48 protein-coding genes, 2 tRNA genes and 2 pseudogenes (2 of these 52 running past the window's edge) are annotated in these 56,154 nt (G+C 67.0%); 21 read left to right on the top strand and 31 right to left on the bottom strand.

The features are described 5' to 3' along the window. The 3 genes in view from ABEA07_RS12205 to ABEA07_RS12195 are tightly spaced (at most 52 nt apart) and all read left to right on the top strand, a layout consistent with a single transcriptional unit that may run on beyond the window. Nucleotides 1-689, top strand: the 3' portion of a protein-coding gene (locus tag ABEA07_RS12205) for an ABC transporter ATP-binding protein (RefSeq protein WP_345538102.1). It extends 106 nt beyond the left edge of the window; 689 of the gene's 795 nt are visible here — the last part of the coding sequence; its start codon lies off the left edge, out of view; the stop codon is at nucleotides 687-689. A 7-nt stretch (nucleotides 690-696) separates the two neighbouring features. Continuing rightward, nucleotides 697-1,416 (top strand): TSUP family transporter, encoded by a 720-nt coding sequence (locus ABEA07_RS12200; RefSeq protein WP_345538100.1) that lies wholly within the window; start codon nucleotides 697-699, stop codon nucleotides 1,414-1,416. A 52-nt stretch (nucleotides 1,417-1,468) separates the two neighbouring features. Further along, nucleotides 1,469-2,323, top strand: a complete 855-nt coding sequence (locus ABEA07_RS12195) for an IclR family transcriptional regulator (protein ID WP_345538099.1) — start codon at nucleotides 1,469-1,471, stop codon at nucleotides 2,321-2,323. A 30-nt stretch (nucleotides 2,324-2,353) separates the two neighbouring features. Here the strand turns inward: ABEA07_RS12195 and ABEA07_RS12190 are convergent, their stop codons facing one another. From ABEA07_RS12190 to ABEA07_RS12175, 4 genes and pseudogenes are all read right to left on the bottom strand, one after another. Continuing rightward, on the bottom strand, nucleotides 2,354-2,635 hold the full coding sequence (locus tag ABEA07_RS12190) for a hypothetical protein (RefSeq protein WP_345538098.1): 282 nt from the start codon (nucleotides 2,633-2,635) through the stop codon (nucleotides 2,354-2,356). A gap of 60 nt (nucleotides 2,636-2,695) precedes the next feature. Continuing rightward, on the bottom strand, nucleotides 2,696-3,943 hold the full coding sequence (locus ABEA07_RS12185) for a TIGR03862 family flavoprotein (RefSeq protein ID WP_345538096.1): 1,248 nt from the start codon (nucleotides 3,941-3,943) through the stop codon (nucleotides 2,696-2,698). After that, nucleotides 3,940-7,149 carry a UvrD-helicase domain-containing protein gene (locus tag ABEA07_RS12180; protein WP_345538149.1) on the bottom strand — a complete coding sequence of 1,070 codons (3,210 nt, stop codon included), beginning with the start codon at nucleotides 7,147-7,149 and terminating at the stop codon, nucleotides 3,940-3,942. Before ABEA07_RS12180 ends, ABEA07_RS12185 begins: the two co-directional genes overlap by 4 nt. A 174-nt stretch (nucleotides 7,150-7,323) precedes the next feature. Next, nucleotides 7,324-8,178: pseudogene (locus ABEA07_RS12175) on the bottom strand (RecB family exonuclease); the annotation flags it as partial. A 1,782-nt stretch (nucleotides 8,179-9,960) separates the two neighbouring features. On the opposite strand from ABEA07_RS12175, the gene trxA reads away from it, so the two are divergent. Next, on the top strand, nucleotides 9,961-10,293 hold the full coding sequence (gene trxA / locus ABEA07_RS12170; RefSeq protein WP_086921261.1) for a thioredoxin TrxA: 333 nt from the start codon (nucleotides 9,961-9,963) through the stop codon (nucleotides 10,291-10,293). 187 nt (nucleotides 10,294-10,480) lie between these two features. Next, complete coding sequence (gene rho / locus ABEA07_RS12165) at nucleotides 10,481-11,746, top strand: transcription termination factor Rho (RefSeq protein ID WP_345538091.1); 1,266 nt, start codon at nucleotides 10,481-10,483, stop codon at nucleotides 11,744-11,746. A 39-nt stretch (nucleotides 11,747-11,785) separates the two neighbouring features. On the opposite strand, the gene ABEA07_RS12160 is transcribed toward rho, so the two are convergent. Continuing rightward, nucleotides 11,786-12,847, bottom strand: coding sequence for an oxidoreductase (locus ABEA07_RS12160; RefSeq protein WP_345538090.1), 1,062 nt, complete (start codon nucleotides 12,845-12,847; stop codon nucleotides 11,786-11,788). A 143-nt stretch (nucleotides 12,848-12,990) separates the two neighbouring features. Here ABEA07_RS12160 and ABEA07_RS12155 point away from each other — a divergent pair, with 143 nt between their 5' ends. The 3 genes from ABEA07_RS12155 to ABEA07_RS12145 all read left to right on the top strand — a co-directional run bounded on the left by ABEA07_RS12155 (nucleotide 12,991) and on the right by ABEA07_RS12145 (nucleotide 16,454). Next, on the top strand, nucleotides 12,991-13,257 hold the full coding sequence (locus ABEA07_RS12155) for a type B 50S ribosomal protein L31 (RefSeq protein ID WP_345538088.1): 267 nt from the start codon (nucleotides 12,991-12,993) through the stop codon (nucleotides 13,255-13,257). An 84-nt stretch (nucleotides 13,258-13,341) separates the two neighbouring features. Beyond that, entirely contained in the window at nucleotides 13,342-15,072 is a 1,731-nt protein-coding gene (locus tag ABEA07_RS12150) for a hypothetical protein (protein WP_345538087.1), read from the top strand. Continuing rightward, complete coding sequence (locus tag ABEA07_RS12145; RefSeq protein ID WP_425584122.1) at nucleotides 15,069-16,454, top strand: MATE family efflux transporter; 1,386 nt, start codon at nucleotides 15,069-15,071, stop codon at nucleotides 16,452-16,454. The genes ABEA07_RS12150 and ABEA07_RS12145 overlap by 4 nt, the downstream gene beginning before the upstream one ends. Here ABEA07_RS12145 and phoR read toward each other — a convergent pair. The 7 genes from phoR to pstS all read right to left on the bottom strand — a co-directional run bounded on the left by phoR (nucleotide 16,411) and on the right by pstS (nucleotide 23,131). After that, nucleotides 16,411-17,751: a phosphate regulon sensor histidine kinase PhoR gene (gene phoR, locus ABEA07_RS12140; RefSeq protein WP_345538086.1), complete on the bottom strand. Its 1,341-nt coding sequence runs from the start codon at nucleotides 17,749-17,751 to the stop codon at nucleotides 16,411-16,413. The two genes, ABEA07_RS12145 and phoR, sit on opposite strands and share 44 nt — an antisense overlap. 40 nt (nucleotides 17,752-17,791) lie before the next feature. Continuing rightward, entirely contained in the window at nucleotides 17,792-18,484 is a 693-nt protein-coding gene (phoB, locus tag ABEA07_RS12135) for a phosphate regulon transcriptional regulator PhoB (protein ID WP_345538085.1), read from the bottom strand. 120 nt (nucleotides 18,485-18,604) lie between these two features. Continuing rightward, a complete protein-coding gene (gene phoU, locus ABEA07_RS12130) occupies nucleotides 18,605-19,306 on the bottom strand; it encodes a phosphate signaling complex protein PhoU (RefSeq protein WP_345538084.1) in 702 nt (233 codons plus the stop codon). A 10-nt stretch (nucleotides 19,307-19,316) separates the two neighbouring features. After that, entirely contained in the window at nucleotides 19,317-20,105 is a 789-nt protein-coding gene (gene pstB / locus ABEA07_RS12125) for a phosphate ABC transporter ATP-binding protein PstB (RefSeq protein WP_345538083.1), read from the bottom strand. 5 nt (nucleotides 20,106-20,110) lie between these two features. Next, nucleotides 20,111-20,998, bottom strand: a complete 888-nt coding sequence (pstA, locus tag ABEA07_RS12120) for a phosphate ABC transporter permease PstA (RefSeq protein WP_345538082.1) — start codon at nucleotides 20,996-20,998, stop codon at nucleotides 20,111-20,113. Continuing rightward, the gene (pstC, locus tag ABEA07_RS12115) at nucleotides 20,995-22,068 is read right to left on the bottom strand and encodes a phosphate ABC transporter permease subunit PstC (RefSeq protein ID WP_345538081.1); all 1,074 of its coding nucleotides are present in this window, start codon (nucleotides 22,066-22,068) and stop codon (nucleotides 20,995-20,997) included. Before pstC ends, pstA begins: the two co-directional genes overlap by 4 nt. 16 nt (nucleotides 22,069-22,084) lie before the next feature. Beyond that, nucleotides 22,085-23,131 carry a phosphate ABC transporter substrate-binding protein PstS gene (pstS, locus tag ABEA07_RS12110; RefSeq protein WP_345538080.1) on the bottom strand — a complete coding sequence of 349 codons (1,047 nt, stop codon included), beginning with the start codon at nucleotides 23,129-23,131 and terminating at the stop codon, nucleotides 22,085-22,087. Between the two features lie 287 nt (nucleotides 23,132-23,418). Here pstS and ABEA07_RS12105 point away from each other — a divergent pair, with 287 nt between their 5' ends. Next, complete coding sequence (locus ABEA07_RS12105) at nucleotides 23,419-24,936, top strand: Ppx/GppA phosphatase family protein (RefSeq protein ID WP_345538079.1); 1,518 nt, start codon at nucleotides 23,419-23,421, stop codon at nucleotides 24,934-24,936. Nucleotides 24,937-24,959: 23 nt separating this feature from the next. On the opposite strand, the gene ABEA07_RS12100 is transcribed toward ABEA07_RS12105, so the two are convergent. The 3 genes from ABEA07_RS12100 to ABEA07_RS12090 all read right to left on the bottom strand — a co-directional run bounded on the left by ABEA07_RS12100 (nucleotide 24,960) and on the right by ABEA07_RS12090 (nucleotide 28,562). After that, nucleotides 24,960-25,421: a SixA phosphatase family protein gene (locus tag ABEA07_RS12100; protein ID WP_345538147.1), complete on the bottom strand. Its 462-nt coding sequence runs from the start codon at nucleotides 25,419-25,421 to the stop codon at nucleotides 24,960-24,962. A 5-nt stretch (nucleotides 25,422-25,426) separates the two neighbouring features. Beyond that, nucleotides 25,427-27,619, bottom strand: a complete 2,193-nt coding sequence (gene ppk1, locus ABEA07_RS12095; protein WP_345538078.1) for a polyphosphate kinase 1 — start codon at nucleotides 27,617-27,619, stop codon at nucleotides 25,427-25,429. A gap of 61 nt (nucleotides 27,620-27,680) precedes the next feature. Then, complete coding sequence (locus ABEA07_RS12090; protein ID WP_345538076.1) at nucleotides 27,681-28,562, bottom strand: GNAT family N-acetyltransferase; 882 nt, start codon at nucleotides 28,560-28,562, stop codon at nucleotides 27,681-27,683. 145 nt (nucleotides 28,563-28,707) lie between these two features. On the opposite strand from ABEA07_RS12090, the gene ABEA07_RS12085 reads away from it, so the two are divergent. The 3 genes from ABEA07_RS12085 to ABEA07_RS12075 all read left to right on the top strand — a co-directional run bounded on the left by ABEA07_RS12085 (nucleotide 28,708) and on the right by ABEA07_RS12075 (nucleotide 31,326). Further along, nucleotides 28,708-30,393 (top strand): FAD-dependent oxidoreductase, encoded by a 1,686-nt coding sequence (locus ABEA07_RS12085; RefSeq protein WP_345538075.1) that lies wholly within the window; start codon nucleotides 28,708-28,710, stop codon nucleotides 30,391-30,393. 100 nt (nucleotides 30,394-30,493) lie between these two features. Beyond that, complete coding sequence (locus ABEA07_RS12080) at nucleotides 30,494-31,198, top strand: glutathione binding-like protein (RefSeq protein WP_345538074.1); 705 nt, start codon at nucleotides 30,494-30,496, stop codon at nucleotides 31,196-31,198. 51 nt (nucleotides 31,199-31,249) lie between these two features. Further along, nucleotides 31,250-31,326 (top strand) — tRNA-Pro (locus ABEA07_RS12075). A 57-nt stretch (nucleotides 31,327-31,383) separates the two neighbouring features. Here the strand turns inward: ABEA07_RS12075 and ABEA07_RS12070 are convergent. Then, complete coding sequence (locus ABEA07_RS12070) at nucleotides 31,384-31,605, bottom strand: hypothetical protein (RefSeq protein WP_345538073.1); 222 nt, start codon at nucleotides 31,603-31,605, stop codon at nucleotides 31,384-31,386. A 78-nt stretch (nucleotides 31,606-31,683) separates the two neighbouring features. Further along, nucleotides 31,684-31,878: a hypothetical protein gene (locus ABEA07_RS12065; protein WP_345538071.1), complete on the bottom strand. Its 195-nt coding sequence runs from the start codon at nucleotides 31,876-31,878 to the stop codon at nucleotides 31,684-31,686. 125 nt (nucleotides 31,879-32,003) lie between these two features. On the opposite strand from ABEA07_RS12065, the gene ABEA07_RS12060 reads away from it, so the two are divergent. Further along, nucleotides 32,004-32,080, top strand: a tRNA-Arg gene (locus tag ABEA07_RS12060). A gap of 104 nt (nucleotides 32,081-32,184) precedes the next feature. Here the strand turns inward: ABEA07_RS12060 and ABEA07_RS12055 are convergent. The 10 genes from ABEA07_RS12055 to ABEA07_RS12010 are packed head-to-tail and all read right to left on the bottom strand — an operon-like array spanning nucleotide 32,185 to nucleotide 44,160. Continuing rightward, nucleotides 32,185-32,481, bottom strand: coding sequence for a hypothetical protein (locus tag ABEA07_RS12055; RefSeq protein WP_345538070.1), 297 nt, complete (start codon nucleotides 32,479-32,481; stop codon nucleotides 32,185-32,187). Then, nucleotides 32,478-33,332: a fumarylacetoacetate hydrolase family protein gene (locus ABEA07_RS12050; RefSeq protein ID WP_345538069.1), complete on the bottom strand. Its 855-nt coding sequence runs from the start codon at nucleotides 33,330-33,332 to the stop codon at nucleotides 32,478-32,480. The genes ABEA07_RS12055 and ABEA07_RS12050 overlap by 4 nt, the downstream gene beginning before the upstream one ends. Before the next feature lie 31 nt (nucleotides 33,333-33,363). After that, a complete protein-coding gene (gene gtdA / locus ABEA07_RS12045) occupies nucleotides 33,364-34,410 on the bottom strand; it encodes a gentisate 1,2-dioxygenase (protein WP_345538068.1) in 1,047 nt (348 codons plus the stop codon). A 27-nt stretch (nucleotides 34,411-34,437) separates the two neighbouring features. Then, nucleotides 34,438-35,571, bottom strand: a complete 1,134-nt coding sequence (locus tag ABEA07_RS12040) for an FAD-dependent monooxygenase (RefSeq protein WP_345538067.1) — start codon at nucleotides 35,569-35,571, stop codon at nucleotides 34,438-34,440. 44 nt (nucleotides 35,572-35,615) lie between these two features. Further along, nucleotides 35,616-36,038, bottom strand: a complete 423-nt coding sequence (locus ABEA07_RS12035) for an acyl-CoA thioesterase (protein ID WP_345538066.1) — start codon at nucleotides 36,036-36,038, stop codon at nucleotides 35,616-35,618. An 8-nt stretch (nucleotides 36,039-36,046) separates the two neighbouring features. Then, nucleotides 36,047-37,711, bottom strand: coding sequence for an AMP-binding protein (locus ABEA07_RS12030; protein ID WP_345538064.1), 1,665 nt, complete (start codon nucleotides 37,709-37,711; stop codon nucleotides 36,047-36,049). Then, nucleotides 37,708-39,024: a TRAP transporter large permease gene (locus ABEA07_RS12025; RefSeq protein ID WP_345538063.1), complete on the bottom strand. Its 1,317-nt coding sequence runs from the start codon at nucleotides 39,022-39,024 to the stop codon at nucleotides 37,708-37,710. Before ABEA07_RS12025 ends, ABEA07_RS12030 begins: the two co-directional genes overlap by 4 nt. Further along, on the bottom strand, nucleotides 39,021-39,593 hold the full coding sequence (locus tag ABEA07_RS12020) for a TRAP transporter small permease (RefSeq protein WP_345538061.1): 573 nt from the start codon (nucleotides 39,591-39,593) through the stop codon (nucleotides 39,021-39,023). The genes ABEA07_RS12025 and ABEA07_RS12020 overlap by 4 nt, the downstream gene beginning before the upstream one ends. Before the next feature lie 5 nt (nucleotides 39,594-39,598). Next, on the bottom strand, nucleotides 39,599-40,570 hold the full coding sequence (gene dctP / locus ABEA07_RS12015) for a TRAP transporter substrate-binding protein DctP (protein WP_345538060.1): 972 nt from the start codon (nucleotides 40,568-40,570) through the stop codon (nucleotides 39,599-39,601). A gap of 38 nt (nucleotides 40,571-40,608) precedes the next feature. Continuing rightward, nucleotides 40,609-44,160: an indolepyruvate ferredoxin oxidoreductase family protein gene (locus tag ABEA07_RS12010; protein WP_345538059.1), complete on the bottom strand. Its 3,552-nt coding sequence runs from the start codon at nucleotides 44,158-44,160 to the stop codon at nucleotides 40,609-40,611. 189 nt (nucleotides 44,161-44,349) lie between these two features. Here ABEA07_RS12010 and ABEA07_RS12005 point away from each other — a divergent pair, with 189 nt between their 5' ends. Both ABEA07_RS12005 and ABEA07_RS12000 read left to right on the top strand, forming a co-directional pair. Continuing rightward, nucleotides 44,350-45,291 (top strand): LysR family transcriptional regulator, encoded by a 942-nt coding sequence (locus ABEA07_RS12005; protein ID WP_345538058.1) that lies wholly within the window; start codon nucleotides 44,350-44,352, stop codon nucleotides 45,289-45,291. 94 nt (nucleotides 45,292-45,385) lie between these two features. Then, entirely contained in the window at nucleotides 45,386-46,597 is a 1,212-nt protein-coding gene (locus tag ABEA07_RS12000; RefSeq protein ID WP_345538056.1) for an NAD(P)/FAD-dependent oxidoreductase, read from the top strand. A 61-nt stretch (nucleotides 46,598-46,658) separates the two neighbouring features. On the opposite strand, the gene ABEA07_RS11995 is transcribed toward ABEA07_RS12000, so the two are convergent. Genes ABEA07_RS11995 through ABEA07_RS11985 form a run of 3 tightly spaced genes read right to left on the bottom strand, consistent with a single transcriptional unit; the run spans nucleotide 46,659 to nucleotide 50,624 of the window. Further along, entirely contained in the window at nucleotides 46,659-48,230 is a 1,572-nt protein-coding gene (locus ABEA07_RS11995) for an acyl-CoA synthetase (RefSeq protein ID WP_345538146.1), read from the bottom strand. Between the two features lie 14 nt (nucleotides 48,231-48,244). Continuing rightward, nucleotides 48,245-49,411, bottom strand: coding sequence for an acetyl-CoA acetyltransferase (locus ABEA07_RS11990; protein ID WP_345538055.1), 1,167 nt, complete (start codon nucleotides 49,409-49,411; stop codon nucleotides 48,245-48,247). A 40-nt stretch (nucleotides 49,412-49,451) separates the two neighbouring features. After that, nucleotides 49,452-50,624, bottom strand: a complete 1,173-nt coding sequence (locus ABEA07_RS11985; protein ID WP_345538053.1) for an alpha/beta hydrolase family protein — start codon at nucleotides 50,622-50,624, stop codon at nucleotides 49,452-49,454. Nucleotides 50,625-50,930: 306 nt separating this feature from the next. Here ABEA07_RS11985 and ABEA07_RS11980 point away from each other — a divergent pair, with 306 nt between their 5' ends. Then, nucleotides 50,931-51,227, top strand: coding sequence for a hypothetical protein (locus ABEA07_RS11980; RefSeq protein WP_345538052.1), 297 nt, complete (start codon nucleotides 50,931-50,933; stop codon nucleotides 51,225-51,227). 12 nt (nucleotides 51,228-51,239) lie between these two features. Continuing rightward, nucleotides 51,240-51,473, top strand: a complete 234-nt coding sequence (locus ABEA07_RS11975) for a RuBisCO large subunit C-terminal-like domain-containing protein (protein ID WP_345538050.1) — start codon at nucleotides 51,240-51,242, stop codon at nucleotides 51,471-51,473. On the opposite strand, the pseudogene ABEA07_RS11970 reads toward ABEA07_RS11975, so the two are convergent. Then, nucleotides 51,467-51,703: pseudogene (locus ABEA07_RS11970) on the bottom strand (3-isopropylmalate dehydratase small subunit); the annotation flags it as partial. The gene ABEA07_RS11975 and the pseudogene ABEA07_RS11970 overlap by 7 nt on opposite strands. Before the next feature lie 163 nt (nucleotides 51,704-51,866). Between ABEA07_RS11970 and ABEA07_RS11965 the strand changes: the two are divergent. The 4 genes from ABEA07_RS11965 to ABEA07_RS11950 all read left to right on the top strand — a co-directional run. Further along, entirely contained in the window at nucleotides 51,867-52,688 is an 822-nt protein-coding gene (locus ABEA07_RS11965; protein ID WP_345538049.1) for an IclR family transcriptional regulator, read from the top strand. Between the two features lie 165 nt (nucleotides 52,689-52,853). Then, complete coding sequence (locus ABEA07_RS11960; protein WP_345538048.1) at nucleotides 52,854-53,702, top strand: helix-turn-helix transcriptional regulator; 849 nt, start codon at nucleotides 52,854-52,856, stop codon at nucleotides 53,700-53,702. Nucleotides 53,703-54,123: 421 nt separating this feature from the next. Next, complete coding sequence (locus ABEA07_RS11955) at nucleotides 54,124-55,392, top strand: cytochrome P450 (RefSeq protein WP_345538047.1); 1,269 nt, start codon at nucleotides 54,124-54,126, stop codon at nucleotides 55,390-55,392. 99 nt (nucleotides 55,393-55,491) lie between these two features. Continuing rightward, on the top strand, nucleotides 55,492-56,154 hold the 5' portion of the coding sequence (locus ABEA07_RS11950; RefSeq protein WP_345538045.1) for a Bug family tripartite tricarboxylate transporter substrate binding protein. The gene runs 306 nt beyond the window's last position; only the first 663 of its 969 coding nucleotides appear in the window; the start codon lies at nucleotides 55,492-55,494; its stop codon lies beyond the right edge, outside the window.

Genomic DNA, 56,154 nt, shown 5'->3' with positions numbered 1-56,154 from the left:
GCGAGTTCTGCTCCATCATCGGCCACAGCGGCTGCGGCAAGACCACCCTGCTGAACATGCTGGCGGGCTTCGAGCAGCCCACGGCGGGGCGCATCCGCGTGAATGGCGAGGCCGTGGGCCGGCCCAGCTGGTCGCGCTCGATGGTGTTCCAGGACTACGCGCTCTTTCCCTGGCTCACCGTGCGCGAGAACGTCTCCTTCGGTCTGGAGATGAAGAAGGTGCCGCCGGCCGAACGCCGCGCCATCGTCGCCAGGCAGATCCGCCTGGTCGGCCTGGAAGGCTTCGAGGACCGCTATCCGCACCAGCTGTCGGGCGGCATGAAGCAGCGCGTGTCGATCGCCCGGGCCCTGTCGGTGGACCCGCATGTCCTGCTGATGGACGAACCCTTCGCCGCGCTGGACGCGCAGAACCGCGCGTTGATGCAGCAGGAGATGGGCCGCTTGCTGGCGAGTGCCGACAGCGCGGCGCGCAAGACCATGGTGCTGGTGACGCACAGCATCGAGGAGGCCATCCTGCTGTCCGACCGCATCGTCGTCCTGTCCAGCCGGCCCGGGCGCGTCAAGGAGATCGTGACCGTGGACCTGCCGCGCCCGCGCGACGAGGACGACCCGGCGTTCATCGCGTTGCGCCGGCATCTTCGCGCGCTCATCAACGAAGACGTCTCGGCCAGCGCCACCGCTGCACACTGACTGCGCCATGGACCGCGTACTCGCCTGGAGCCTGCTGATCGCGCTGGTGGGCGGGCTGGTGCGAGGCACGACCGGCTTCGGCGCGGCGATGGTGATGACGGCACCGCTGGCGCTGCTGCTGGGCCCGCGCACCGCCGTGCCGGTGACCCTGCTGCTGGAGACCTTCGCCGCGGCGCCGATGCTGCCGGCCGCGCTGGCGCTCGCGCGCTGGCGCGTCATCGCACCGATCTGCTCGGCAGCGGTGCTCGCCGTCCCGGCCGGCGGGCTGCTGCTGGCGCTGGCGAGTCCGCTGACGCTGCGCAGGCTGATAGCGGCCACCGTGGTCCTGTTTTCGCTGGCGCTGCTGTCCGGGCGCCAGTACAAGGGCGCGCAGCGGCTCTCGACCTCGGTGGGCCTCGGCGCGCTCAGCGGCACGATGCTCGGCGCCACCAGCGTGGGCGCGCCGCCCGTCATCCTGTACCTGCTGTCGGGGCCGGACCCGGTGCCGGTCACCCGGGCCAACCTCACGCTGTATGTGGTGGTGATCTCGGCCGCCGGCCTGGTGATGCTGGGCGCGAGCGGGCTGCTCACCGCCGCGACGCTGCGGCAGGCGGGTTGGCTGGCGCTGCCCTTTGCCGCGGGCGTGGTGGCGGGCTCCAGGCTGTTCTCGCGCTTTTCCGACCAACGCTTTCGGCAGCTTACGATCATGCTGATGCTGCTGGTGTCGCTCGGTGTCCTCCTTGCCTGAGGCCAGCGGCGCACACGCCGGACCGCCAAGACCTTCCGCCACCGTTCCGACCATGACCAAGCCTGACTCCCCCCACGCCAACGAGTCGATCGCCCTGCGCGCCTTCGCGGTGCTCGAGCAGATCGCGAGCGCGCCCGCAGCCATGTCGCTCGACGAACTGACGACGGCACTGAACCTGCCCAAGCCGACCGTGTTCCGGATCGTCAACCTGCTCAAGGATGCGAGCCTGCTGCGCCGCGAGGCCGGGGGCAAGCGCTACACCATCGGTCCGCGCCTCACCGCCTTCGCAGTGGATCTCTGGCGCAGCGACACCTTGCGCCTGCAGTGGCATCGTGCGCTGGAGGAGGCCGTGGCGGAGATCGGCGAGAGCTGCAATCTCACGCTGCTCGAGAACAACCAGGTGCTCTACCTGGACCGTGTGGAGACCCGCCATCCGCTGCGACTCCACCTCGACGTCGGGACGCGGGTCCCGCTGCACTGCACAGCCAGCGGCAAGCTCTTCCTGAGCCAGATGAGCGCAGCCGAGGTCGAGCGCGCCCTGGGGCCGGAGCCCTATGCGTCCTTTACTGCCCGCACCATCACCCGGCTCGCACCCTTGCAGGCAGAGCTCGCCAAGGTGCGCAAGACGGGTGTCGGCACGCACGATTGCGAGCGCTTCGACGACTCGGTCGCCATCGCGGTGCCCGTGGCGATGCCGGGCGACCGGGACGGCATCGTCGCCGCGGTGGCGATGCACGCGCCGTCCTCCCGCGCGAGTCTCAAGACCTGCATGGGCTACGTGGAGGCGCTGCAACGCGCGGCTGCCAAGATCGCGGCCACCATGTCGACGACGGTCGCGGCGGCCCAACCCCGCGCGGCCGCAGCGTCCGGGAGTCACGCGCGCCCGCGCGCCCGGCAGCGCGCATAGAGCGGGCGCGGCCGGTTCGCTTACAGCTTCTCAGGTCGCGATTTCGAGCCGCTCCAGCTTCGCCAGCAACGTATGCGCCAGCGCGAGCGTCTTGTGCTCCATGTCCGCCACGTGATAGCAGCCCAGCGCACGCCCCTCGTAGCTGATGGCGGCCACCGGGAAATGGGTGCCGAGCGCCGTCGCCGCGTCGTGCAGGCACTCGGCGATCGAGCGCAGGCCCTGTCGCACATAGCGCTCGCCGGCGTGGCCCGTGCTCACGCTGTAGTTGAAATACCTGTCTCTGATTTTCTTGATGTCGACGTGGGGATACATGGATGAGGGGCCGCCTCGGGGCAACCCGGGATTGTGTTCGTCCGTGCCAGCCAATGCACTTCAGCCGGAAGTTTTCAGTTTCATGAGCCAGTGCAGCACCCCCTGCGCCGCCACGACCCCGCTGGCCATGGAGGCCGTCAGCAGGTAGCCGCCGGTGGGCGCCTCCCAGTCGAGCATCTCGCCGGCGCAGAACAGCCCGGGCAGCGCGGTGCTCATCAGGTGGGCGTCGAGGGCCTCGAAGCGCACGCCGCCGGCGCTGCTGATGGCCTCGTCGACCGGCCGCGCCGCCACCAGCCGCAGCGGCAGGGCCTTGAGGGTGCCGGCCAGAGTCTCGGGTTCGTGCATCTGCTCGCGCGTGAGCACCTCGTGCAGCACCGCGGTCTTGATGCCTTCCAGGCCCAACCGGCTCTTCAGGTGGCTGGCCACCGAACGCGCGCCGCGCGGATGCATCACCGCGGCACGGACCTGCTCGGCGCTGCGGTCCGGCAGGAGGTCCAGCCACAGGATGGCGCTGCCTTCGGCGGCGATCCGGTCACGCAGGAGCGCGGAGGCCGCGTACACCAGGCTGCCCTCGATGCCGGTGGCCGTCGCGACGAACTCGCCCTTGCGCGCGAAGCGCCGCCCCTGCGCATCGACGGCCGACACCGCGACCGATTTGAAGGGCTTGCCGGCGAAGCGCTCGGCGAAGTAAGGCGTCCAGCCGATGTCGAAGCCGCAGTTCGACGGCTGCAGCGGCGCCACGTCCACGCCGCGCGCGGCGAGCCACGGCACCCAGGCACCATCGGAGCCCAGCCGCGACCAGCTCGCGCCGCCGAGGGCGAGCACGGTGGCCGCGGGCCCGGTCTCCAGGTCGCCCGACGGCGTGGCGAAGCGCAGGGCACCGGCCTCGGTCCAGCCCCGCCAGCGATGCCGCATGTGGAAGCGCACGCCGGCCCCGCGCAGTCGATGGATCCACGCGCGCAGCAGGGGCGCGGCCTTCATGTCGGTGGGGAACACGCGGCCCGAGGTGCCGACGAAGGTCTGGATGCCGAGGCCATGGACCCAGGCGCGCAGGGCTTCCGGACCGAAGGTGCGCAGCAGCGGCTCGATCTGTGGGCCGCGTTCGCCGAAGCGGGCGGCGAAGCGCTCGAAGGGTTCCGAATGCGTGAGGTTCAGCCCGCCACGACCGGCCAGCAGGAACTTGCGTCCGACCGATGGCATGGCGTCGTAGAGGTCCACGGCCACGCCGGCCGCGCTCAGCACCTCGGCGGCCATCAGGCCGGCGGGGCCGCCGCCGATGACGGCGATCGTCGGGTCGCTCTTGCTCATTCGACATCCACCAGTTCGCCCTGCCCGGTCAGGAAGGCCGCGCGCACGGCGGCGCCGGGGTGGGCCTGCATCACGGCCTCGCGGTAGCGCTGCATTTGCGCGATCAGCGCGGCATCGCGTTCGGGCCGGCCGGCCGACTTGTAGTCGAGCACCCACCAGACGCCGCTGGCGCGCTGCTGCACCAGGCGGTCGATGCGCAGCACCTCGCCGCCGTGGACCAGTGTGACCTCGTTGCCCTGCCAGGCCAGCGCTTCCGCATCCCAGGCCCACGCGCCGGCGCCCGCGCGGATGCGCTGCGCCATCGAGGCCGCGACCTGCGCCGCGGCCGCATCCAGGCCGAACTCGCGCCCCGCGGCGCGCACGTGGGCCGGCGGCAGCGCCGCGCCCGGCCGGGCCCATTCGAGCAGGCGGTGCATGGCCTGGCCCAGCGCGGAAGCGCGCGCCTCGGCATGCGTGTCGGCGCGTGGCGCCGCACGCCTCGGGGCCGAGGCCTGGTCGGGCAGCGGCGGCAGGTCGCGCATGCGAAAGCGTTCCGGCAGCAGCGATGGCTGCTCGGGCTGCGTTCGCGGCGCAGCCGCCGCGTGCGCGACATCGACCAGCTCGCAACGCACCTCCAGACGCGCCCACCAGCTCCGCGGGCTGGGCCGCGCAGCCGGCACGGCCGACAGCACCAGCTCCTGCCGCGCCCGCGTGCCGGCCACGTACAGCGCGTTGATCTCCTCGCGCAGCCGAGCGGCCTGTTCCTCGGCCAGGTCCTCGGTGGTGCAGGCGGGCGGGTTCTTCTCGCTGGCCATGAACACGAAGCGCTCGGGCGCCGGCGCGTGTCCCGGCCACTTGACGAGCACGCCCATGGTCTGCGCGCGCTGGGCCGGTGCGTCGGTGTCCAGCATGAGGACCAGGTCGGCCTCCAGGCCCTTGGCGCCATGCACGGTCAGCAGTTGCACCGCGTCGAGCGCCGCGACGGTGGGCGCCGGGTTGCCGCCCCGGCGCAGCGCACGCACGAAGGCATAGGGGGTCGCGAAGCGCGCGCCGTCGAGCTCGAGCGAGGCCGCCATCAGCCCGCGCAGATTGGCCAGCACGCTCTCGCGCATGGCCGCCGGCGCGGCGGCCGCGAAGCGGCGCAGCACGTCGCCGTCGTGGTAGATCGCGCTGAGCGCATCGTGCGGCGGCCATGCGGCCAGCCAGCGCTGCCATTGCCGCAGGCGCGCGCCGATGCCCGCCAGCGGCGCGGGCAGTTCGGGCGCCTGCAGCAACTCGAACCAGCTTGCGTGCCGCTCGCGCTGGCGCAGGGCCAGCTGCACCAGGGCCTCGTCCGGCAGGTCGAACAGCGGCGAGCGAAGCGCCTGGGCGAGCGAGAGATCGTGATCGGGCGAGACCAGCGCATCGAGCAACGCCACCAGGTCCTGCACCTCCGGCGCATCGTGCAGATCGTTCTTCTCGGGCTGCTGCACCGCGATGTGCAGGCGCCGCAGTTCGTCCTGCAGCGCCGTGAGCCTGCTGCGGCGGCGCGCCAGCACCATGATGCGGCTGGGCGCGAGACCGCCGGCGATGCGCTGGGCGATCCAGCGCGCGGCCTGCTCGCATTCCTTCTGCAGCAGGCGCTGCTCGGGCAGGAGGCGGGGCGTGACCAGGCTGTCGCGCCACAGCAGCACCCCCGCTTCGTTGGGATGGTCGGCCTGCTCCTGCGAGGCGATGGCATCGCGCGGGATCGGCGGCAGCTTGCGCACGCGGCCGGCCACGCGCGATTCGGTGGTGTGATCGCGGAAGCCGCTGAACTCGCCGGCCTGCTGCGCCTCGCCCATCGCGGCGTTGACCAGGCCGACCACCGCCTGCGCGTTGCGGTGCGTGTGGTCGCAGTCGAGCAGGTCTCCGCCCAGGCCTTGCTGAACGAACTGCTTGGCGGCGATGAAGACCTGCGGTTCGGCCCGCCGGAAGCGGTAGATGCTTTGCTTCGGATCGCCGACGATGAACACGCCGGGCCGCCGGCCGCCCGCGCCGGCATAGCCGGAGAGCCAGCCGTGCAGGGCCTGCCACTGCAGTGGATTGGTGTCCTGGAATTCGTCGATCAGCAGGTGCCGCACGCGTGCGTCGAGGCGCTCCTGCACCCAGCCCCAGAGCTCCGAGCGCCCGAGCAGCAGGTGCGCGGCCTGTTCGACGTCGCTCATGTCGACCCAGCCGTTCGCGGCCTTGACCTGCGCGAAGCAGCGCACGAGCAGGCGCGTCAGGCGGGCCATGCGCTGCTGGTAAAGCCAGGCCGCATGCTGGGCGCGTGCTTCGCAGTACTGCTGCGCGCGCTGCTGGGCGGCGCGGATGTGTTCCAGGCCGGCGAGCTTCTCGCTGAACTTGCGCTGCTCGCCTTTCAGCGTGAGGAGCGCCTCGACCACGCCGGCTGCGCGGCTCTCGGTGACCGCACGCTCGAGGTCCGAGCCCCGCTGCGAGAAGGTCGGGGCGCTTGCACGACCCAGTGCGCTGGCCGCCGCGAGCAGCGTGCGGCGGGAGGCGGGGTCGTGCAGCAGCACCTGCTCCGGCGAGTCGGCGCCGGCGAAGGCAGGATAGAACTCGCCCATCGGCACCACGGCCGCATCGACTGCGCCCTGCGCATCGGCCAAAGCGAATTCGACCCGGCGCGTGAGCGCTTCGTCCAGCGCCTTGGTGGTCTGCGAACGGCCGTAGTCGGCGACCAGCGCGCGGTAGTCGGCCTGGGCCTGCGGGTCCTCGGCCACGGCCGCGAAGAAGGGGCGCCAGACCCGTGCACGCGCCTGGGCGTCGTCCTCGAGCAACTGGTAGCTGGCGGGCAGGCGCAGGCGTTCGAGCACGGCGACGGGCGCACTGCGCAGCAGGCCGGCGAACCACGCGTGGAAGGTGCGGAACTGCACCGGCCGGCCGCTCCCCAGCAGCTCCCGGTAGAGGCCTTGCAGGCGCGGCGCCTTGGCTTCGGCGGATGCGCGGTCCATGCCGCGCATCACCAGCTCGGGCACCAGTGCCTCCACCGGCCTGGCCGCGAAGGACTCCAGCCACTGGTCCAGGCGCTCGCGCATCTCGCCGGCCGCCTTCTTGGTGAAGGTGATGGCGAGGATCTCGTGCGGCGCGCAGGCGCCCTCGCCTTCTTCCAGCAGGGCGCGCAGGATGCGCGAGACCAGCATCCAGGTCTTGCCGGCGCCGGCGCAGGCCTCCACGGCCACCGAGCGGCGCGGGTCGCAGGCGATGGCATAGAAGCGTTCGCGCGGGACCGGCGCGCCGTTGTGCCCGTAGGCGGGCTGCGGCCCGGGCGCATTCTCTTGCGCGGCCGGGCCGCTCTCCCCGGCGGTCGGGTCGGCGCTCGCCTCGGGCACGAAGCGCGGGGGTGCTTCATCGCTCCAGAAGTCCTTGCGGCACAGGCCGCGTGCCGCGCAGTGCTCGCAGGCGGGCCCCTCGCCCAGGGCCGGCAGCGGTGTGCCGCGGCCGATGCGCGCGAGATCGTCCAGGACGCCGGCCACCAGGGCATCGCGCGCGGCCACCACGTCGGGCTGCTCCACGGTGCACGTGCCGGAGGCCTTCTCGCCCACATTGACATAGGCCGCGCGCAAGCTGTCGTCCGGGAACAGCGCGGCATAGAAGGCGAGCTGCGTGTCTTCGGTCGGGTCCTTGACGCGTTCCTTCGATTTCTCGACGGACTCGGTCTTGTAGTCGATCACGAAGGGACGGCCGTCGGCCACGACGTCGACGCGGTCGAGGCGGCCGATCAGGGTCACGCTGCCCAGCGGCAGCTCCTTCCAGGGCTCGGACTCGACGAAGGTGGCGCCTTCCTCGCGCTCGTGCTTCGCCAGCCATTCCAGGTAACCGTCGCGCACAGCGGGCCAGGCGGCGGCGAAGGGCATGAATTCGGCGTCGGACAGGGCGAACTCGCGGGTGGCTTCCCGCTCGGCGACGGCCATCAGCGCCAGGCGCGCCGCAAGGTCTGCGTCGGGCGCCTCGCGCAGGGCCTCGTGGAAGCGGCCCAACACCGCGTGCAGCCAGTTGCCGAAGTCGCGCTTGTCGACCTCGGCCTCGAGTTCGTCGCGGCTGCGCAGCCCGAGCTGCCGCAGCGCGAAGAAGCGGTAGGGGCAACGGCGCAGGTCCTCATAGGCGGTGGAGGACAGCCGGGTCGGCACCAGTGCGTTGCCGCGCGGTTGCGGACGTGGGGTGGGCCGTGCGTCGACCTCGACCTCGGTGCGCGGGTCCGTCCCGTCGGCGGTGGCCTGCGCCAGTTGCAGCATCTGCAGCAAGGCGCTGGGACGCACCGGCTCGCCGCTGGCATCGGCATGGCGCCACAACAGGTCGACCCGCGGCGCGCCCAGGGCCACGGCCCAGGCGGCGGCCTGGGCCGCCTCCAGCGACTCGCGCGCGGGCAGGCCGAGGGCCTCGCGCTGGGCCGGCGTCCAGTCGCCTGCCGGCTCGGGCGAGGCGGGCAGGCGCTGGTCGTCGCAGCCCGGCAGCACGACGGAGCCGAAAGACCGGCCCAGCAGCTGGTGCAGCGGCAGCACCACCACGCGGGGCGCCTCCTCGTCCGAAGGCAGGCGCACGCTCGCGGCCTCCAGCACCTCGCGCACCCAGGCGCCGAACTCGGCCAGCGTCCACCGCGGGCCGCGCACCGCCTCGGCCTCGGCGTCGAGGTAGAGCGCCGCCAGCACCTCGGCACCCACCACGTCGGCCCGCAGTGCGGGCCACTGTCCGCCGGCTTCGAGCAGCGTGCGGCTGGCACTCAGCCACTCGGCCAGGGGCCGGGCGCGGGCCAAAGGGGTGCGCATCGCCTCGATCTCGCCGGTGAAGCCGAGCAGCGCTTCGTCGCGCGGCTGGCTGCTTGCCGCAACGAAGGCGCACCAGCTGCGCCAGTCGCGCATGCCGCGCTCGCGCAGGCGTGCCTCGAGCGCGCGCACGGCGCGTCCGTCGAGCGCTGCCGCACCCTTGAGCCAGTCCAGCACCTGGTCGGTGGAGGCATCGTGCGCGCAGGCGCGCAAGGCGCCCATGAGCGTGGCGGCGGCGCGGGTGGTGGAGAGCTTCCATCCGGTCTCGTCGCGCGGCTGCACGCCGTGCGCACCCAGTTGCGCGCTGATGCGGCGGGTGAGCGCGCGGTCGGTCGCGACCAGCGCCACCGGGGCACGCCCCTCGGCCAGGTGCCGCAGCACACAGGCGGCGGCGCGCTGGGCCTCGTCTTCCGGGTCGGCACAGCGATGCAGGGCCGCGGTGCGGGTCGGTGCGCTCGGCATGGCGAGCGGCAAACGCAGCGCGCGCTCGCCGAACAGGGCCGCCAGCCGGTTCGCCAGCGGGTCGCTCTGGAAACCATCGAGCACAACCAGTAGGTCGGTGCCGTCCAGCGCACCGCCGTCCAGCAGCAGATCGGTGGCGTAGTCCGAGTTGGACGCCCAGGCCAGGGCCACCCCGTTGAGGGCGCTCTCGGTGTCGAACCACTCCGAGCCCTTGCCGGCGACCAGCGCCTCGCGCACCCGCTCGGCCCAGGCCGCGCGCTCGTCCGGTCGCTCGGCCGCGGCCAGCGGCGCCAGTTGCAGGGCAATCTCGACCAGGCGGCCGGCCAACGCCGTGCGCGCGCCGCCGAGGCCGGCACGGGCCAGCAGCGACTGCGCCGTGAGCAGGTCCTGCGCCATGTCGAACGCGATGTCGTCGACCCCGGGCGTGAAGCCGCCCACGCTGCGCGCCCAGTTGCGCGTGGTCTCGAAGCGGGGGGCGAAACCCGGGGCGCCGCAGGCCGCCCACATGGCGCGCCCGACCTGCATCAGCTGCGCATAGGGCACCAGCACCACGGTGCGCGCGGGATGCAGCCGGCGCTCGGCCAGCAGACGGGCGATGCGGGTGACGAGGCCATCGGCCGGGTCGCACCACAAGGCGTGGGCAGGATGGAATTCAGGGGGGATCATCGAGGCTGTTGAAGGGCTTTGGCTATCGGAGCCATAGCGCGTGGGCCGACCACGCCGTCACTTGGTTTCTGTCACAATGGCCCGCACTTTAGCTGCACCGTCATTCAGCGAAGAAGGACCCATCCCATGGCCAGCGAACTCATCAAACACATCTCCGATTCCTCTTTCGAAGCCGACGTGCTCCAGTCCGGCAAGCCGGTGCTCGTGGACTACTGGGCCGAATGGTGCGGCCCCTGCAAGATGATCGCCCCCATCCTGGACGAGGTCTCCGCCACCTACGAAGGCAAGCTGCAGATCGCCAAGATGAACGTCGACGAAAACCGCGACATCCCTGCCAAGTTCGGCATTCGCGGCATCCCGACGCTGATGCTGTTCAAGGATGGCCAACTGGCGGCGACCAAGGTCGGTGCCATGAGCAAGGCCCAGCTCACCGCCTTCATCGATCAGCAGCTCGCCTGAGTGCACCTCGAGGGCTGCCGGCGTGCAACGCGCTGGCAGCCATTCTCGTTTTTCCTGTCATAATCCCTCGCAGTTCACCGGCCCTTTTTCTGGCAGCCGGTTCGAGTTCCCCGGTTTGTGAGGCCTCCTCGCCTCTTACCAAACCTTCCCCCCTGGTTCCGACAGATTCCCCGCACGGGGTTGTTCCATGCACTTAAACGAACTCAAGGCACTCCATGTGTCTGAAGTCTTCAAGCAGGCAGAAGCACTGGAGATCGAGAACACCGGCCGCATGCGCAAGCAGGAGCTGATGTTCGCCATCATCAAGAAGCGTGCGAAAGCGGGCGAACAGGTCTTCGCCGACGGCGTGCTCGAGATCCTGCCGGACGGCTTCGGCTTCCTGCGCAGCCCCGACACCAGCTTCACCGCCAGCACGGACGACATCTACATCTCGCCCAGCCAGGTACGCCGCTTCAACCTGCACACCGGCGACCTCATCGAAGGCGAGGTGCGCATCCCCAAGGACGGCGAGCGCTACTTCGCGCTGACCAAGCTGGACAAGGTCAATGGCGGCGCGCCCGAGGCGAACAAGCACAAGGTGATGTTCGAAAACCTCACGCCGCTGTTCCCCAAGGAGCTGATGCGCCTGGAGCGGGACAACTTCAAGGGTGAAGAGAACATTACCGGGCGGATCATCGACATCATCGCCCCCATCGGCAAAGGCCAGCGCGCCCTGCTGGTGGCGCCGCCCAAGAGCGGCAAGACGGTGATGATGCAGCACATCGCCCACGCCATCAGCGCCAACTATCCCGAGGTCCACATGATGGTGCTGCTCGTCGACGAGCGGCCCGAGGAAGTGACCGAGATGCAGCGCACGGTGAAGGGCGAGGTCATCGCCTCCACCTTCGACGAGCCGGCGGCGCGCCACGTGCACGTGGCCGAAATGGTGATCGAGCGCGCCAAGCGTCTGGTCGAACTCAAGAAGGACGTGGTGATCCTGCTCGATTCGATCACCCGCCTGGCCCGGGCCTACAACAACGTCGTGCCCTCCTCCGGCAAGGTGCTGACCGGCGGCGTGGATTCCAACGCGCTGCAGCGTCCCAAGCGCTTCCTCGGCGCCGCGCGCAACGTGGAGGAAGGCGGCTCGCTGACCATCATCGGCACCGCGCTGATCGACACCGGCAGCCGCATGGACGAAGTGATCTTCGAAGAGTTCAAGGGCACCGGCAACTCCGAAATCCACCTCGACCGCCGCCTGTACGAGAAGCGCGTGTTCCCCTCGATCCAGCTCAACCGCAGCGGCACCCGCCGCGAAGAACTGCTGCTGCCGCCCGAGATCCTGCAGAAGACCCGCATCCTGCGCCAGCTCATGTACAACATGGACGAGATCGAGGCGATGGAGCTCATGTTGAAGAACATGAAGGCGACGAAGACCAATGTCGAGTTCTTCGACATGATGCGCCGCGGGGGGTAACAAGTTCTCCCCCAGGCGTTCCCACTTCGTGTGGTCCGCCTAGCGTGCGGGGAGCGCGCGGCCTTCTGACGCGCTTTGGCGGCCGAGATCGAGCAACTCCATCAACGCCACGGCTTGCTCGGGCGGCACGGGGTTCGGGGACTTTCCAAGAATCGCATCGCGCACCGAGGCGTAGTAGGCCATGTAGTTGCCCGCCTGCGTCGGCAGCTTGCGCACCTGGAAGCGGCCGTCGTCGGCGGCCATCGTGAGTTCACCTTCCAGCGCATCCACACCCCACCCTGGAGCCCCGGGCCGCCGGCCGGCGCGCAACGCGTCCTCCTGCGGATCCACGCCGCGCTTGACGTAGCTGCCGCGCGTGCCGTGCAGGATGTAGCGTGGCGCGGCATGGGCCGCGAGCGTGGTGGCATGCAGCACCGCGCGCAGCGGCGCATGCGCCCCCGTCTCGTAGCGCAGCACGGCGTGGAAGTAGTCCTCGACCAAGGCACCATCGCGCAGGAGGGCGCTGTCGACCTGCAGGGTGTCTGGGCGGCCGAAGAGCTGCACCGCCTGGTCCAGCAGATGCGAACCCAGATCCACCCACAGGCCCGCACCTGGCACCGGCTGCTCGCGCCAGCGCTCGCGCACCTGCGGACGGTAGCGGTCGAAGTGCGACTCGAAATAGACGGGCCGACCCAGTTCGCCGCCGGCCAGCAAGGCCTGGAGCGTCAGGAAGTCCGCGTCGAAGCGCCGGTTCTGGTAGACCGACAGCAGCCGCCCCTGCCGCTGCGCCAGCGCCGCCAGGTCGCGGGCCTGGGCTGCATCGAGGGTGAAAGGCTTGTCGACCACGACATGCTTGCCGGCCATCAGCGCCTCCCGGCCCACCGGATGATGCTGCGCGTTGGGGGTGGCCACCACCACCAGGTCGATATCAGCGCGCCGCAACAGCGCCGCCACGTCGGGCACCACGTCCACACCCGGCCAATCCGCATGAACCTTGTGCGGCTGCGAACTGGCCACGGCTGCCAGCTGGAGGCCTGCGACGGCCGATAGCACAGGCGCATGGAAGGTCTGACCGGCGAAGCCGTAGCCGACCAGCCCGGCGCGCAAGGGGCGTGAAGTCATGGAATGCGCGGGCGCTGGCGCCCAAAGCAGCCAGTATGCGATAATTGCGGGCTTCGCGAAAAGTGCGGCCTGGCGCCCTGCCAGCTGAACCTGGATGTCCTGGTTTCACGCCCGAGGCTCTCGCATCGACCAAGGAAACACCCATGAAAGAAGGCATTCACCCGAACTACCGCGAGGTTCTGTTCGTCGACCTGTCGAACGGCTTCAAGTTCGTCACCCGTTCCTGCGTGAACACCCGGGAAACCGGCAAGACCGATGACGGCCGCGAGCTGCCGCTCTTCAAGCTCGATACCTCGAGCGAATCGCACCCCTTCTACACCGGCACCCAGAAGTCGGTGGACAACATGGGCGGCCGCGTCGAGAAGTTCCGCAACCGCTTCGGCAAGACCGGCGGTGCCGCCTCGAAGTAAGGCAGGCGCTTCCGAGTCGAGGGCAGCCCGGTTTACCGCGCTGCCCTTTTTGTTGCACCCTTTCCACCGCCGCCGCAGCCTCCATTGAACCAGCCGACGCCAGCCATCGTTGCCCAGAGTGCCGTGCGACGCCTGCCGCGGGTCGCGCTGCTCCTCCTCTGCGCAGCCTACCTGATGCCCGGGCTCCTGGGGCGCGGCCCCTGGAAGAGCGCCGACATCGCGGCCTTCGGCTACATGGCGGAGCTGGCCCGCACCACCGAAGGCCTGGCGCGCTGGCTCGATCCCATGCTGCTGGGCCTGCGGCCCGAGACTCCGGCATTGATCCCCTACTGGATCGGCGCCTGGGCCATCAAGATCGCGCCCACCTGGGTGCACCCCGACCTGGCGGTACGCATCGCCTTCGCCCTGCTGCTGTGGGGCACCTTCACCGCCACCTGGTACGCGGTGTACTACCTGGCCCGCACCACCCAGGCGCAGCCGGTCGCTTTTGCCTTCGGTGGCGAGGCGCGTCCGACCGACTACGCCCGCGCCATCGCCGACGGCGCCCTGCTCGCGCTGATCGCCTGCCTGGGCCTGGCCCAGCTCGGCCACGAGACCACCCCGGCCCTGGCCCAGCTCTTCTTCAGCGCGCAGTTCTTCTACGGCGTGGCCGCCCTGCCCTATCGGCGGCTCGGCCCGATGATCGCGCTGCTGGTCGGCACCAGCGGCATGACGCTCAGTGGCGGCCCCACGGTCGGGCTGGCCCTCGGTGCCGGCTGCGTCTTCTTTCTGGCCATGGAGCGCCGCCGGCGCGCGCTCGGGCAGGACCAGGACGAGGAGCCCGGCTATTCCGCGGCGGCCATCGCCACGATCGTTGGCGCCACCGTACTGGCCGGGCTGCTCGCCGCCTGGCTCGGCCTGCTGCAATGGAAGATCGAGCTGCCCGGCAGCCAGCCCGGTGAGACCTTGCGCGCCGCGCTGCGCAGCCAGGCCAAGTTGCTGCTGTGGTTCACCTGGCCGGCATGGCCGCTGGCGGTGTGGACGCTCTGGCGCTGGCGCCGGCAGCTCGGGGCGCGTCATGTCGCGCTGCCGCTGTGGTTCGCGCTGGTCCCGCTGGCGGCCACCTGGACCACCAACTTCTCCGAACGCTCGCTGCTTCTGGCCCTGCCGGCCTTCGCGACGCTGGCCGCCTTTGCGCTGCCGACCTTCCGGCGCAGCGTGGCAGCCCTGATCGACTGGTTCACCCTGCTTTTCTTCAGCGGCACGGCCATCCTGATCTGGGTGATCTGGATCGCCATGCAGACCGGCTTCCCGGCCAAGACGGCCGCCAATGTGGCCAAGCTCGCGCCAGGCTTCGTGCCGCATTTCTCGATCACGGCGCTGCTGTTCGCGATCGTGGCCACCCTGGCCTGGGCCTGGCTGGTGCGGTGGCGCACCGGCCGGCACCGCGCCGCCCTCTGGAAGACCCTGGTGCTGCCGGGCGGCGGCGCGGCCCTGTGCTGGATGCTGCTGATGACGCTGTGGCTGCCGGTGCTGGACTACGCGCGCAGCTACGCGCCGCAGGTGCGCGCGATCGTCGAGCGGGTCGGCCAGCCGAGCTGCATGTCCGAACTGGCGCTCAGCCGGCCGCACATCGCGGCCCTGCGTCACCATGGCCAGATCAACCTGCAGCCCCTCATGGGCGGCCCGAGCTGCCCCTGGCTGGTGGTCAGTCCGGAGGCGATCGGGCGCCTGCACACGCTGGTCAACCTCGAAGGCTGGCGCCTGATCGGCACCTTGCGCCGCCCCACCAGCCCGAGCGACGACCTGCTGCTCTACCAGCGAACCCGGCCTTGACTGCCTTGACTGCCTTGACCAGCGAGCGGCGCATCATCGCCAGACACGCGGGGACGGTCCTGGCAGGCCAGCTGGCCGTGATGGCCTTCAGCGTCACCGATGCCATCGTCGCCGGCCGCTATGCCGAGGGCGCGCTGGCGGCGCTGTCGGTGGGCTCGGCCATCTACGTCAGCGTCTATGTCGCGCTGATGGGGATGATGCAGGCCCTGCTGCCGGTCTGGGCCGAGTTGCACGGCGCCCGTCGCACGGCCGAGGTGGGCGCTTCGGTGCGGCAGTCGCTCTATCTCTGCCTGATGGCAATGGGACTGGGCATGGCGATCCTGCTCTTTCCCGCGCCGCTGCTGCGCTGGGCGCAGGTGCCTGAGGCCATGCGCGCCGACGTCCAGGCCTATCTGCGCATTCTGGCCTTCGCCCTGCCGCCGACGCTGCTGTTCCGCCTGTTCAGCACCCTCAACCAGAGCCTGGGCCAGCCGCAACTGGTGACCTGGCTGCAGATGGGCTCACTGCTGCCCAAGCTGCCGCTGACGATCTGGTTCGCCTTCGGCGGGGCCGGCCTGCCCGCGCTGGGCCTGGAAGGCTGCGGCTGGGCCACGGCGGCCGTGAACTGGACACTGCTCGGCTTCGCCATCTGGCTGCTGCGCAGCCAGCCGCTCTACCGCGCCTACCGGCTGTGGCAGCGCGTCGAGGCACCCGATTGGCGACAGCTGCGCCAGTTCGCCCGCCTGGGCGTTCCGGCCGGGCTGGCGGTGCTGGTGGAAGTCACATCCTTCACGCTGATGGCCCTGTTCATCGCCCGCCTGGGCACCACCGCCACGGCCGCCCACCAGATTGCCGCGAACCTCGCGGCTGTCGGCTACATGGTGCCGCTGTCGCTGTCGATCGCCACCAGCGCGCGGGTGAGCTTCTGGCTCGGCGCCGGCGAGGCCACACTGGCCCGTCGCGCCTGCGCCCGGGGCTTCGAGATGGCGCTGCTCTGCGCGCTCGCATTGGCGGCCGCCATGGCCCTGCTGCGGGCGCCGCTGGCCGGCCTCTACTCGGACAACCCCGCGGTCGTGGCGCTCGCTGCCACGCTGGTGCTGGGCGCCGCCGGCTACCACCTCGCCGACGCAGTGCAGACCCTGTGCGTCTTCCTGCTGCGCTGCTACCGGGTGACGGTGATGCCGCTGGTGCTGTACTGCACCCTTCTGTGGGGCGTGGGACTGGGCGGGAGCTACCTGCTGGCCTACCGCGGCATCGGCCCTTGGCCAGCCATGCAGTCGCCCGTCGCCTTCTGGCTCATGAGCGCGCTGGCGCTCGTGCTCGCCGCGGTACTGCTGGTGCTGCTGCTGCTCGCCACGCTCAGGCGGCAACGCTCAGCTGCGGCGCTTGCCGCAGGCGCGTGACGGGGAATACCAGCGCGAAGCGCGAGCCCTTGCCGACGACGCTCTCGATGCGCAACTCGGCACCATGGCGCTGGGCCACGTGCTTCACGATCGCCAGCCCGAGCCCGGTGCCGCCGGTCTCGCGCGAGCGGCTCCGGTCGATCCGGTAGAAGCGCTCGGTCAACCGCGGGATGTGCTCGGCGGCGATGCCCGGGCCGCTGTCCCGAACCGCATACTCGCCGCGGCCGTCCGGCAACAACCGCCAGCTCACCGCCACCTCGCCGCCGCCGGGGGTGTAGCGGATGGCGTTGCTCAGGAGGTTGGACATCGCGCTCTGCAGCTCGGTGCTGACTCCGGCGATCTCGGAGTCGGCTTGGACCGTGAAGCTCAGTCGATGCCCCTGGGCGCTCAGCCGGGTCGAGAGGCCGCGCGCCTCGTCCTCGCACTGCGCCATCAGCGCGCGCACCGGGGTCCAGCGGTTGGCGGGCGGTGCGGCACCCGCCTCCAGGCGCGACAACGTCAACAGATCGTTCACCAGCGTCTCCATGCGGTGCGACTGCTGACTCATCAACGCCAGGTAGCGGGCGCGCTCCTGCGCATCCAGCGGCAGGTTCTGCAGGGTTTCGACGAAGCCGGCCAGCACCGTGAGGGGCGTGCGGATCTCGTGCGAAACGTTGGCGACGAAGTCCCGCCGCATCGCCTCCGCCTGCTCCAGCGCGGTGATGTCGCGCGTCAGCAGCATGCGGCGGTTGCCGGCATAGGGGTGCACCTGCACCGACAGCCGGACCGGCTGGCCGCGGTGCGGACGCGTTTGCGAGGGCGCGTCGATCACGACGTCGCGGCTGTAGTTCCAGGAGGCCAGGTAGGCGACGAAGGCCGGGTCCCGCACCAGGTTGGACAGGTGCTGCAGCAGGTCGCGTTCGGCGTCGATGCCGAACTGGCCGGCCGCCGTCTGGTTGCACCACTCGATGCGCCCCTGCTCGTCGAGCAGCACCACGCCGTTGGGCGAGGCCTGGATGGCGGCCAGGAATTCCTGCAACCGCTCTTCGGCCTGGCGGGTCTGCTGCTCGCGCGTGCGCAGCAGCTTGCGGATGCGCTCGGCGATCTCGCCCCACATGCCCGGGCCGCGCGAAGGCAGCCCCGCGGCATCGGTGCGCAGCACCTCCAGCAGCCGCCGGGCCCGCCAGGCATCGAGGCCCACCCAGCACGCCGCCCCGGCCCAGGCGCCCAGCCAGGCATAGTGCAGCCCGAACACCGAAGAGGCGATGACGCCTCCCAACACGGAGGCGATCAGAAAGGTTGCGATTCGAAACGCCATGCCCGCCCATTGTGCCGCCGGGTAACCGGCGGCGCGCAGCTCACACCGAGACCTGGGCCGTCAGCCGGTAGCCGGCGCCGCGAACCGTCTCGACCATCGGCGCCGCTGCACCGAGCGATTCGCGCAGGCGCTTGACGTGCACGTCCACCGTGCGCTCCTCGATGTAGACATGGTCGCCCCACACCTTGTCGAGCAACTGGGCGCGGCTGTGCACGCGCTCGGCGTGCTGCATCAGGAAGCCCAGCAACTTGAACTCGGTGGGCCCGACTTTCAAGGGCGCGCCCTGCCAGGTCACGCGGTGCGTGGCGGTGTCGAGGACCAGGTCCCCGATCTCGACCCGCTCCGTCACCGCCTCGGGTGCGCGGCGCCGCAGCACGGCGCGGATGCGGGCCAGCAGTTCCTGCGTGGAGAAAGGCTTGGTGATGTAGTCGTCCGCGCCGGCATCCAGCCCGGCGACCTTGTCGGGCTCGTCGCCGCGGGCGGTCAGCATGAGGATGGGCATGGTCTTGGTGCGCGGGTCCTTGCGCCAGTGGCGCGCCAGTTGCAGGCCTGTCTGCCCGGGCAGCATCCAGTCGAGCAGCACCAGATCGGGCAGGAAGGCATCGATTTCGCGCTGCGCCGAATCGCCGTCCTCGGCCCAGATCGGCTCGAAGCCGTTGTGGCGCAGGTTGACGGCGATCAGCTCGGCGATCGAGGACTCGTCTTCGACGATCAGGACTCGGGGTTTCTTCATTCCATCAGGGCCTTCATGACTTCATTCCAGCGAACAGCGCGGCCGTGCCGGGCCGCTGTGTTGCCCCCGATGAAGGGGGCGGCGGGGCGACACGAAGTGCGCGCAGCCTGGGGGAGAGAATCATTTCAATGCGGATTCGATGTCCTGCATCGAAGTGTGCCGGACATCGGCCCCCTTGACGATGTAGATGATGAACTCCGCGATGTTCTTCGCATGATCGCCGATGCGCTCGATCGCCTTGGCCAGGAACAGCAGGTCCAGGCTGGCCGAGATGGTTCGCGGGTCTTCCATCATGTAGGTGACCAGCTTGCGCACGAAGCCGTCGAACTCCTTGTCGATCAGGTCGTCGTCCTTGAGGATCGACAGCGCGGCGGCCGTGTCCAGGCGCGCGAAGGCATCGAGCGCCTTGCGCAGCAGGCCGGAGGCCAGGTCCGAGGCAATGCGCAGTTCCGTGGACGGCAGCGCGCGCGCCGAGCCGCTTTCGATGATCGACTTGACCATGCGCGCGATCTTGTTGGCCTCGTCGCCCACGCGCTCCAGGTTGGCGGTGGTCTTGGAGATGGCGATCAGCAGCCGCAGGTCGCGGGCCGTCGGCTGGCGCCGCGCGATGATCGACGAGAGCTCGCGGTCGATCTCGATCTCCATCGCGTTGACGCGGTTTTCGGTTTCGATCACCCGGTCGGCCGCGTCCGTGTCGAACTGCGCCAGCGCGTACACGGCCTGGTGGATCTGGGACTCGACCATGCCGCCGAGTTCCATCACGCGGGAGGAGACCGTGTTGAGTTCGCTGTCGAACTGGCTGGAGAGATGTTTTTCGGTCATGTCGCTCCCTTCAGCCGAAACGGCCGGTGATGTAGTCCTCGGTCTCCTTGCGCTTCGGCTTGAAGAACAGCTCTTCGGTCGCGCCGAACTCGATCAGGTCGCCCAGGTACATGTAGGCGGTGTAGTCGCTGCAGCGCGCCGCCTGTTGCATGTTGTGCGTCACGATGACAACGGTGTACTCGTTCTTCAGCTCGGCGATCAGTTCCTCGATCTTGGCGGTGGAAATCGGGTCCAGCGCCGAGCAGGGTTCGTCGAGCAGCAGCACCTCGGGCTTGATCGCGATGCCGCGGGCGATGCAAAGGCGCTGCTGCTGGCCGCCCGAGAGGCCGGAGCCGCTCTGCTGCAGCTTGTCGCGCACCTCGGTCCACAGGGCCGCCTTCTTCAGCGCCCACTCGACGCGATCGTCCATGTCGGATGCGCTCAGGTTCTCGAACAACTTCACGCCGAAGGCGATGTTGTCATAGATCGACATCGGAAAGGGGGTGGGCTTCTGGAACACCATGCCGACCTTGGCGCGGATCAGCGCCACGTCCTGCTTGGAGCTCAGGAGGTCCTCGCCGTCCAGGGCGATCACGCCTTCGGCGCGCTGCTCGGGATAGAGCTCGAACATGCGGTTGAAGGTGCGCAGGAGGGTGGACTTGCCGCAGCCCGACGGTCCGATGAAAGCCGTGACCTTGTTCTCGGGAATCTCGAGGTTGATGCCCTTGAGCGCATGGAACTTGCCGTAGTAGAAGTTCAGGTCCTTGACCGAGATCTTCGCGCGGGTCTGAGCCGCTGATGCGACGGTGGGGTTTGGCATAGGAGTCAGAGTTTGTTCCGCGTGACGACGCGGGCCAGGATGTTGAGTGCCAGCACGGCGATGGTGATCAGGAACACGCCGGCCCAGGCCAGCTGTTGCCAGTTCTCGTAGGGGCTCATTGCAAACTTGAAGATGGTCACCGGCAGGCTCGCCATCGGCTGGGTCATGTCCGCAGTCCAGAACTGGTTGTTGAGCGCGGTGAAGAGCAGGGGCGCGGTCTCGCCGGCGATGCGCGCCACCGCCAGCAGCACGCCGGTCACCACGCCGGCACGCGCGGCGCGCAGCGTGATGCTCGTGATCACGCGCCACTTCGGCGTGCCGAGGGCGTAGGCGGCTTCGCGCAGGCCCGGGGGCACGAGCTGCAGCATGTTCTCGGTGGTGCGGATCACCACCGGGATCACGATCAGCGCCAGCGCCAGCGCACCGGCCAGGCCGGAGAAGCTCTTGAAGTACGCCACCGCGATCGCGTAGACGAACAGGCCGATCACGATCGACGGGGCCGACAGGAGGATGTCGTTGACGAAGCGCGTCACGTTCGACAGCAGCCCCTTGGGGTTGTATTCCGCCAGGTAGATGCCCGCCATGATCCCGATCGGCGTGCCAACGAAGGTCGCCAGCAGCACCATCGCCAGCGAGCCGAAGATCGCGTTGGCGATGCCGCCCGCCTCGTTAGGCGGCGGCGTCATCTCGGTGAAGGTGGCGATCGCCAGGCCGCCCACGCCCAGGCGCAGCGTTTCCCAGAGGATCCAGATCAGCCAGAACACGCCGAACGCCATGGCGGCCAGCGACAGCGACAGCGCGATCACGTTGACGCGCTTGCGGCTCGCGAACTTCGCGGCGCGCATCTCGTGGAGCGCCTTGGCGCTCAGGAGTTTTTCTGCCGTGCTGCTCATGACTTCCGGCCCTCGCTCTTGCGCATCTGCAGCAGCAGCAACTTGGACAGCGACAGCACCACGAAGGTGATGAAGAACAGCACCAGGCCCAGGTACATCAGCGAAGCCTGGTGCAGGCCCGCGCCGGCTTCCGCGAACTCGTTGGCCAGCACCGAGGTGATGCTGTTGGCCGCCTCGAAGACCGACAGCGACGCGAGCTGGTTGGTGTTGCCGATCACGAAGGTGACGGCCATCGTCTCGCCCAGGGCACGCCCAAGGCCGAGCATGATGCCGCCGATGACGCCGGCCTTGGTGTAGGGCAGCACCACCTTCGAGACCACTTCCCAGGTCGTGGCGCCGAGTCCGTAGGCCGACTCCTTGAGCAGCGGCGGCGTGACCTCGAAGACGTCGCGCATCACGGAAGCGATGAAGGGAATGATCATGATCGCCAGGATGATCCCGGCCGACAGGATGCCGATGCCGACCGGCGGGCCGGACACCAGCGCGCCGAGCACAGGCACCCCGGCGAAGAGCTTCTGCAGCGGCTGCTGCACGTAGGTGGAGAGGATCGGGCCGAAGACCAGCAGGCCCCACATGCCGTAGACGATCGACGGAACGGCGGCCAGTAGCTCGATGGCGGTGCCCAACGGCCGCTTGAGCCAGGCCGGCGACATCTCGGTCAGGAACAGCGCGATGCCGAAGCTCACCGGCACCGCGATGACCAGCGCGATGAGCGACGTGGCCAGCGTGCCGTAGATCATCACCAGGCCGCCGTACTCGTTCTGCACCGGGTCCCACACGCTGCTGGTGAGGAAGCCGAGGCCGAACTTGGCGATCGCAGGCCACGCGCCCGCCAACAGGGACAGCAGGATGCCGATCAGCATGGCGAGCGTCAGCAGCGCCGCGCCCTTGGCGGCCCAGCCGAACAGCCGGTCTGCGGTGGCACCGGTGCGCGGCTTGCGCACGGGCGGCGGACGGGTAATCGCGCGCACCCCCTCGGCCGGCAGGTCGAGAGGGTTGGCTGCAGCGGGGAAGCTGGATGACACGGGGGCCTCCGAAGTCGGGGCGCGGCCGAGCGGGGTGCTGCTCATGCGCGCCGCTCCTGTGTTACTGCTGCTGCTTGAAAGTGACGGGCTGGCCCGCGCCGTCCCTGATCTCGCCCCAGGCGGTGGTGATGGCGCTCTTCACCTTGTCGGGCATGGGCACGTAGTCCAGGTCGCCCGCGGTCTTGTCGCCGTTCCTGTAGGCCCAGTCGAAGAATCTGAGCGTGGTGGCGGCCTGGGCCGGCTTGTCCTGCTTCTTGTGCATCAGGATGAAGGTCGCGCCGGTGATCGGCCACGCCTGGTCGCCGGGCTGGTAGGTCAGCACCTGGTAGAAGGTCTTCGACCAGTCGGCACCTGCGGCGGCCGCCTTGAACGCATCATCGTCCGGCGCGACGAACTTGCCGGCCGCGTTCTGCATCTGGGTGTAGGTCATCTTGTTCTGCTTGACGTAGGCGTACTCGACGTAGCCGATCGAGTTCGGCAGCTTGCTCACGAACTGGGCCACGCCCTCGTTGCCCTTGCCGCCCGCGCCGGTAGGCCAGTTGACGGCGGTGCCGTCGCCGACCTTGGCCTTCCACTCCGGGTTGGCCTTGCTCAGGTAATTGGTGAACAGGAAAGTGGTGCCGGAGCCGTCGGCGCGTCGCACCGGGGCGATGGTGGCATCGGGCAGGTTGAGCGAGCCGTTGAGCGCCTTGACCGCGGGGTCGTTCCACTTGGTGATCTTGCCCAGATAGATGTCGCCGAGGACCTGGCCGTTGAGCTTGAGCTCGCCCGGCTTGATGCCCTGGATGTTGACCACCGGGATCACGCCGCCGATGACGGTGGGGAACTGCACCAGGCCCTTGGCCTTGAGCTCCTCGTCGGTCAGCGGCATGTCGGAGGCGCCGAAATCGACGGTCTTGGCATCGATCTGCTTGATGCCGGCGCCCGAGCCGACGGACTGGTAGTTGATCTTGGCGCCGGTGGCCTTGTGGAAGTCGGCGGCCCACTTCGAATACAAGGGGGCCGGGAAGCTTGCGCCGGCACCGGTGGCGTCCTGCGCGAGCGCGGGGACATGGGCCAGGGCCGCGGCCATCAGGCCGGCAGCTGCAAACTTGAACGTCGTCTTCATGAAGCTTCCTTTGGGATGTGCAAAGAACCCCTGGCGGGGACTTGGCAGCGACTCTAGAAAGCTTGTGTGACATCGGTGTGACACAGCGCGATCGGGTTTGCCGCAGGGAGATACAGAGGGAAATGCAACGGAAAAGGACTGCTCGGCGAAGGCCGGCTCGTATGACGTGGTCACACAAACGTCATAGAGGCTCGGCGGCTCGAAAGCCCCGTCCCGCGGCCCCCGCCTACCCGCCTCGTCCCGGGCATGCGGCTACGATCGGGGGCCCTGGCCTTCTCGATCTCAACATGCAAAACGGAACCCGCCTCGCCGCGGTCGATCTCGGCTCGAACAGCTACAGGCTCGAGATCGGCCGGGTCGACCATGGCCAGATCCATCGCGCCGAATACCTGAAGGAAACAGTGCGCCAGGGCAACGGACTCGACGGCGCCCGCAATCTCACGCCGGAGGCGATGCAGCGCGGCTGGGACGCCCTGGCCCGCTTCGGCGAGCGCCTGGCCGGCTTCAAGCGCTCGCAGGTCCGCGCGGTTGCGACGCAGACCCTGCGGGAAGCCCGCAATCGCGACGAGTTCCTTCTGCGGGCGCGCACCATCCTCGGTTTCAACATCGACGTCATCCCCGGCCGAGAGGAAGCGCGCCTGATCTACCAGGGCGTGGCCCACATGCTGCCCCACACGGACGCCTCGAACCGCGAGCGCCGCCTGGTGGTGGACATCGGCGGCCGGTCCACCGAGCTGATCATCGGGCAGGCCCTGGAGGCCAAGGTCATGGAGTCCTACCGGGTCGGCAGCGTCGCCTGGTCGATGAAGCACTTCCCGGAGGGCCAATTCACCACCGCCGCCTTCCGCGCCGCCGAGGTCGCGGCCAAGGCGGTGCTCGACGACGCCCTGACCACCTACGTGCCCGACCTCTGGGACGTCGCCTACGGCGCCTCCGGCACCATCGGCGCGGTCGGCGACGTGCTGGCCGCTGCCGGGGGCGAGCCGGGCCTGATCACGCGCGACGGGCTGGAGTGGCTGGTGGAGCGGCTGCTGAAGGCCGGCAGCGCCGACCGCCTGCGTATCGAGGGCATGCGGGAAGACCGCAAGGCCGTGATCGGCGGCGGCGTGAGCGTGCTGCGGGCCGTGTTCGACCTGCTGGAGCTGGAGGAAATGCGCGTGGCCCAGGGGGCGCTGCGCCACGGCGTGCTTTACGAGCTGCTGGAGCGCGACGAGAGCGTGGCCGACCTGCGCACCACCACCGTCGCCCGGCTGGCCAGCCGCTTCGCGGTCGACATGGCCCAGGCGCGGCGCGTGAGCGACACCGCCGCGATCCTGTACCAGCAACTCGAGCCGGCCTCGCGCGGCGCCGCCACCACCAGCCGGCCCGGGCGCAACCTGCGCAAGATCGGCTGGGCGGCGCAGCTGCACGAGATCGGCATCCACATCTCGCACAGCGACTATCACAAGCACGGCGCCTACATCCTGGACAACACCGACGCGCCGGGCTTCGCGTTGAACGAAATGCACTGGCTCAGCCAGCTCGTGCTGGGCCACCGGGGCAAACTGCGCAAGCTGGGCGCGATGCTGGACGACGAGACCTTCGTCGGGCAACTGCTCGCCCTGCGGCTGGCCGTGATCCTCTGCCACGCCCGGCGCGACCCCGACCTGGAAGGCCTGCGCCTGGCGCGGCCCGATACCCGCCTCTTCGTGCTCGGTTGCCGCCGCGACTGGGCCGACATCTACCCGCAATCGGCGCACCTGCTGCGAGAGGAGACGCTGGCCTGGCAGAAGACCGGCGTGCGCCTGGAACTCGAAGACTGCTGAAGCCGCAGCCTGCGCCTACGCGCCTACAGCAGCTCGGGCGACTGCACCGTCACCACCACCGTCTGCACGTCACCGTCGCGCTCGCGGGTGCGGATCCACCAGATCGCACCCTTGCGCACCGGGCAACCGTCCTGCTTGAGGCCAAGCAGCAGCGAGATCGCCTGCCCCAGGGAGGGCTGGTGTCCCACCAGGAGCACCACCGACTTGCCGTTGGGCCAGCCGGCCGCGCTCAGCAATGCATCGGGCGTGGTGTCGGGTGCGAGCTCGCTGCGCAGCTTGTACTTGCGGCCCAGCGCGAGCACGGTCTGTTCGCAGCGCCGCGCCGGGCTGCAGACGATGCGCGTGCCGTCCGGCAGTTGCCGGTCCAGCCACGCCGCCATGCGCTTGGCCTGCTTTTCGCCGCGCGCGGTCAGCGAGCGCTGCATGTCGTCGCAGCCCTCGGCCCAGTCCTCGGCCTCGGCGTGCCGCCAGAAGATCAGGTCCATGATTGTCATCCCCGGGTGTCGACGCGGCCGCGGCCGCGCGAGGAGTACCGCACCATCAGCGCCGTCTGCGCACCATGCGCCTGGACGGCGCGCGGTGCACCCTCCTCGCCGCGGTGCGTGTCATGGTCGACGCGGCGGTAGATGCCGTCCGGCCCCAGGTCCCAGGCGTCGCGGCCGTCGTGCAGGTAGGCCACCAGGCATTCGTCGATCAGCCGCTGGCGCAGCACCGGGTCGGTCACGGGCCAGGCCAGCTCGATCCGGCGCAGCATGTTGCGGTTCATCCAGTCGGCGCTCGAGAGGTAGAGCGCCTCCTCTTCGCCCTCCCTGAAGTAGAACACCCGCGAATGCTCGAGGAAGCGGCCGATCACCGAGCGAACGCGAATGTTGTCCGTCAGCCCCGGCACCTGGGCCGGCAGGGTGCAGCCGCCCCGCACGATCAGGTCGATTTTCACGCCCTTGCGGCCCGCCGCCACCACGGCGGCGATCAGCGGCTCGTCGGTCAGTGCATTCATCTTGGCGACGATGCGCGAAGACACCCCGCGCGCCGCCGCAGCGCCGAGCGCATCGATGCGCGCGATCAGGTTGCGGTGCAGGTCGAAAGGCGCGACCCACATGCGGTTGAGCTTGGGCAGGCGACTCTGGCTGGCCATGTGCACGAACACCGCCTCCATGTCGGCCGTCAGTTGCGGATCGGCCGTCAGGTGGCTGATGTCGGTATAGAGCTTGGCCGTGCGCGGGTTGTAGTTGCCGGTGGACAGGTGGCCGTAGCGCCGCATCTGCTTGCCCTCGCGCCGCGTCACCAGCAGCATCTTGGCGTGCGTTTTCAGCCCCACCACGCCATAGACCACCTGGGCGCCGATCGATTCCAGCATCTCGGCCCAGCTGATGTTGGCCTCCTCGTCGAAGCGCGCCTTCAGTTCCACCACCACCGTGACTTCCTTGCCGCGGCGAACCGCTTCGCGCAGCAGCTCCATGAGCTCGGAATCGGCGCCCGTGCGGTAGATGGTCTGCTTGATCGCGAGGACCTGCGGGTCCTGCGCGGCTTCGCGCAGGAAAGCGAGCACGCCTTCGAAGCTCTCGAAGGGCTGGTGGATCAGCGCGTCGCCGGCCCGAAGCCGCTCGAAAAAGGACTGGCCCGGCGAGAGGGATATCGGATACGAGGCCTGGTAGGGCGCAAAGCGCAGCTGCGGCTCGTCCAGCAGGTCGATCAGTTGCGTCAGCCGCGCCAGGTTGACCGGGCCATGCACGCGGAAGAGCGCCTGGGCCGGCAGATCGAACTGTGCCAGCAGGAAAGTTGCCAGCGAGTCCGAGCAACTGGCCGACACCTCCAGCCGCACGGCCTGTCCGAAGTGCCGATGCTGCAGGCCCTGGCGCAGTGCGGTGCGCAGGTTCTTGACATCTTCCTCGTCCACCGCCAGATCGGAATGGCGCGTGACGCGGAACTGCGAGAACTCGCCCACCACGCGCCCCGGGAACATGCTCTGCAGGTGAGCCCGCACGATGCTCGACAGCGCGACGAACAGCTTCTTGCCGCCGGACAGCTTGGCCGGCATCGCGATCATGCGCGGCAGCACCCGCGGCACCTTGACGATGGCGATCGGGTTCTCGCGGCCGAAGGCGTCCTTGCCGGACAGGCGCACGATGAAGTTGAGCGACTTGTTGGCCACCTGCGGGAAGGGATGCGCAGGGTCCAGCCCGACCGGGATCAGCAGCGGACGCACCTCGCGCTCGTAATACTCGCTGACCCACTTGCGCTGCGCCGCATTGCGCTCCCCGTGCGAGATGACGCGGATGCCCTCCTTCGCGAAGGTGGGCATCAGCTCGTCGTTGTAGAGCGCGTACTGCCGCGCCACCAGCGCATGGGCTGCCTCGGACAGGCGGTTGAAGGAATCGATGGTGTAGTTGCCCTTCCGGTCACCGGCCGTGTGCGCCGCCAGATGCGGTGCGGCCCGGACCTCGAAGAACTCGTCGAGGTTGGAGGACACGATGCACAGGTAGCGCAGCCGTTCGATCAGCGGCACTTCAGGCCGATAGGCCCAGTTCAGCACCCGCTCGTTGAAGGCCAGGATGCTGTGGTCGCGGTCGAGGAGGGTCAGCGACGGCGCAGGGACGACAGGCACGCTGTCGGCGGGGTCGGATGAGGGCGATGCGAAGTTGTCTGGAGCGACCGGCACAGGATGGGACGAAGGCAAGAACATGACAGTGTCGAAGTATTTCGTGACACTTCCATGACAAATGTGTGGCGTGCCAACCGGCTTGTCAATCACCGAGGAAATGCTTTCGATAGCGTGCCGGCAGGTCTTCAATGCGCATCAGCATCGGCAGGTCGGCGCTGTTGAAATCCGGATCCCATGCCGGCGGCCCCAGCACCTTGGCGCCGAGCCGCAGGTAACCCTTGATCAACGCCGGCGGCTCGACGTCCAAGCGGTCGTCGAGCCGGTTCACCGGCAGCGGCAACCTCGGCTGCACGTGGTACTGGATCGGCGCCATGTGCGTCGCCGACAACTGGCGCCAGATGCTCGCGGCCGCATCGCCGCTGCTCACGCCCTTGTGCCGCATCGGAATGCTGGCGCAGCCGATCATGGTGTCGAGCCGGTTGCGGTTCATGAAGGCGGCCAGCGCGCCCCAGAGCGCCAGGATCACCCCGCCTTGCCGGTGCTCGGCATGAACGCAGCTGCGTCCCAGCTCCACCATGCGCTCGCGCAGGTCGCGCAGGCGCGTGAGGTCGAACTCGGTGTCGCTGTAGGTACTGCCCACGCGGCGGGCCTGGGCGGGCGTCAGCACGCGGTAGGTGCCGATCACCTGGCCGGTAGGCTCGTCGCGCACCAGCAGGTGCTCGCAGAAATCGTCGAACAGGTCGACGTCATGGCCTTCCAGCGGTGTGTCCAGGCGCGCGCCCATCTCGCCGGCGAACACCTCGTAGCGCAGGCGCTGCGCGGCGCGCACCTCGTCCTGGTGGCGTGCCCAGCTGACGCTGATGCCGCCGCCCGCCGGTTGCGGGACCTCGTTGGCCGGCGCGGGCGCCACCGCAGGCACGGTGATGGTCTTCGTCCGGTGAAGCGGTGCCGGCCACAGTGCCTGGCACCATTCCCACGCTCCCAGTTGCGAGAACGGAAACGTCGGCGTGGGCAGTTCTTTCATACGGTGTCCCTTTCTGCCGACGGAGTCTCTGAGCGCGCGATGAAACAGGCGTGTCAATCGAATGGCAGTTGCATGACGGGGTGCGCGCGCCGGAGCCTTTGGAGGTCTAATGCCGGACTTGCGCCCTGCGCCCTGGAGAGCCCGAATGACAGCTGACGCCCCGGTCACGGTGGAAGTGGAAACCCGCAGCCACCAGATGTTCCCCGCCCTGAGCCCCTGCGACGTGGCGCGCATCAAGCGCTTCGGCAGCGTGCGCCATTTCGCGCGCGGCGAATGCCTGTTCCGGGCCGGCGAGCGCGGGGCCGGCATGTTTCTCGTCCTCGACGGCCACGTGGCCATCACCCAGCGCGACGGGCTCGGGCGCGTGGTGCCGATCCGCAGCCAGGGCCCCGGCCAGTTCCTCGCCGAGATCGCGCAGCTGTCGGGCCGCCCTGCCCTGGTCGACGGCCACGCGGAGGACGAAGTGCAGGCCGTGCTGGTCCCGCCCGAGCAACTGCGCGCACTGATCATTGCCGAGGCCGATCTGGGCGAGCGCCTGATGCGCGCGATGATCCTGCGGCGGGTGGCGCTGATCGAATCGGGCGAAAGCGGCCCCGTGCTGATCGGCCCGCCGCAATCCGCACACCTGCTGCGGCTGCAGAACTTCCTGACGCGCAACGGCCATCCCTACCAGGTGGTCGATGCCACGCAGGACGCCGACGCCCGCGCGCTGCTGGAACAGTACGGCGATGCCGAACTGCTCGTCACCTGCCCCAACGGCTCCGTCCTGGCCGACCCGACCGAAAGCGCCCTGGCCCGCTGCCTGGGCATGGTCGACTCCGCGGAGCACGACGATCTGTTCGACGTGCTGGTGGTGGGCGCCGGCCCCGCCGGTCTGGCGACCGCCGTGTACGCCGCGTCCGAAGGGCTGCGCGTGATCGTGCTGGACTGCCGCTCCTTCGGCGGCCAGGCCGGCGCCAGTGCGCGCATCGAGAACTACCTGGGCTTTCCGACCGGCATCTCGGGCGGCGCCCTGGCCGGCCGGGCCTTCGTGCAGGCGCAGAAGTTCGGAGTGGAGATGATGATCCCGGCCCAGGCCGCCTCGATGGATTGCAGCCACGCGGAAACCGAGGGCGAGCTGGCCGTGCGCCTCACGGACGGGCGCCGCCTGCGTGCGCGCACGGTGGTGGTCGCCAGCGGCGCGCGCTACCGCCGGCCGGAGGTGCCGCGCCTCACCGAGTTCGAGGGCCGTGGCATCTTCTATTGGGCCTCCGCGCTGGAGGCCAAGCTGTGCGAAAAGCAGGAGGTGGCTCTGGTCGGCGGCGGCAACTCGGCCGGCCAGGCCGCGGTCTTCCTGTCCCAACACGTGTCCAAGCTCAACCTGCTGGTGCGCGGGCCCTCGCTGGCAGCCACCATGTCGCGCTACCTGATCGACCGCATCGAGGCCACGCCCAACATCGAGCTGCACCCGCACACCGAGCTGATCCACCTGCACGGCGAACCGGAGGCGGGTCTGCAGGGCGCCAGCTGGCGCGACCGCCGCAGCGGCGACGAATACCGCTGCGACGCGCGCAATATCTTCCTGTTCATCGGCGCGGTGCCTGAGACCGACTGGCTCCAGGGCTGCGGCGTGGCCGTCGACAAGCACGGCTTCGTGCTGACCGGCGAAGGCGCCCGTGGCGGCTTTCCGGCCCGGCCGGCCGCCGCGCTGGAAACCAGCGTGCCGGGCGTGTTCGCGGTCGGCGACGTGCGCTCGGGCTCGGTCAAGCGTGTCGGCGGGGCGATCGGCGAAGGCGCGGCGGTGGTGGCCCTGATCCACAAGCACCTGGCCCGCGCCGGCGCGGTCGCCTGAGCCAGCCGCCGGCATCCGGCCGGCCGCCTGCACGAAGCGCGGCCGGCCGCTATGCTGACCGGCCGTCTTTTTTCATTCCCGTTCATCCCGGAAACAGCGCATGCCCCAAGCCCCCATCGACGTCTATTCCTGGCCCACCCCCAACGGTCACAAGATCCACATCATGCTGGAAGAATGCGGCCTGCCCTACCGCGCCCACCCGGTCAACATCGGCAAGGGCGACCAGTTCGAGCCGGCCTTCCTGCGGATCAGCCCCAACAACAAGATCCCTGCCATCACCGACCCCGAGGGGCCGGACGGCAAGCCGATCTCACTCTTCGAATCCGGCGCCATCCTGGTGTACCTGGCCGGCAAGACGGGGCAGTTCCTCCCCGAGGGCGACCGCGCCCGCTACGAGGTGCTGCAGTGGCTGATGTTCCAGATGGGCGGCGTCGGCCCCATGCTCGGCCAGGCCCACCACTTCCGCCTTTACGCGCCGGAAAAAATCCCCTACGCCATCGAACGCTACAGCAACGAGGCCCGCCGCCTCTACGGCGTGATCGACCGGCAGCTCGCCAACCATGCGTTCATCGCCGGCGAGAGCTATTCGATCGCCGACATCGCGATCTTCCCGTGGCTGCGCAACTGGGAAGGCCAGGGCATTGTGCTCGACGAGTTTCCGCACCTGAAAAAGTGGTTCGAGGGCATCGCGGCGCGGCCTGCCGTGCAACGCGGCGTCAAGGTGCTGGCCGACCTGCGCCGGCCCATCACCGACGACAAGGCGCGCGAGATGTTGTTCGGCAAGACGCAATACGAGCGACGCTGAGCGGGGTTCCCGGAATCCGGCCCTGGGCGCAGGCTAGAATCCCGGCTTCGTCGGGGTGTAGCGCAGCCTGGTAGCGCATCTGCTTTGGGAGCAGAGGGTCGAAGGTTCGAATCCTTTCGCCCCGACCACCAATCGAATGCCGGCACGGCCCACAGGTCCGTGCCGGCATTTCCATTTCAGGGGCGTCAAGCTTTCTTTTCGGCCGAGCCCATCGCCCGGGTTCTGGGCGCCCGCTTCGGCGGCTTGCTGGTTCCGATCGCACGGACGATCCAACCCACCTCCTCCGAAGCTGGCTCTGTCGGGGGAGGCTCCAGAACCCGCGTCATTCCAGCCGAGAAATCGCGACAGGCCCGCTGGAACTCGGCCACCGCCTGCAGATACTCGCGACGCGCAGCCTTGGTGCTCATCTGGCAACTCCGTGCTCGGGACACGGCGGATCATGCGCCCGGTCGCCCCGGTGTTCAAGCCAAACGGGGCCGGGCACTTCAACTGACAGGCAGTTGCTCGGGCATCGGCTCGGCCGGCGGCGAGGACGGCGCGTCATCGGACTCCCGGCGATGGCGCCCCAGATCCTCGATCATCTGTTCTCCCACCGGGTCTCGGCCGTCGAGGGGAATCGACTCCTCGAAGCCGATTTCCGGCTCATCGTCCTTGCGCTGCGGGCGGCGGTCTGTGCTCATGCCAATCTCCAAATGGAGCCACTTTGGCCATGCCGGCCATCCGCGTGTCTCGGGCAAAGTCCTCTGAAGCTGTCGGCGCACGCCGACGCCGACGAGGCACGCCGTAGAATCGCGGACCTTCCTCACTGCCCGTAGCTCAGTTGGATAGAGCATCGGCCTTCTAAGCCGAATGTCGGGGGTTCGATTCCCTCCGGGCAGGCCACCACCTCTTGCGCACAGCTCAGCCGATCCCCTGGTTCGAGCCCAGGTCGAGGAGCCAAGATTCTTTTTGCAAAACAAGCACTTAGCCCACACCTCACAGGTGGGCTATTTGTTTGGCTTTACCGTACTCAGCACCTGCTCGGCATCGCGTTCGATGTCGCGAGCAGCGCCGACGCGACGACGGATCTCGCCCGTCGGGTTGGGGTCAGCGCGTAGCAAGTGCATTGGTACCGCGAAATGACGTTGTAGCGGCCTCCGCTGACTCCACAAAGACGTGACCCGGTTGCCGGCTTCGTCGCCGACTTTCTTGCGGGCTTGGCAGAACTGCTCCTGCACTTGCGAAGGCGGCGTGCTGTCGAGCAGGGTCAGGGTCGTGAAGGCAAGGCCGGGCCTGGTGCTCATCCCCCAACGCGCACGGTCATGGCCCCTATTTCCGGAACAAGAGCCTCCAGAACGTCGCCGGGTGCGACGGGCCCTACCCCCGCCGGCGTGCCGGTCATGATCACGTCCCCCGGGTTGAGCGTATAGATGGCCGAGGCGTACTCAATGAGGCGCTGCACGTCAAAGATCAGGTACTTCGTGTTCGATGCCTGCTTCACTTCCCGGTTGACGCGGATGCTCAGATCCAGCGCGTTCGGGTCGGCGATCTCGTCCTTCGTGACAATCCACGGTCCGAGCACGCAAAAGGTGTCGGGGGACTTGCGAAACGTCGGGAACTCAGGGCCACGCACCGTCATGTCGAGGCCGATCGTGTAGCCGAACACGTAGTCCAGTGCTTCCTTGCGAGGCACGCGTTTGGCCTTACGGCCAATGACGACCGCGAGTTCAACCTCATGGTCCGTGCGGCGGTCAGCGAAAGGAATCTGAATTTCCTCGCTGCAGCCGATCAGTGAACTGTTCGCCTTCAAGAACAGGCCAAACTGGTCCAGTTCGGTGAACGTCTTGCCATGATTGATCTGTGTGTCGGCGTTGGCCTCCGCAATGTGGTCCTTGTAATTGATCGGCGCGCCGATGATCTTGCCCGGGTTAGCGACCGGGGCGCGCAGTTTCACCTCCGACAAGGGGATGCGCGCGCTGGTTCGGGACAACTCCTCGACCTTGGCGCGCACATCGTCGAAATGCTGGATCACCCAGTCGGACTGTGGGTACGGCCAAGCGGGCTTCGGGACAGCCGCGAACGCCTCGGTGACGTCGACGACTTCCTCCTCAACGGCGATTCCGATCCTGTAGTCGTTAAATAGGCAAAGCTTCATGGAACAGGTTCTTCAAGGTGAAGCGGCTTGGTCAGCCGCGGAGTTCGCGCAAGAGCCCGAGCTTCTCGTGCACCGGGCGGTCCGAGTAACTGAAGACAACAGTGTCCTGCTGCGCCGAGACGGTCCACTCGCTCCAGCCTGGTACAGCGACGATGTCATTTGGGCCGATACGCATGGTGGTCCCGGCCACCCGGACTTCAGCCTCGCCTTCGAGGCCGACAAGGACAGTGCTGTCGGTCGAGCGGTAAGGCCTTGTCGCGAAACCTTGGGGGTAGTGCCGCAGCACCGTGCCGATCGTCGGCATCGTCCAGCCCCCCGTCACCGGGTTCACATAGCGCAGGCATACGCCCAAGTGCGGGTCGGGCGGCGCGGATCGCGCCTGCATCTCGATGGCTTCGCGCGAGCGCGCGTAGGGGTAGCTGAACAGCGGCGAGGTGAGTCCGTGAGGAACATAGTCGAGCGGAAGCAGGCCAGAGCCAAAGCGCGCCGCGCTCTCGCCTGCTGCCTGGGATGTGGTCTGCGCCTTCTGCGTGTATTCCTCACGGAAGCCAGCTCGCAGGAAAGAGACGAGTGGAACGTCTAGCCCGTCAAGCCACACAACGGGCTCGCTCCCTTCGTGCCCGTGGTCATGCCAGGTCCAATGCGGCGTGATGATGAAATCGCCGCGCTGCATCGGTGTCTTTTCACCTTCGACTGCGGTGTACGCGCCGGACCCGTGAAGAACAAAGCGCAGTGCCGATTGGGTATGCCGGTGCGCCGGCGCCGTCTCGCCGGGCAGGATCAACTGCAGCCCTCCATAGAGCGTGTCGGTGATCTTTGACTTGCCCGGCAAGCCAGGATTCTCCAGCACCAGGACCCTGCGCTCGGCCTCCTCCGCAGAGATGAGCCCGCCTGAGCGCAGGAGTTGCGGATACACCTCGTCCCAAGCCCACTTGCATGGCTCGGCCGCGGGCACAGGTTGGGCGGGGACAAGGCCTTTCAGTACGCTCCATAGCGGAGCGAGGTTCAACGGCCGAATTTCGTCGTAGTAGCGCTCTCGTGCCGCGTTATCGGCCTGCAACATTCCACTGTCGTTCATCTCGATATCCTCAGTTGAAGTCCCTGGTCACGCTGCCTTCCGCCAAGCCTCGTACCCCGCCACGAAGTGCGGTGACATGGCCCTGAGACGCTCGGTGTCGATCCGCCCTGACCGACTGATGTAGTTCATGGCGAATTCCCAGGCCGGCAACTTCAAGTGCTCCGCAAAGCGGTCGTACCAGGTCGCGCTGCGGGTTGCCGCGGCCGCCAGCTTGTCCACGATGGGACGCCGCTGTGCCTCGAACTCAGCGAGTGCATCCTGGACGTTGCGCGGGTGGCTGGCCAGCGCATGTGCGAGTGCCTGCACATCTTCGAGCGCCAGCCGCGTTCCGGAGCCGATCGAGAAGTGCGCGGTACGGAGCGCATCACCGACCAGCACCCGATTGCCGACGCACCAGCGCTTGTTGCTGATCACTGGGAAGCGGCGCCACAGCGACTTGTTGGTCACCAGCCTGGCGCCGTCGAGTTCCTCGGAAAAGACCTCTTCACAGTAAGCCCTGGACTCGTCTTCCGTCATGCGGTCGAAGCCCACGCGCTCGAAGGTATGGGCATTTACCTCCACCAGAAAGGTGCTCATCGAAGGCGTGTAGCGGTAGTGGTGCGCATTGATGCTGCCCTGTGCGAGCTCCTTGAACGTCTGCGTCAGGTATTCAAAAGGGCGAGTTGCGCCGAACCACGCGAACCGGTTGTTCAAGAGGGTGACCTGCGTGCCGAACTCCGCCTCATGCGTCTTGCGCACCAGGGAATTGACCCCGTCGGCGCCGATCAACAGGTCGGCGCCCTCCAGTTCTGCCAAGTCGCGCACCAAGTGGCTGTTGATGAGGTCCGCCCCTACGGATAGCGCGCGCTGGCGCAAGATCTCGAGCAGGCGCAGCCGCGCGATGGCGGTGAACCCGACCCCATCGATTCGGATACGTTCGCCGTGCACGCGCAGCTCGATATCGCTCCACTTCTCGAGGCCCGCAGTAATAAGAGGCAGCGTTTCCGAATCTTCCGCGCCGAGGAATTCCAGCGCCTTGTCGGAAAACACCACGCCGAAGCCAAAGGTCGTCCGTGAGTCGTTCTGCTCGTAGACCGTCACGTCAGCATCGGGCAGCTCGCACTTGATACGGTAGGCGGCGTACAGGCCCGCCGGACCTCCACCGAGGATGTTGACCTTCATCTTTCTTGTCCCTTGTTCATGGGGTTGTCGGTTTGCCCAGCCTCTCAGGCTGGTGCCTGCAGCAAGGCCCGCACGTGCTCTGGGACTTGCAGGGTGCGCAGTGCGCGTGGGTTGCCGAGCGGATGCTCCGCCCACACGCGCGTCTCTTCCGCCTCCATCAGCAACTCGTCGCCGCGCAAGAAGCGATGCTGGAATGCCATCGATTTGCCACCGACCTTCAGCACGGTGATCTGGTGTGTAACGGTTTCGTGCAGCGCGGGCGCGCTCACGAACTTCATTGAAAGGCCGAGTACGGGCAGGCCGCCCAATGCATCGCCACCCGTCGGCGCGTTTGGATCGATGCCGAGGCTGAGGAACATCTCGTTCAGCCCATCAACCATCCACCGCGCGTAGTGCGGGAAGAAAACAATCCCGCCCGGATCACATTCGCTCCAGTTCAAGCGACGGTCATAGGAGTATTGGCGCATGAGACTGCTTACCTTCCCCGGGCCTCGCCTGCGAGCTTCTCGGCAATCGCCTGGCGCATCTGCTGCCGATCGAGTTTTCCCACGCGCGTGATCGGGAAGGTGGTGACCAACTCGATACGCTCGGGGCACTTGTACTTGGCGAGCCCGTGCGAAATGAGAAATGCCGCAAGCTCCGGCACAGACGGGAGGGCAGCACCGTTTCTTGGGATCAGGTACGCGCATGCCTTTTCGCCGTAGATCGGGTCCGGCATGGCGACAACTTTTCCGTCCGCAATCTGCGGGTGCCGCGCGAGCAACAGCTCGATGTCCTCCGTGCCGAACTTCTCGCCGCCGCGATTGATGTTGTCGCGCATGCGGCCTTCGAAGTGGTAGAGGGTCAGCGGGCCTTCACGGCTGGCGCGGACCATGTCCGCAGTCCGGAAGAACCCGTCGGAAGTCAGGGATGCGGCCGTGACTTCGGGGGCGCCGTAGTAGCCACGCAGCGACGACGGGCCGCGGAAGCACAGCTCCCCGGGTTCGCCGAAAGGGACCTCCGTCTCCGTGCCGGGCTCCAGAACGCGAACCTCGTCGTGCTCCCAGCAAACCGTTCCGATGGAGCCGTGCCGGATGGCTGGCGGGAACTGCGGTGCGCCGGCAAGCACCAGGCCCTCGGTGATGCCGTACATGTTCGTCGCAGGGCGTGCTGTGCCGCGCTCGATCGGCTCCGCGCCAATGAGCGTCAGCGTGAGCTGCAGTGCGGAAAGGTCATGATTTGCTGCGCCCGGATATCCGGCAATCGAGGGTGCATGCGGCCCGATCGTGAAGGCATGCTGAACGCGCTCGCGTTCCAGCAGCGCGAAGAAGCGGGCGACATCCCATTTCGGCATCAGCACGGTCGTGGCGCCATAGAGCACGGAACGCAACACCGAAAACATCATCCCGGCGTTGTGCAGCATGGGGAGCGCCCAGATCCCCACGTCACCTTCCTCGCACCCGAAGTGGTCGCACCATGCCTTGGTGTGCGCGAGGTACTCGCCGTGGTAGCGGGGAATGACCTTGGGCACGCCCGTAGAGCCACCGGACAGCTGCAGAGCCGCAACATCGCAATAGTTCCACTCCTCCTGCGGCAACTCCGATGGATGATGCGCGATCAGCGATTCGATGCTGCGCCCGGGCGAGCCCGTATCGCCCCCGCCGACCAGCAGGTGCGGCATGTGGTGTGCGTCAGCCATCTCGGCGGCGAAGCCCACCTGGTCGAAGTTGGGCGAAACGTCGGCCTGCACGAAGAAGGCGCTGGGTTGCGTCGCCTGGGCCAACGCGGAGATCTCCACGGAGCGGTACTGCGGGATCGTGCATACCGGCAGGACGCCTGCCTTGAAGCAGCCGAAGAGCGCCAGCGCCGTTTCGATGCCGGTTCCCATCTGGAAGATCGCCCGATCTCCAGGCCGCAGCCCCAGCACCCGCAGTCCTGCGGCCAATCGCGAGCTCTTCTCGTCCACTTCGGCAAAGCTGATGCGGCGGTCTTCGCAGACGTAGGCGGCTCTCTGCGGATTCTCGCGGGCGACCTGCTGCAGCGCGTTCCCGATCGTCGTCGGCCGCCACGCGCCTTCCCGAAGGTATCGATCGGCCTGCGCCGCAGGCGTGTAGACGACCCCGGGGAGAGGCAGTCGGGGGCGGGTTTCGATTCCGCTCATTTCATGATTCCTGGCAGCCAGGTGGCCAAGGGTGGGAAGAAGAACATGGCGGCGAGCAGCAGCATGCTCATCGCCACGTAGGGCACGACAGCCCGGAAGATGTGGGCCATGCTCACGGTCGACGGAGCGACGCCCTTCATGGTCATCAGAAGCAGGCCGTGCGGGGGCAGCAGCAGGCCCATCTGCATGCACATGAGGAACATGATTCCGAACCAGATCGGGTCGACCCCGAGCTTCTGGACGATCGGCATGAAGATGGGAATCGTGATGAGCATCATGCTCACCTGGTCGACGAAGATGCCCAGGAAGATCAGGATCAGCATCATCCCGGCGATGATCGCCATCGGTCCAAGTCCGGTGCCGGTGATCGCCTCGACGATGCCATTGGACGCACCGGAGAAGGTGAGAATCTGCGCGAAGGTGGTCGCGCCCATGATGATCAACAGGATCATCCCCGAGATTCCGATCGTTCCGCGCAGTGACTTCATCAACGCTTCCACCGACAGCGCGCGGTAAGCGAGGGCGATGACCAGCGTCGCGACCACGCCCAGGGCCGCGCTCTCGGTCGGCGTGCACCAACCCGCCACCATGGCACCGACGACCACTGCGAAGATCGAGAGCAGCGGCAGCACGTACTTGAAGAACGGGTTGAATCTTTCCCACCCGTGGAAGTGCTTGAAATCAGTGGCCGGTGCCAAGGAAGGATTCATTGCAGAGCGCAGCACGATCCAGGCGACGAAGCCGATCGAAAGCAGAATGCCGGGGACGATCCCGCCGATCAGCAGCCCTGAGATCGAGATGTTGGCGAGGCTGCCCAGGAGCACGGAAAGCGCGCTCGGAGGGATCAGCATGTCCACGGCACCGATCGCCATGATGGGGCCGGTGGCCATGGTCGGGTGGTATCCCCGCTGCAACATGACGGGCACCATGAGGGAGCCCAACATGGCTGTGGTGGCGATCGTCGATCCGGAGATCGCGGAAAACACGGTTCCGGCAACGACTGCGACGACCGCCAGGCGGCCCGGCACTCCCGTGATCAGCCGCTCGACGCCTTCGATCACCTTCACGGCCAAGCCGGTGTGGAAAAGGATCTCGCCCATGAGAATGAACAGAGGGATTGGCGTGAGCGAGAAGCTGGTCACCGCAACGATGCTGTTTCGCACCAGCTGGCCCAATCCAGCCTCACCCCCCAGATAGATCCAGGCACCGACCAGGTTGGTCACCAGGAAGGCGAACGCCACCGGCAAGCCGACAAAGAGCAGGAGTGTGGACCCGCCAAGGAGCAGCCACGCAGGAAGGATCCAGGCACTCATGCTGCAGACACCGCGTCGGAACGCGGCTCCTTGGGACCATGCGCCAGGCGCCGCATGCGAAATGCAAACTCAATGGCGAGCAGCGCAAACACGACTGGAAGCGGCGCCATCGCCCACCATTCCGGGATGACGATGCTCTTGATCTGGATTGCACCGCTTGCATAACTCTTGAAGGCCATGACAACGCCCACCCATGCCAGCACGACACAACCTGCAAGGGCCACAATGTCCGAGATCCACTCACAACCGTAGGCAAGCCTGGGCGGAATTGCGCGCAGCACGATGTCGACACGAATGTGCTGGCCTGCCCGCAGCAACCAAGGGGCGCCCAGTAACGTGCAGAAGTACAAGGCGTACTCGGAGATGTCGTTGGAGGCGGCAAATCCGCGAGGCAGGCCGGGGATCTCCACGTTCCGCATCATCACATCGAGCGTGATAGAGCTCACCATGACGAGCAGCAGCAGGCAGGCCAGCAACATCATGAGCTCGTACAGGCGCCCGAGGGCCGCCTCCACAGCTTCCGTGATGTGGCCTCCAGTTGCCGCGGCAAAGGCTTGTTGGTGCGCCATGCTGGTCACGGCTTCTTGGACAGCAATGCGCGCAGCTTCGGTCCATGCACCGGGCTGGTCTTGATAAGGTCGGCCCAGCCCGCTTCGTACACTGCATCGAGGTACTTTGCGGTGTCCGTTGCGCTGAAGGTCAGCGGCTGGATGCCCGAAGCATTCTGCTTCTTCTTCTCGTCCTCACCCTCTTTGCGCCAGTAGGCCGTGTTGGCCTCCACCTCCATGGCCATCTTCTGGATGAAATCACGCTGTTGCGGCGTCATGGCCCTCCACTTGTCCAGGTTCATGATCAGCGACACGTCAGCGTCATAGAAGCCGGGATCGATGCGGTACTTCGTATGACTCGCGAGGTTGAGATCGAAGATGCCGCCGATCGACCAGCCGTACCCGTCGATCACACTACGTTCCAGCGCGGTGTAGATCTCGCCCGGCGGGATGTTGATCACGTTGCCGTTCAGCGTCTGCACCGCCGGCCGAATCGCTGGAGATACGCGGATCTTCTTGCCGGTGAGATCCAGCTTGTCGACCTTCTTCGTCAAGAAGATGTGGAATGGGTAACCCTCGACCATTCGGGCGAGATACTGCATGTTCCCCTTCTCGTTCCAGACCGCGTTGATGTACTCGACGGCGCCGTTCTTGCGCTGCTCGGCAACCGGGATCTGCGCCATCTTGAGCATGTCCGCCTCGGGAAACACATTCGTGTAGAAAGCGCCAGGGCTAAGGGCCATGTCGACAACGCCGCTCTTCACCGCATTGCCGATTTCGAAGGTCGGGACTGCCCGCGGGCCGCCGATGAAGTTGATCTTGACAAGGCCCTTGCCCTGCGCGTTCACCCGCTCGCTCCACTTCACCACTTCCTGCGAAAAGGCCGTGTTCTCAGGGAATGCCGTTACGAGCCGAATTTGAGCTTCCTGTGCCGCGGCCGAGATGGCCAGGAAGCCCCAGGCGGCGCTTGCGGCCAGGCGCTTGAAGGTGTTGGTCATGATGTCTCCGTTGTGATTTGTAGAACCAGGAACGTGGGTCAGGCCGCCAGCGCGACCGGAGCAATCTCGATCTTGCGAGGCCGACTCAACTCAGACAGCAAGCGCTGCGCATGGACCTTTGCGTCCGCGGCAGCCGCAGATTTCACGGACTCGTAGCCGCGAATGGTCTGGGGCAGCCGCAGCAGCTCGGCGACCTCTGCGGCATTGCGCCGGTCGAGCAGCCGCAGGCCTTCGACCAGCACTCCCTCGTACCAGGCGAGAAGGGCTCGCTCCTCCCGTCGTGACGGCAGTGCACCGAATGGATCCAGCGCCGTCCCACGGAGGACCTTCAGCGCGGCGAGGGCTTTCAGCACGGGATGCATCCATCTGCCGACGCGCACCTTTCCCTTCAGGCCCAGCGTGCGTGCGAGAGGCGGCTGCAGGTTGTATTTCAGGCGGACGTTCCCGGAGAACATGTCGGCCACGCGTTGCTCGAAGCCTGACTTGGTGAGCAGGCGGGCCACCTCGTACTCGTCCTTGTACGCCATCATCTTGTGCAGGCTGTCGGCAACGGCCGCGGTCACCTCATAGGCGTGCCGCTCTCCGCGCGCGGCTGCCTCGGCGTTGACTGCGGACGTCACCCGCTCCAGATAACGGACCGCATACGCAATGTTCTGGTAGTCCGCCAGATCCACAGCACGCAGCAGGACACGGTCACGAAGCTGCGCGGAGAGCTTTGCCAATTGCGGCTCGAAGGCGACCAGTTCGCCCAACCTGCCCTCGCTGCGGAGGGCACGCAGCCGCTCCGTACGGTCCGCGAGCGGTTGCAGCCAGAGCGTGCCCAATGCCTGGATCTGCGCCGGCGCGTGCACCCACAGCCGTCCCGCACGGAAGGCCGTGGTGTTCGCGTCCACCTGGGTGCCGTTCAGCGCAATGGCGGCCTCGATCCACTCCGCGCGGATCGGCAGCCAGCCCGCCTGGTAGGCAGCACCGATGGCCACCATGTTGGTCATCATGTAGTCGCCGAACAGCGCCTCGGCGATGCGCTGGGCATCCAGCGTCAAGGAGCCGTCGACCCGGACAGCGGCAGCGACGGTATCGCACAACTCCTGCGTCGGAAGCGTCTTGCGGGAGTCCCGGATGACCTCTCCGTTCGGGAACACGCCGGCGTTGATGACGGACCGCGTGCGTTCGGCATCGCAGCACTTCAGGTTGCTGACGTCCACCGCGGCCAGGAGATCGAGCGCCAGGTACAGATCCGCTTTGCCGATACCGACCTTGTTCGTGTGCGGCGGCCGATCCGCGGGCGCAAGAATGAGGCTGGAGAGCACGGCGCCCCACTTCTGGGACGCTCCGGTCTGGTCATAGGTCTTCACCTGCAGCCCCTGCATGGCGGCCGCCTGTGCAAGGATGGCGCTGGCCGTCAGGACGCCGGATCCGCCGAGACCCGGGATGTACACGTGGTACGGCGCCTCCAAGGCTTTTGGTTCGATCTCCGGAATTCCTGTTGGGTCGATGGAGGGCAGACCCGGCCTGCGAAGTCCCTTGCCGGGCTCTACTTCGACCGTGACGAAAGAAGGGCATTCCCCCTGGATGCAGGCCTGATCCTGGTTGCACGTGGACTGGTGGATCTGCGTCTTGGCACCGAACTCCGTCGGCACCTTCTGCAGCGACATGCAATTCGCCTTGGCGCCGCAGTCGCCGCAGTTCTCGCACACCTCTTCATTCACAAACGTGAACACTGCGGGCGCGGGCAGCAGCGCCCGCTTCTGGCGTCGCCGCCGTTCGTTCGCACAGGCCCCGTCGTAGATCAGGATGGTGACGCCCTGAGTTTCCGAGAGTTCCTTCATGGATTGTTCGAGCTCGTCGGGTGAACGACGCACCAGGCCGGCGGGAAGCTGCACCTTTGCGTACTGACCAGGCTCCTTCGAGATCAGGACCACGCGGGACGCGCCGTCCTGCAACAGGCGGCTGGACAGATCCGCTATCGCGCTTGCGCCCACCGCTTCCTGCCCGCCGGTGTTCGCGAGAACACCGTTGATCAGGAGCTTGAACGTCATGTTCGCTCCCGTGGTGATCGCAAAGCGGATGTTCTGGTAGCTGGAATGGAACAAGGCGCCGTCGCCGACGTTTTGAACGATGTGAGGGCGGCTCGTATACGGGGCGAGTCCCAGCCAAGGCACCCCTTCGCCACCCAGGGGCGTCGTGGCTTCGACGCGCTTCTGCGGCTTGTCCATGAGTGCCGCGAACAGGTGGCAACCTGGCGCGCCCCATGCCATCTGGCCTGGCGCGAGCAGCGTGGAAATGTTGTGGGGGCAGCCCGAGCAATAGTTCGGTGCACGCCCGGGCAAGGCGGGGCTGCGCTGCACGGTCTTCTGCTGCAGGTATCGAACGCGCTCGCGGCCCCGCTCCGGCAAGGTGATGCTGCGCGCCAACACCCGCCCCAGGCGTTCGGCCACCATGTCGCTGGTCATGCCTCCTTCGATGGGGAAGAGGCGGGTTCCGTCCGCGTCTTGTTTTCCGAGCAGTGCGCGGACGCTGGTTCCGACGATCCCTGCAGCGACCTGCCTTTCGAGAAAGTCCCGCTTCTCTTCGACCACGACCACCGTTTCGAGACCGTCGGCGAACTCGCGAAAGAACTCGCTGTCGGAAGGGCAATGCAGTCCGACCTTGGCCAGCCGGATGCCGCTCGCTTCGAGCGCTCGCGCGTCGAGTCCGAGATCCTCGAGGGCCTGCATGGTGTCCGCCCAACTCTTGCCCGCGCTGAGAATTCCGATCCGGTCGCCCGGTGACGATCGCACGATCCGGTTGAGCCCGTTCGCCCGCGAGTAGGCCAGCACAGCGGCATGGCGCTCGTCATAAAGGCGCCGTTCCGTCTCCACATTGGTGACCGGGAAGAAGCGGTGATTGGCGAGCTTGGCGAAAGGCTTGCCTGCGATCTGCAGATCCGGCGTTCGAGTCGTGATCCCTGCAGGGTGCAATTGCACCACCTCGCCCCCGTCACATAGCGTGCCAACGAGCTTCAGGGCCACCCAGCAGCCGGAGTACCGCGACAGCGCCGCAGCATGCAGGCCGTAGTCAAGAAACTCCTGCACGCAGGATGGATACAGCACCGGCATGCCGTGGTGCTCGAAGGAAAAATCCTGCTGGTAAGGCACCGTGGAGCTCTTTGCCTCGTGGTCCTCACCGCTCAGAATGACGGCGGCCCCATGACGGCTCGTACCCGCGAAGTTCGCATGCTTGAGAACGTCTCCGGAACGATCCAGCCCTGGGCCCTTTCCGTACCAGTAGCCCACCACCCCGTCTATGTCCGGGTGTGGGTGCTCGTCCAGCATCTGCGTGCCGCTCAGCATGGAGACGGCAAACTCTTCGTTCTGCGCAGGCTGATGCGTGATTCCATGCGCATCGAGGGTTCGCCGCGCCTGGCGCAATGCGATGTCGATACTTCCTAAAGGGGAGCCGGGATAACCAGTGACGAAGGCCTTGGTGCGCAGGCCGGCTGCAGCGTCGGAGCGCATCTGCTCCACCATCATGCGGATCAGCGCGTGATTCCCGTTCAGGAATGCGACCGGCGTATCCGTTTCGAAGCGAGCATCGAGGCTGCGCGTCACGGATTCACTCCGAAGGTGAAGTCCGCATACGAATCGGCGTTGCCGCCCGGAATCCCCAGGATCTGCATGTGTTGTCTCCGGCTGCCGGGTGGCTGATGCCCGTGCTCTTGCTGTCAAGGATCCGTAGGATTGACCGGCACGGAGATTTAGGCAATAAACACCGCCTTAATTTCATTATTTGCTCTGTAAATGTCCACGCGCTTCGACCTGAACCTTCTGCGTGTGCTGGTTGCCCTTCATCGATGGCGCAGCGTTTCCAAGGCATCGGCGGACTTGGGGCTCAGCCAACCGGCAACGAGCCTTGCCCTTGGCCGGCTCCGCAAGAGCCTCGGAGACCCTCTGTTCGTGCGATCCCCTTCGGGAATGCTGCCGACGCCCAGGTGCACGGAGGTCGTTGAATGCGCGGTCGCGGCGCTTTCGGGCATCGACGAGACAGTTCTTCACCGAAAGACGTTCGATCCAGCCACTTCCAGGCGCGACTTCGTCGTCACCATGGCGGACGTCGGTGAACTGCACTTCGCGCCGCCGCTGATGGCCTACCTCGAGCGCGAGGCACCTCTTTGCAACCTGCGATGCGAGACGTTCCCGAGGCAGGACATCGAAGCTGCACTCGAGGAAGGTCGCTGCGACCTGGCCCTCGGCTTCTTCCCGAATCTGCACCGGCCGGCGCTCTATGCGCAAACGCTTTTCATGCACACACTCGTTTGCCTGGTACGTGCCAACCATCCGGAAGTCAAGTCGTCGCGCATCGGCATGAAAAAATTTCTGCAGCTGTCGCACGCCGTGGTGACGCCGCTGGGCCGCAGCGGCGAGTTGTTTGAAACCAAGCTCAAGGAAATGGGGCTCCAGCGGCGGGTTCAGCTCGCGTCCGTTCATTTCCTCACGGTGCCCGCGATCATTGCGACAACAGACATGATCGTGACGGTACCTCGGTCGATTGCGGACTACTACACGCGCCTGGAGAACCTCCGCATCGTTGAACCACCCATCAAGATCAAGCCGTACGCGGTCAAGCAGTTCTGGCATCCCAGGTTCAATGCGGATCCCGCCATCCGGTGGCTGCGTGAATCTGTTGTTCGTCTTTTCGGAACACCGACCGACACTGCCCTACCCTCGAAGCGGACCCCGTGATCGCCGCGGGCTGCTGTCGGCGTCCCCCGCAGCGGGACATACGCGTGGGCAGATCCAGAAGAACATGCCCCCCTCACACCGAGGTAGCAGAGTCATGCAGAGCGTCGTGATACTCGGAGCCGGACACGCCGGCTTCCAATGCGCAGCCGCCTTGCGACAGCAGGGTTTCGCGGGCCGCGTGTCCCTTGTTTCCGAGGAACGCGGGTTGCCCTATCAGCGTCCGCCTCTCTCAAAGGCCTACCTGCTCGGCAAGGTATGCGCCGCCGATCTCGTCTTTCGGGCAGAGGCCTTCTTCAGCGAGCACCGCGTCACTCTGGTCTCGGGTGTGGCAGAGCGGATCGACCGTGGTACACGGCAGGTCAAAATCGGTAACGGAGAGCCCCTGCCCTACGATCACCTGGTCATTGCGACCGGCTCGCGACCCCGGTCGTTGCCGGTCCCAGGCGCGCAGCTTGCCGGTGTGCTGCCCCTGCAAACACTGGGTGATGCCGATCGGCTCCTCGCGGCGCTTGCGGGCTGCAGGAGTATCGCCGTGATTGGCGCGGGCTTCATCGGCCTCGAATTTGCTGCTTCAGCGCGGCTGCTCGGCCACGAGGTCACAGTCGTGGATATCGCCGATCGTCCGATGGCCCGAGTGTTGTCTCCGGAGTGCGCCCTTGCATTTGGCGACGCGCATCGCGCGCTTGGCACGAAGCTGCTGTTGCAGACCGGCGTGGAACGGCTCGAGGGAGAAGGTGGAAAAGTCGCCGCGGTCGTCACGACGAGTGGCGAGCGAATTCCGGCCGACATCGTGCTGGTCGGTATTGGTGCGACTCCTCGGGTCGAGCTCGCGAAAGAAGCAGGCCTTGCGGTCGACAATGGAATTGTCGTGGACGCCATGTTGCGCACCGCGGATCCGCAAGTGTCCGCCATCGGCGACGTCGCATCATTCCCGAGGCGCGATGGTGGCCCGCGGGTTCGACTCGAATCGGTCCAGAACGCAACCGATCAGGCGCGCGCGGTGGCGGCTCGCCTCGCGGGACATGCCGCGGTCCCGTACGAAGCAGTGCCGTGGTTCTGGAGCGATCAAGGGAACCTGAAGCTTCAGATCGCCGGGCTGCGCGGCGACGCTGACGAACGTGTGCTGACCGGCGATGTAGCCGCCGGACATTTCTCCGTTCTCTGTATTTCGGACGGCGTGCTGTGCGCGGTCGAATCAGTAAATCGGCCGGCGGACCACATGCTTGCGCGCAGGCTTCTCGCCAAGCACACTCGCGTGCTGCCGGCTCAGGCACGCGAGCCCGGATTCACGCTCAAGATGCTTTGAGCCTCGGCATCGGGAGCCTTTAGTCGATCAATGTTGAAGCCTCGTAGAAGGACTGCGCAATTCAAGGGGAAGAACACCGCAGATCTCCGCGCTCGAAGAGCAGCTGCCGAATGTCCTTCTTGACGATCTTCCCGTAGCCCGACTTCGGCAGCGTGTCCCAGAAGAACACATGGCGTGGCCACCGGTAGCGCGCACAACGGCTTTCGAGATGCGCCAGGAGCGCGTCGCCATCGAACTGCGCGCCTTCACGCCGGACCACCACCGCAACACCGACTTCGCCCCATTTCGGGTCCGGCACGCCCAGGACCGCTACTTCTGCCACGCCGGGATGCGTGAGCAACACCTCCTCCACTTCACGCGGATAGACGTTCGAACCTCCCGAGATGTACATGTCGGACTCGCGGCCGGTGATGTACAGCAAGCCGCGCCCGTCCAGCTTCCCCAGGTCGCCGGTGTGGAACCATCCGCCGCGAAGCGCCTTCGCCGTAGCATCGGGATTGTCGTGATAACCGGAGAACACCGCGGGTCCACGCACGCAGATCTCCCCCACTTCACCCATCGCCACCGGCCTGAGCTCGGCGTCGAGAATGGCCACTTCCATCCCGGTGCGAGGCCGGCCGCACGAGCCGATGTTCGCGTTCGGATCGTCATCGTCGGCCGAATGCATTTCGGGGGTCAGCACGGTGATGTTGCCAGTGACCTCGCCCAGCCCGAAATACTGCACCAGCACCTTGCCCAGCTTCTGCACGGCGAGCTTCTGATCCGCGCGGTACATCGGCGCTCCCGCGTAGATCACGTACCGCAGGCTGGAGTGGTCATATCGGTCTACCGCGGGATGCTCCACGAGCATCTTGACGATGGTCGGCACCGTGAACACGTTGGTCACGCGATGCCTCTGCACCGCTTGCCAGAACATCTCCGGGTCCAGCTTCTCGCCGGGCAACAGCACGGCCGCTGCCCCACGAGCGACGTTCAGCAAGGCGTGAATGCCCGCGCCATGCGACAGCGGCGCCACCACGATGGAGCAATCACGCTCGCTCGTTCCGGGGATGAGATCGGCAAGGTGATTCGTCACCACGAAGGCCATCTGGCCATGCGTGAGCACGCCGGCCTTCGGGCGGCCAGTCGTACCGGAGGTGTAGAAGAACCAGAGCGGATCGTCGTACGCGACCGTTTCGTGTGCGCCTTCCGCCCCCAGGTGGTTGCGAACGAGCTCTTCGTAGCCGTGCTCGCCGGTCCGCGGCTCGCCGATGGTGATGACATGCTGCAGCGCTGTAGCTTCTGCGCGCACCGCGTCGACGTGGCCGGCGAACACGTCCTCCGCGATCATCGCCGTCGCGCCGCTGGAGGCACCCAGGTAGGCGACCTCGGGCGGCGTGAGGCGGAAGTTCGTCGGCACCCAGACGCAACCGAGGCGGAACGCCACCCAGCAGCTCTCGAACAACTGCAAATTGTTGCGCGACTGGACCAGGATGCGATCACCCTTGCAAAGGCCAAGTGCGCGCAGAGCGTCCGCCATCGCGGCCACGCGCTGCTCGACTTCGGCCCAGGTCCAGGTCCGTTCCCCCCGGATCAATGCGGGACGGTCGGGGAACAGGCGGGCGGTCTGCGTGAGCAACTGCCCGAGATTCATCACCTGTGCAGCGTTCACGCAGACTCCAGGATGCTCAGGTAGCTGGCGACAGCGGAGCCGCCCATGTTGAACACGGCGCCCACGCTCGCATTGGGCACCTGCATGCCTCCCGCCGTACCCGACAGCTGCATCGCCGCCATGACGTGCTGCGAGACGCCAGTGGCGCCGATGGGATGCCCCTTGGACTTGAGCCCGCCCGAGGGGTTGACCGGCAGCTTGCCGTCCTTGCGCGTGACGCCATCCAGGATGACGCGTGCACCCTGCCCGTGAGGCGCGAGGCCCATCGCCTCGTACTCCAGCATTTCCGCGATCGTGAAGCAGTCGTGCGTCTCGACAAACGACAGCTCTGCCAGGCCAGCTTGCGCGGAAGCAAGTCCCTTTTGCCAAGCCAGCGCTGCGCCTTCGAAGCGCGTCGGGTCCCGCCGCGACATTGGCAGGAAGTCGTTGACGTGCGTGCGCGAGCGCCAGCGAACGGGCGCGACCTTGGCACCGCGCAACGGCTCGTTCGACAGCACCAGGGCAGCGGCGCCATCGGAGACGAGTGAGCAATCCGAGCGCTTGAGAGGACCCGACACAAACGGATTTTTCTCCGATGGGGTGCGACAGAAGTCGAATCCGAAGTCGCGCCGCATGTGCGCGTAAGGGTTGTGCATGCCGTTGCTGTGGTTCTTGGCCGAGATCGCCGCCAGCGCATCGGACTGATCTCCAAAGCGCTCGAAGTACTTGCTGGCGATGCCCCCAAAGATCCCTGCGAAGCCTGCGGGATCCGTGCCTTCTTCCTTCACGTAGGAGCACTTGATCAACGTCGCCGCCACCTGCGGCGTGCTGAGCTCGTTCATTTTCTCCATGCCAATCACCAGCGTGCGCTTCATGCGCCCCGCTGCCATCGCGTCGAGTGCAGCCCAAATCGCCGCGGAGCCGGTGGCGCAGGCGTTCTCGGCCCGCACTGCCGGCGTGTGGCGGAACTCGGGCATGGCCACCGCTGGAAGGGACGCCGTGAAGTCCTGGCCGACGAAGCCAGCGTTGAAGTGCCCAACGAAGATGCCGTCGATGTCCTTGGGCTCCAGGCCCGCGCTGTCGAGGGCGGGCTGCACCGCGTCACGGATCATCTGCTCCAAGTCCAGCTTGTCGAGTTTGCCGAAAGGCGTGTGGCCCCAGCCGACGATGTATGCGTTGCTCATGGTGGTCCTCTGTGTGAGAAAGAGTGGGGAATCAAGTGGCTTACAGCAGCTTGCGATCGACGAGCCAATCTCGGATCAGCGCAGTGGCCTCTTTCAGCCGCTCGGGCTGCCCGGCGTAGTAGTGAGTAGCGCCCTTGACAATGCGGAAGGTCTTGTCAGCAGATGCGGCGGCTTCAAACAGCATGGTCGGATGCGTCTGCGGCACCGCGTCGTCCGCACTGTTCTCGATCACCAGCAGGGGCGCCTGCATGCGCCTCGCGTTCTCCAGGCCGTTGCCGCAGGAGTCGTCGAGCGACCATTGCGAAAGCCACGAGCGCAAGGTGGTGAAACGCGCCAGACCGACAGGCCCGGTGTTCACCGTCTCGGGATTGCCCATGTAGCACCAGCGCGGCTTGCGGTCGTTCGGGTCGAGCGAAGGATCGAGAAACCGCGGATCGGCCAAGGTGCGGTGGACGATGAACGGCCGCTCCATCTCGCCGGTGTTGCGTTCCTTCAATTCCTGCAGCTTGCCCTTTGCCCAGGACGTGATGCGCCGCATCCGGGCAAGCTGCGCCGCGCGGTAGCGGACCACGTACGCCTGCGAGTACGGCGGCTGGTTGGGGTTGCGGGGGTCATAGATGTCGAGTTCGACATCGCGATCGTCCGGATTCGCTTCGTCACGAACCGAGGGATCGATCGCCTCCGCCAGCAGATGCGCGCGCGACAAGTGCGCGGCCTGGTAGATGATGGCGTCCGCCGGGATGAGGCCAGCATCCTTCACATTGACAGGATCGCCAGCGGGCGTGTGCGTCACGCTGGGGTTCTCGGCTTCCGCCTGGTAGCTCACGGCGAGCGCGCCGCCGCCGCTCCACCCAACGAGGACCACGTACTTGTAGCCCCACACTTCCTTCGCGTGGCGGATGTAGGCGCCCAGATCCAGCAGCACCTTTTCCATGATCAGGGCCGCGTCGTTGCGCTGATAACGGCTGCCCGCACACAGCACGTGCGCGCCCGTTGCCGCCATGGCACGAGGCACCGGCAGCAACTGCAGCGTGGATGCCGGGTGCATGAACACCATGAGCGTGTCCGAGGCGTGTCCTTGCGGCCGGAAGCGGATTCCTTCCAGGTTCACAGCCCCCTGGTTGCCGGCGAAACCGTACGTCTCGGTGAAGGTGGCGCGCTCCTCGTACTGGAGGTGCACCCACTCGGTCTGGATGTCGAAGGCTTGAGTCATGGGCTCACTCTAGGGGCGAGCCGGCGACCCTGCAGTCCCCCACGAGGGGACAGACACCGTGCGCACCCGGCCGGACAGTCATGCCACGATGCCGCAAGCCCCGAATCGCTCTGAATTCGTCGCCCGCTACTTTGTCGAGAGTCCGGAGTCGCTACCAAAGGCGGCGGAGATCATCGCTGGCGAGCAGTCCTCCGGCACCTTCCTGGAGCTGCCGGGAGAGACCGACGAGCTGAAGGGGCGCGCGCGAGAGTCCTGCGAATCACGCCCCAGGAAGTCGCGTTCCAACCGTCGCTGAACAGTGCGCTGGTGAACCGGCGCGGCCATGCCGGTCCGTACCACCGCGGCGAAGTCGAGATCGCTTTTCCGGTGGATAACGTCGGCGCCAACCTGCCGACGCTGCTCGCCACCGTGGCGGGCAATTTGTACGAGCTGGGCGAGCTCACGGGTGGCCGCCTGCTTGATGTCGATCTGCCGCCAACGTGGGCAGAGCGTTTCCCAGGCCCGCAGTTCGGCGTGGCCGGCACCCGTGCCCGGACGGGGGTGTACGGTCGACCCGTCATCGGAACCATCATCAAGCCCAGCATCGGCCTGAGTGCGCAGTAAACCGCAGCGCTCGTGGACACGCTGCTGGCCGGCGGCATCGACTTCCTCAAGGACGACGAGCTCACTGCCGACCCTGTGCACGCGCCATTCGACGAGCGGCTGGCCGCAGTGATGCCCGTGCTGCACCGCCACGCGGATCGCCTGGGCCGCATGCCGATGTACGCCATCAACATAACCGGTACGGTGGACGAGATGCGCAGGCGCCATGACCAGGTGCAGCGCGCGGGTGGCAGCTGCGTGATCTGAGCGCCCAGGTAGCGAGGCTGGTTCAGAGGGAAGTCGGGATCGGGCTCGCGCAAGCATGCCTCCTTGCCGGGAGCACCCGGATCCAGGTAACGCCACTCGTCGAACAGGTTCGCACCGAATCCCGTCCGCCGGATCGACTTCATGAATTGCTTCGGCAATATGGCGTCAGCGTCCACGTTGGCGCGATCGAGGGGGACGATCACGGAGCGCACCGTCATGAAGGCTTGCATAACCAGGCGCCAGCACGTCCCTTTCGCTTGCCTTGCGCGTGTCGAAGATCGACAAGGCTAAGCCGACACGAGCTGAACAGGCCCGCAGGTGTCGATACCAAACACCACAATCAGCGTGTTAGGCTCCTTTCCTTCGAGGCATGGAAGTACAGGAGTCCGGGGAATGAAAGGCGAGCACGAACGTGTGGCCGACCGCGACGCCGATGTCGAAAGCGGCGGTGTGCAAGCAGTCGATACTGCCCTGCGAGTGCTCACCGCCTTGGTGGAAATGGGCCCCCCGCTCATGCTCAAGACCGTGGCGGAGCGTGCAGAGATGCCGCCCCCACAGGCACATCGCTACCTGGTGAGTTTCTGCCGCGGCGGCCTGGCGGAGCGCGACCCTGCTTCTGGTGGATACCGGCTCGGGCCGCTTGCGGTGCGTCTGGGTCTCGCGGCGATCCGGCACTTGCATGTGGTGAACGTCGGAGCGCAGGCTCTCGGGGAGTTGCGCGACGAGGTGGGCTACACCACCGGCCTCGCGATCTGGGGCGCCGCCGGCCCTACCTTCGTCCGCGTCGAGGAGAGCAGCGACGCCTTGATCGTCAGCGGCCGTCCCGGTTCCGTCATGCCGCTCCTGTCGTCTTCGACCGGCCGCGTGTTCGGAGCGTACATGCCGCGCAGCATCACGGAGCCCTTCTTGCGCAGGGAACTGGCCGGCGAACGCCATCCCGGCGCCAGCCCATCCACGATTCCGCGCCTGACGAAGGAACAGATGGAAGCCCTCTTCCAGCATGTGCGGGAGCAGGGCTTGGCACAGGTGCGCGGAGACCTCAACCCCGGCCTGCACGGCCTGTCCGCGCCTGTGTTCGACCATGCCGGTGGCATTGCGGGGGTGATCACCGTGATGGGGCCGGCGGGGGTCATCGACGTTGAACTGGCGGGACCCATCGCACAAGCATTGCGAGCGAAGGCAAGGCAGGTCTCCCGGCGCATGGGCGCCTCCTGAAAGAAGCGCAGTGTCTACGGGTCTTGTGGGCTGAGCCGATCGGCCCGAGGGTAATCCCCATAGGGGTTGGATTACGTTGAGAGTAATATGATTACTCTGTCGAGAACGTCAGCGACCTTTGCGAATCTGCCGGGTCTCGCCGCTAGGCCCTTCAGGAGACAAGCGATGACCACGATGACCCTTCGCCAGGAAACGGCCTGTATGTCCATGCGTGACGCGGCCCTCCCCGCTCTGGTAGATACCATCGGTGAAGACAGATTTGGTCCCGCGCTTGCCCGCTTCTTGAATGAACTCTGCGGCGCTGATCACTTCGCGGCATTCCGCTTGCAGCAGAACGAACTGCGCGAAGTCGCGGCCTGCTGCGTCGAGCCGGAGCGAACGGCGCGGGACCGGGTCGAAACCTATGTCAACCAAGGCTGGTGGAAACGCGACCCGGCGATGGCTGAAGCGCAGCGCTGCGTGCACGCAGCCCGCCCCAGCATCATCCACATGGATTTCACCGCGGACGGCTACGCCGCGCTGCGTCCCAGCGTATTTCCCAACGTCCGAGACCGCTTGCTGCTCTGTGGCCGCACCATGAACGCGGACTTCGGCCTGAGCATCGTGCGCGCGGACCCAAATGCCCCGTTTGCCGACGGTGCAATCGAGCAGGTTGCTCACTCCGCCGAATTCCTGATGGCCGTGCTAGCCAAGCATGCAGACATCCGGCGCACGCGCCCCAACGTGGCGCAAGCGCTCACGGCGCTCGATGAGATCGAGCACTGCATCGATGCCACGAAAGCGCTGCCCAGGCGCGAAGCCGAGGTCGCCTCGCGCATCCTGTATGGCATGTCCTCCGTCGGCATCGCACTGGATTTATCGGTCAGTGAAGAGACTGTGAAGACCTATCGCAAGCGCGCCTATCACCGTCTTGCGATCGGCAGCGAACGCGAACTGCTCACGTGGTACCTGGCGCACTGGAGCGAGTGGCGCGGGCACCGTTTTGAGCTCGCCGCTTCCGGCGCCTTGCACTGACCTGCCCCCCCTCCAGGGGGGCCGACCTGCGCGCGCGGCGAGGTGCCAATTGCCAATGGCAAGGCAAACCATGCCGTACCCCGCCCTCAAGATCATCCTGGAAGAACACGCGGCGCTGGCCTCCGTGCTTCATACCCTCCGCGCCGCCGCAAGATCCCGCATGGGCGACACCACGCCGGATTACCCAAGCTGACTGGCTCGAACTGGTCGGCATTCGCGCGCCAGCGCAGATGCTCCCGGCGTCAACGCTGGCAGCTCACCAGGCGCTGCTGCAATCCATCGTCGCCAGTCCGTCCCCTGGCCGCTTGAGACAGCGCGAACACGCCCTCGTGACCATCGTCCCGCCCGAGGGGGACTGACCGCACCGTCGATCGGAACTAGGCTTCACCCATACCGGCACGAAGCCGGCGAAGGAGATTCCATGCGGCTTCTGTCCACCGACGCATCCTCGCAAGCGCAAGGTCCGATCACACCGGCGAGCGAACGTTTCAACCCCTTCGATCCGGACTATGTCCGCGATCCTTATCCGACGCTGAACGAGCTGCGAGAGAGCGAACCCGTGTTCTTTTCGCCGGAGATCGGCTCTTGGGTCGTCACGCGCTTCGAGACCGTGAAAGCCATCCTGCGCGACACGCAACGGTTCTCTGCCTTGATCGCTTCGGATCCGCTGACGCCGCTGTGTCCGCATGCGCGCAACATCATCACCGAATCAGGTTTCGACGTGCCGCCGATGCTGGTCAACAACGATCCGCCATCGCACACAAAATATCGGGCCTTCTTCGGCGCCCCGCTGACGCGAGAGCGCTTGCAGTCACTCAAGCCGTTTACGGAAAGCACCGTCGACGCCTACAGCGACCGCATGCTCGCCGGCTCACAGCCCGCCGACCTGGTGGCTGGCCTGACCTGGGATGTGCCCGCCCTGGTGCTGTTCCAGTTGCTGGGGGTGCCTGCCGAGGATGTGGCGCGTGTCAAGGAATGGGCTTCCAGCCGTGTGGTGATGACATGGGGGCGGCCTACGGAGGCCGAACAGGTAGAGCTCTCCACGGGCACTGTCGCCTACTACCGCTACGCCCTCGACCTCGTGCGCAAGAAGGCCGACGCACCTCAGGACGACTACATCAGCGACCTGCTGCGTGCCCATAAGGAAGGCAGCGAGGTGACGATGCACGAGATCGCCGCCACCGCCTTCAACCTGCTGTTCGCGGGACACGAGACGACTTCGAGCGCCACAGCCAACATGTTCAAGGCCGTCCTGGCCGACCGCAAGCTTTGGAAGGCCATCTGCGCAGGCGAGCAGCCGCTCGCCCCCGTCATCGAGGAGTCGCTCCGAATTGATCCGCCCGTGCAGGCATGGCGCCGCCAGGCCAAGGAAGATGTTGTGCTCGACGGCGTCGCGGTCCCTGCGGGAAGTCGCATCCTGATGGAATTCGCCGCGGCCAATCACGATCCCCAGCAGTTTCCGGAACCCGACGCTTTCACTCCCGGCCGTCGCAATGTGCTGCAGCAGGTGGCATTCGGCGCCGGTACCCACTTCTGTCTTGGCGCGCCACTCGCACGCTTGGAGATGGAAGTGATGCTGAGACGTGTCGCTGCCCGCATGCCGGAGTTGGCGCTGGTGCCCGAGCAGTCGTTCCCATACACCCCGAACACCTCCTTTCGCGCGCTGCAGCGCCTGCTGGTGACCTGGTAGCGCCCTGCGGGCGGCCCAGGCATCCGAGTTGCGCGCCGTCAGAAATCACCGCTCGCGAGGCTCGGTCATACAACGAACCCAATCATCCCGAAAGAGATCATGCAGATCACACGACGTCATTTCGCTATCGGCACTGCGGCATCGGCCATCGCACCGGCCTGGGCCCAGAACTACCCTTCGAAGCCGGTCACGGTGGTCGTCGGCTACGGAGCTGGCGGCGGCGTCGATGTGGTCATGCGAAATTTGGCGCCAGGACTGGGACAGCGGCTAGGCCAGTCGGTGATTGTTGAAAACCGACCCGGGGCCAGCGGCATCCTTGCCGCGAATTACGTTGCCAAGGCCGCTGCCGACGGCCATACCTTGTTCGGAACCGACGGAGGAGCCCTCACCCTCAACGGTGCACTGTTCTCCAAGCTGCCGTATGACCCTGCGGCGGATTTCGCGCTCGTTTCGATGGTCATCCGTGCGCCGATCCTGATCGTCGCGCATCCGGAGGCTCCGTTCTCCGACTTGCGCGGCCTGATCAGCCAGGCCAAGCGCGAACAAGGCGGCATCGCGTACGCCTCACCGGGTAGCGGCACCTACCACCAGCTGTCCATGGAGTTGCTCAAGCGGCGCGCCGGGTTCGAAGCCAGGGCCATCCAATACAAGGGCGCCGGTCCGGCCGTGCAGGATGTGATGAGCGGCCAGGTCCCGATCGGGGCTATCGATTCGATCGTCGCGATGCAGCAGGTTCTCGGAGGGAAGCTGAAGGCGCTCGTG

The organism is Variovorax defluvii (assembly GCF_039541515.1).
Lineage (GTDB): Bacteria > Pseudomonadota > Gammaproteobacteria > Burkholderiales > Burkholderiaceae_C > Variovorax > Variovorax defluvii.
The sequence above is the reverse complement of the archived record's forward strand: the minus strand, read 5'-3'. Positions and strand labels throughout refer to the sequence as shown.

Excerpts from the sequence above, each read along its gene's own strand:
- ABEA07_RS12200 (WP_345538100.1), top strand. The coding sequence starts at position 697 with ATGGACCGCGTACTCGCCTGGAGCCTGCTGATCGCGCTGGTGGGCGGG.
- ABEA07_RS12195 (WP_345538099.1), top strand. The coding sequence starts at position 1,469 with ATGACCAAGCCTGACTCCCCCCACGCCAACGAGTCGATCGCCCTGCGC.
- ABEA07_RS12190 (WP_345538098.1), bottom strand. The coding sequence starts at position 2,635 with ATGTATCCCCACGTCGACATCAAGAAAATCAGAGACAGGTATTTCAAC.
- ABEA07_RS12185 (WP_345538096.1), bottom strand. The coding sequence starts at position 3,943 with ATGAGCAAGAGCGACCCGACGATCGCCGTCATCGGCGGCGGCCCCGCC.
- trxA (WP_086921261.1), top strand. The coding sequence starts at position 9,961 with ATGGCCAGCGAACTCATCAAACACATCTCCGATTCCTCTTTCGAAGCC.
- rho (WP_345538091.1), top strand. The coding sequence starts at position 10,481 with ATGCACTTAAACGAACTCAAGGCACTCCATGTGTCTGAAGTCTTCAAG.
- ABEA07_RS12160 (WP_345538090.1), bottom strand. The coding sequence starts at position 12,847 with ATGACTTCACGCCCCTTGCGCGCCGGGCTGGTCGGCTACGGCTTCGCC.
- ABEA07_RS12155 (WP_345538088.1), top strand. The coding sequence starts at position 12,991 with ATGAAAGAAGGCATTCACCCGAACTACCGCGAGGTTCTGTTCGTCGAC.
- phoR (WP_345538086.1), bottom strand. The coding sequence starts at position 17,751 with ATGGCGTTTCGAATCGCAACCTTTCTGATCGCCTCCGTGTTGGGAGGC.
- phoB (WP_345538085.1), bottom strand. The coding sequence starts at position 18,484 with ATGAAGAAACCCCGAGTCCTGATCGTCGAAGACGAGTCCTCGATCGCC.
- phoU (WP_345538084.1), bottom strand. The coding sequence starts at position 19,306 with ATGACCGAAAAACATCTCTCCAGCCAGTTCGACAGCGAACTCAACACG.
- pstB (WP_345538083.1), bottom strand. The coding sequence starts at position 20,105 with ATGCCAAACCCCACCGTCGCATCAGCGGCTCAGACCCGCGCGAAGATC.
- pstA (WP_345538082.1), bottom strand. The coding sequence starts at position 20,998 with ATGAGCAGCACGGCAGAAAAACTCCTGAGCGCCAAGGCGCTCCACGAG.
- pstC (WP_345538081.1), bottom strand. The coding sequence starts at position 22,068 with ATGAGCAGCACCCCGCTCGGCCGCGCCCCGACTTCGGAGGCCCCCGTG.
- pstS (WP_345538080.1), bottom strand. The coding sequence starts at position 23,131 with ATGAAGACGACGTTCAAGTTTGCAGCTGCCGGCCTGATGGCCGCGGCC.
- ABEA07_RS12105 (WP_345538079.1), top strand. The coding sequence starts at position 23,419 with ATGCAAAACGGAACCCGCCTCGCCGCGGTCGATCTCGGCTCGAACAGC.
- ABEA07_RS12100 (WP_345538147.1), bottom strand. The coding sequence starts at position 25,421 with ATGGACCTGATCTTCTGGCGGCACGCCGAGGCCGAGGACTGGGCCGAG.
- ppk1 (WP_345538078.1), bottom strand. The coding sequence starts at position 27,619 with ATGTTCTTGCCTTCGTCCCATCCTGTGCCGGTCGCTCCAGACAACTTC.
- ABEA07_RS12090 (WP_345538076.1), bottom strand. The coding sequence starts at position 28,562 with ATGAAAGAACTGCCCACGCCGACGTTTCCGTTCTCGCAACTGGGAGCG.
- ABEA07_RS12085 (WP_345538075.1), top strand. The coding sequence starts at position 28,708 with ATGACAGCTGACGCCCCGGTCACGGTGGAAGTGGAAACCCGCAGCCAC.
- ABEA07_RS12080 (WP_345538074.1), top strand. The coding sequence starts at position 30,494 with ATGCCCCAAGCCCCCATCGACGTCTATTCCTGGCCCACCCCCAACGGT.
- ABEA07_RS12070 (WP_345538073.1), bottom strand. The coding sequence starts at position 31,605 with ATGAGCACCAAGGCTGCGCGTCGCGAGTATCTGCAGGCGGTGGCCGAG.
- ABEA07_RS12065 (WP_345538071.1), bottom strand. The coding sequence starts at position 31,878 with ATGAGCACAGACCGCCGCCCGCAGCGCAAGGACGATGAGCCGGAAATC.
- ABEA07_RS12055 (WP_345538070.1), bottom strand. The coding sequence starts at position 32,481 with ATGAGCACCAGGCCCGGCCTTGCCTTCACGACCCTGACCCTGCTCGAC.
- ABEA07_RS12050 (WP_345538069.1), bottom strand. The coding sequence starts at position 33,332 with ATGAAGCTTTGCCTATTTAACGACTACAGGATCGGAATCGCCGTTGAG.
- gtdA (WP_345538068.1), bottom strand. The coding sequence starts at position 34,410 with ATGAACGACAGTGGAATGTTGCAGGCCGATAACGCGGCACGAGAGCGC.
- ABEA07_RS12040 (WP_345538067.1), bottom strand. The coding sequence starts at position 35,571 with ATGAAGGTCAACATCCTCGGTGGAGGTCCGGCGGGCCTGTACGCCGCC.
- ABEA07_RS12035 (WP_345538066.1), bottom strand. The coding sequence starts at position 36,038 with ATGCGCCAATACTCCTATGACCGTCGCTTGAACTGGAGCGAATGTGAT.
- ABEA07_RS12030 (WP_345538064.1), bottom strand. The coding sequence starts at position 37,711 with ATGAGCGGAATCGAAACCCGCCCCCGACTGCCTCTCCCCGGGGTCGTC.
- ABEA07_RS12025 (WP_345538063.1), bottom strand. The coding sequence starts at position 39,024 with ATGAGTGCCTGGATCCTTCCTGCGTGGCTGCTCCTTGGCGGGTCCACA.
- ABEA07_RS12020 (WP_345538061.1), bottom strand. The coding sequence starts at position 39,593 with ATGGCGCACCAACAAGCCTTTGCCGCGGCAACTGGAGGCCACATCACG.
- dctP (WP_345538060.1), bottom strand. The coding sequence starts at position 40,570 with ATGACCAACACCTTCAAGCGCCTGGCCGCAAGCGCCGCCTGGGGCTTC.
- ABEA07_RS12005 (WP_345538058.1), top strand. The coding sequence starts at position 44,350 with ATGTCCACGCGCTTCGACCTGAACCTTCTGCGTGTGCTGGTTGCCCTT.
- ABEA07_RS12000 (WP_345538056.1), top strand. The coding sequence starts at position 45,386 with ATGCAGAGCGTCGTGATACTCGGAGCCGGACACGCCGGCTTCCAATGC.
- ABEA07_RS11995 (WP_345538146.1), bottom strand. The coding sequence starts at position 48,230 with ATGAATCTCGGGCAGTTGCTCACGCAGACCGCCCGCCTGTTCCCCGAC.
- ABEA07_RS11990 (WP_345538055.1), bottom strand. The coding sequence starts at position 49,411 with ATGAGCAACGCATACATCGTCGGCTGGGGCCACACGCCTTTCGGCAAA.
- ABEA07_RS11985 (WP_345538053.1), bottom strand. The coding sequence starts at position 50,624 with ATGACTCAAGCCTTCGACATCCAGACCGAGTGGGTGCACCTCCAGTAC.
- ABEA07_RS11965 (WP_345538049.1), top strand. The coding sequence starts at position 51,867 with ATGAAAGGCGAGCACGAACGTGTGGCCGACCGCGACGCCGATGTCGAA.
- ABEA07_RS11960 (WP_345538048.1), top strand. The coding sequence starts at position 52,854 with ATGACCACGATGACCCTTCGCCAGGAAACGGCCTGTATGTCCATGCGT.
- ABEA07_RS11955 (WP_345538047.1), top strand. The coding sequence starts at position 54,124 with ATGCGGCTTCTGTCCACCGACGCATCCTCGCAAGCGCAAGGTCCGATC.